48 protein-coding genes (1 of these 48 running past the window's edge) are annotated in these 57,671 nt (G+C 32.9%); 25 read left to right on the top strand and 23 right to left on the bottom strand.

Features of this window, described 5'->3' with window-relative positions; all coding sequences use genetic code 11:
- Positions 1 to 154: part of a SprB repeat-containing protein coding region (locus AC23MC_RS11420; protein WP_487568420.1), annotated on the bottom strand (this coding region is incomplete at its 3' end). The annotated region extends 3,976 nt beyond the left edge of the window; the window shows 154 of its 4,130 annotated nt.
- Positions 155 to 309: 155 nt separating this feature from the next.
- Here AC23MC_RS11420 and folE point away from each other — a divergent pair.
- From folE to lgt, 4 genes are all read left to right on the top strand, one after another.
- Entirely contained in the window at positions 310 to 981 is a 672-nt protein-coding gene (folE, locus tag AC23MC_RS11415) for a GTP cyclohydrolase I FolE (RefSeq protein ID WP_487568421.1), read from the top strand.
- Between the two features lie 309 nt (positions 982 to 1,290).
- On the top strand, positions 1,291 to 2,772 hold the full coding sequence (gene cysS / locus AC23MC_RS11410) for a cysteine--tRNA ligase (RefSeq protein WP_487568422.1): 1,482 nt from the start codon (positions 1,291 to 1,293) through the stop codon (positions 2,770 to 2,772).
- A gap of 232 nt (positions 2,773 to 3,004) precedes the next feature.
- A complete protein-coding gene (yidD, locus tag AC23MC_RS11405) occupies positions 3,005 to 3,229 on the top strand; it encodes a membrane protein insertion efficiency factor YidD (RefSeq protein ID WP_291092234.1) in 225 nt (74 codons plus the stop codon).
- 82 nt (positions 3,230 to 3,311) lie between these two features.
- The gene (gene lgt / locus AC23MC_RS11400; protein WP_487568423.1) at positions 3,312 to 4,238 is read left to right on the top strand and encodes a prolipoprotein diacylglyceryl transferase; all 927 of its coding nucleotides are present in this window, start codon (positions 3,312 to 3,314) and stop codon (positions 4,236 to 4,238) included.
- A gap of 463 nt (positions 4,239 to 4,701) precedes the next feature.
- Here lgt and secDF read toward each other — a convergent pair whose 3' ends face one another.
- From secDF to AC23MC_RS11365, 7 genes are all read right to left on the bottom strand, one after another.
- Positions 4,702 to 7,668: a protein translocase subunit SecDF gene (gene secDF / locus AC23MC_RS11395; RefSeq protein WP_487568424.1), complete on the bottom strand. Its 2,967-nt coding sequence runs from the start codon at positions 7,666 to 7,668 to the stop codon at positions 4,702 to 4,704.
- A 191-nt stretch (positions 7,669 to 7,859) separates the two neighbouring features.
- The gene (gene mdh, locus AC23MC_RS11390) at positions 7,860 to 8,795 is read right to left on the bottom strand and encodes a malate dehydrogenase (protein ID WP_487568425.1); all 936 of its coding nucleotides are present in this window, start codon (positions 8,793 to 8,795) and stop codon (positions 7,860 to 7,862) included.
- A 30-nt stretch (positions 8,796 to 8,825) separates the two neighbouring features.
- Positions 8,826 to 10,766: a DNA topoisomerase (ATP-hydrolyzing) subunit B gene (gyrB, locus tag AC23MC_RS11385; RefSeq protein WP_487568426.1), complete on the bottom strand. Its 1,941-nt coding sequence runs from the start codon at positions 10,764 to 10,766 to the stop codon at positions 8,826 to 8,828.
- Positions 10,767 to 11,636: 870 nt separating this feature from the next.
- On the bottom strand, positions 11,637 to 13,253 hold the full coding sequence (gene asnB, locus AC23MC_RS11380; protein ID WP_487568427.1) for an asparagine synthase B: 1,617 nt from the start codon (positions 13,251 to 13,253) through the stop codon (positions 11,637 to 11,639).
- A 175-nt stretch (positions 13,254 to 13,428) separates the two neighbouring features.
- Complete coding sequence (locus AC23MC_RS11375; protein WP_487568428.1) at positions 13,429 to 13,872, bottom strand: hypothetical protein; 444 nt, start codon at positions 13,870 to 13,872, stop codon at positions 13,429 to 13,431.
- A 106-nt stretch (positions 13,873 to 13,978) separates the two neighbouring features.
- Entirely contained in the window at positions 13,979 to 15,745 is a 1,767-nt protein-coding gene (locus AC23MC_RS11370) for a TonB-dependent receptor (RefSeq protein ID WP_487568429.1), read from the bottom strand.
- A gap of 21 nt (positions 15,746 to 15,766) precedes the next feature.
- Positions 15,767 to 18,781, bottom strand: a complete 3,015-nt coding sequence (locus AC23MC_RS11365; protein WP_487568430.1) for a tetratricopeptide repeat protein — start codon at positions 18,779 to 18,781, stop codon at positions 15,767 to 15,769.
- Positions 18,782 to 18,991: 210 nt separating this feature from the next.
- Here AC23MC_RS11365 and AC23MC_RS11360 point away from each other — a divergent pair, with 210 nt between their 5' ends.
- The 3 genes from AC23MC_RS11360 to AC23MC_RS11350 are packed head-to-tail and all read left to right on the top strand — an operon-like array spanning position 18,992 to position 21,552.
- A complete protein-coding gene (locus tag AC23MC_RS11360) occupies positions 18,992 to 19,675 on the top strand; it encodes a cell division ATP-binding protein FtsE (protein WP_487568431.1) in 684 nt (227 codons plus the stop codon).
- Entirely contained in the window at positions 19,676 to 20,572 is an 897-nt protein-coding gene (locus AC23MC_RS11355) for a glycosyltransferase family 2 protein (protein ID WP_487568432.1), read from the top strand.
- Positions 20,569 to 21,552 (top strand): class I SAM-dependent methyltransferase, encoded by a 984-nt coding sequence (locus tag AC23MC_RS11350; protein ID WP_487568433.1) that lies wholly within the window; start codon positions 20,569 to 20,571, stop codon positions 21,550 to 21,552. The genes AC23MC_RS11355 and AC23MC_RS11350 overlap by 4 nt, the downstream gene beginning before the upstream one ends.
- Here the strand turns inward: AC23MC_RS11350 and AC23MC_RS11345 are convergent.
- Genes AC23MC_RS11345 through AC23MC_RS11335 form a run of 3 tightly spaced genes read right to left on the bottom strand, consistent with a single transcriptional unit; the run spans position 21,545 to position 23,876 of the window.
- Complete coding sequence (locus tag AC23MC_RS11345) at positions 21,545 to 22,618, bottom strand: glycosyltransferase family 4 protein (RefSeq protein ID WP_487568434.1); 1,074 nt, start codon at positions 22,616 to 22,618, stop codon at positions 21,545 to 21,547. The genes AC23MC_RS11350 and AC23MC_RS11345 overlap by 8 nt on opposite strands.
- 45 nt (positions 22,619 to 22,663) lie before the next feature.
- Positions 22,664 to 23,077 carry a sugar 3,4-ketoisomerase gene (locus tag AC23MC_RS11340; protein ID WP_487568435.1) on the bottom strand — a complete coding sequence of 138 codons (414 nt, stop codon included), beginning with the start codon at positions 23,075 to 23,077 and terminating at the stop codon, positions 22,664 to 22,666.
- Positions 23,052 to 23,876, bottom strand: a complete 825-nt coding sequence (locus AC23MC_RS11335) for a glycosyltransferase family 2 protein (RefSeq protein ID WP_487568436.1) — start codon at positions 23,874 to 23,876, stop codon at positions 23,052 to 23,054. The genes AC23MC_RS11340 and AC23MC_RS11335 overlap by 26 nt, the downstream gene beginning before the upstream one ends.
- Positions 23,877 to 23,919: 43 nt before the next feature.
- Here AC23MC_RS11335 and AC23MC_RS11330 point away from each other — a divergent pair, with 43 nt between their 5' ends.
- Positions 23,920 to 25,059, top strand: coding sequence for a glycosyltransferase family protein (locus tag AC23MC_RS11330; RefSeq protein ID WP_487568437.1), 1,140 nt, complete (start codon positions 23,920 to 23,922; stop codon positions 25,057 to 25,059).
- On the opposite strand, the gene AC23MC_RS11325 is transcribed toward AC23MC_RS11330, so the two are convergent.
- From AC23MC_RS11325 to AC23MC_RS11305, 5 genes are read right to left on the bottom strand one after another with little or no spacing between them, the layout of a single operon-like run.
- Positions 25,054 to 25,971, bottom strand: a complete 918-nt coding sequence (locus AC23MC_RS11325; RefSeq protein ID WP_487568438.1) for a hypothetical protein — start codon at positions 25,969 to 25,971, stop codon at positions 25,054 to 25,056. The two genes, AC23MC_RS11330 and AC23MC_RS11325, sit on opposite strands and share 6 nt — an antisense overlap.
- A 1-nt stretch (position 25,972) precedes the next feature.
- Entirely contained in the window at positions 25,973 to 27,379 is a 1,407-nt protein-coding gene (locus AC23MC_RS11320) for an MBOAT family O-acyltransferase (RefSeq protein WP_487568439.1), read from the bottom strand.
- A gap of 24 nt (positions 27,380 to 27,403) precedes the next feature.
- Entirely contained in the window at positions 27,404 to 28,675 is a 1,272-nt protein-coding gene (locus AC23MC_RS11315) for an O-antigen translocase (protein ID WP_487568440.1), read from the bottom strand.
- Positions 28,676 to 29,764, bottom strand: coding sequence for a DegT/DnrJ/EryC1/StrS family aminotransferase (locus tag AC23MC_RS11310; RefSeq protein WP_487568441.1), 1,089 nt, complete (start codon positions 29,762 to 29,764; stop codon positions 28,676 to 28,678). It abuts the gene before it with no gap.
- Complete coding sequence (locus AC23MC_RS11305) at positions 29,761 to 30,738, bottom strand: GNAT family N-acetyltransferase (RefSeq protein ID WP_487568442.1); 978 nt, start codon at positions 30,736 to 30,738, stop codon at positions 29,761 to 29,763. Before AC23MC_RS11305 ends, AC23MC_RS11310 begins: the two co-directional genes overlap by 4 nt.
- Positions 30,739 to 30,812: 74 nt before the next feature.
- Between AC23MC_RS11305 and AC23MC_RS11300 the strand changes: the two genes are divergently transcribed.
- Positions 30,813 to 32,612, top strand: coding sequence for a T9SS type B sorting domain-containing protein (locus AC23MC_RS11300; protein WP_487568443.1), 1,800 nt, complete (start codon positions 30,813 to 30,815; stop codon positions 32,610 to 32,612).
- Here AC23MC_RS11300 and AC23MC_RS11295 read toward each other — a convergent pair.
- Positions 32,609 to 33,211: a trimeric intracellular cation channel family protein gene (locus AC23MC_RS11295; protein WP_487568444.1), complete on the bottom strand. Its 603-nt coding sequence runs from the start codon at positions 33,209 to 33,211 to the stop codon at positions 32,609 to 32,611. The genes AC23MC_RS11300 and AC23MC_RS11295 overlap by 4 nt on opposite strands.
- 672 nt (positions 33,212 to 33,883) lie before the next feature.
- Entirely contained in the window at positions 33,884 to 34,627 is a 744-nt protein-coding gene (locus AC23MC_RS11290) for an RDD family protein (RefSeq protein WP_487568445.1), read from the bottom strand.
- Between the two features lie 20 nt (positions 34,628 to 34,647).
- Here AC23MC_RS11290 and AC23MC_RS11285 point away from each other — a divergent pair, with 20 nt between their 5' ends.
- The 11 genes from AC23MC_RS11285 (at position 34,648) to AC23MC_RS11235 (ending at position 46,974) form a co-directional block, all read left to right on the top strand.
- The gene (locus AC23MC_RS11285; protein ID WP_487568446.1) at positions 34,648 to 35,625 is read left to right on the top strand and encodes a stage II sporulation protein M; all 978 of its coding nucleotides are present in this window, start codon (positions 34,648 to 34,650) and stop codon (positions 35,623 to 35,625) included.
- Between the two features lie 4 nt (positions 35,626 to 35,629).
- The gene (locus AC23MC_RS11280) at positions 35,630 to 36,571 is read left to right on the top strand and encodes a hypothetical protein (protein WP_487568447.1); all 942 of its coding nucleotides are present in this window, start codon (positions 35,630 to 35,632) and stop codon (positions 36,569 to 36,571) included.
- Complete coding sequence (locus AC23MC_RS11275; RefSeq protein ID WP_487568448.1) at positions 36,564 to 37,322, top strand: DUF4129 domain-containing protein; 759 nt, start codon at positions 36,564 to 36,566, stop codon at positions 37,320 to 37,322. The genes AC23MC_RS11280 and AC23MC_RS11275 overlap by 8 nt, the downstream gene beginning before the upstream one ends.
- Entirely contained in the window at positions 37,322 to 38,524 is a 1,203-nt protein-coding gene (locus AC23MC_RS11270; RefSeq protein ID WP_487568449.1) for a DUF4350 domain-containing protein, read from the top strand. Before AC23MC_RS11275 ends, AC23MC_RS11270 begins: the two co-directional genes overlap by 1 nt.
- 132 nt (positions 38,525 to 38,656) lie before the next feature.
- On the top strand, positions 38,657 to 39,049 hold the full coding sequence (locus tag AC23MC_RS11265) for a GxxExxY protein (RefSeq protein ID WP_487568450.1): 393 nt from the start codon (positions 38,657 to 38,659) through the stop codon (positions 39,047 to 39,049).
- A 232-nt stretch (positions 39,050 to 39,281) separates the two neighbouring features.
- The gene (locus tag AC23MC_RS11260) at positions 39,282 to 40,289 is read left to right on the top strand and encodes an AAA family ATPase (protein WP_487568451.1); all 1,008 of its coding nucleotides are present in this window, start codon (positions 39,282 to 39,284) and stop codon (positions 40,287 to 40,289) included.
- 11 nt (positions 40,290 to 40,300) lie between these two features.
- Positions 40,301 to 41,635 carry a DUF58 domain-containing protein gene (locus tag AC23MC_RS11255; RefSeq protein WP_487568452.1) on the top strand — a complete coding sequence of 445 codons (1,335 nt, stop codon included), beginning with the start codon at positions 40,301 to 40,303 and terminating at the stop codon, positions 41,633 to 41,635.
- 333 nt (positions 41,636 to 41,968) lie between these two features.
- Positions 41,969 to 42,751 (top strand): TrmH family RNA methyltransferase, encoded by a 783-nt coding sequence (locus AC23MC_RS11250; RefSeq protein ID WP_487568453.1) that lies wholly within the window; start codon positions 41,969 to 41,971, stop codon positions 42,749 to 42,751.
- Positions 42,752 to 42,854: 103 nt separating this feature from the next.
- Positions 42,855 to 45,080 carry a RelA/SpoT family protein gene (locus tag AC23MC_RS11245; protein WP_487568454.1) on the top strand — a complete coding sequence of 742 codons (2,226 nt, stop codon included), beginning with the start codon at positions 42,855 to 42,857 and terminating at the stop codon, positions 45,078 to 45,080.
- Positions 45,081 to 45,175: 95 nt separating this feature from the next.
- Positions 45,176 to 45,646 (top strand): Fur family transcriptional regulator, encoded by a 471-nt coding sequence (locus AC23MC_RS11240; protein ID WP_487568455.1) that lies wholly within the window; start codon positions 45,176 to 45,178, stop codon positions 45,644 to 45,646.
- A 56-nt stretch (positions 45,647 to 45,702) separates the two neighbouring features.
- On the top strand, positions 45,703 to 46,974 hold the full coding sequence (locus AC23MC_RS11235; protein WP_487568456.1) for an adenylosuccinate synthase: 1,272 nt from the start codon (positions 45,703 to 45,705) through the stop codon (positions 46,972 to 46,974).
- A gap of 60 nt (positions 46,975 to 47,034) precedes the next feature.
- Here the strand turns inward: AC23MC_RS11235 and AC23MC_RS11230 are convergent, their stop codons facing one another.
- From AC23MC_RS11230 to AC23MC_RS11215, 4 genes are all read right to left on the bottom strand, one after another.
- Entirely contained in the window at positions 47,035 to 47,430 is a 396-nt protein-coding gene (locus tag AC23MC_RS11230; protein WP_487568457.1) for an ankyrin repeat domain-containing protein, read from the bottom strand.
- Positions 47,431 to 47,606: 176 nt separating this feature from the next.
- Positions 47,607 to 48,551 carry a phosphoribosylaminoimidazolesuccinocarboxamide synthase gene (locus AC23MC_RS11225; RefSeq protein ID WP_487568458.1) on the bottom strand — a complete coding sequence of 315 codons (945 nt, stop codon included), beginning with the start codon at positions 48,549 to 48,551 and terminating at the stop codon, positions 47,607 to 47,609.
- A gap of 127 nt (positions 48,552 to 48,678) precedes the next feature.
- Positions 48,679 to 49,188 carry a hypothetical protein gene (locus AC23MC_RS11220; RefSeq protein WP_487568459.1) on the bottom strand — a complete coding sequence of 170 codons (510 nt, stop codon included), beginning with the start codon at positions 49,186 to 49,188 and terminating at the stop codon, positions 48,679 to 48,681.
- 256 nt (positions 49,189 to 49,444) lie between these two features.
- Entirely contained in the window at positions 49,445 to 50,395 is a 951-nt protein-coding gene (locus tag AC23MC_RS11215; RefSeq protein WP_291093914.1) for a PhoH family protein, read from the bottom strand.
- A 106-nt stretch (positions 50,396 to 50,501) separates the two neighbouring features.
- Here AC23MC_RS11215 and AC23MC_RS11210 point away from each other — a divergent pair, with 106 nt between their 5' ends.
- The 5 genes from AC23MC_RS11210 (at position 50,502) to dnaN (ending at position 55,349) form a co-directional block, all read left to right on the top strand.
- Positions 50,502 to 51,329 (top strand): SAM hydrolase/SAM-dependent halogenase family protein, encoded by an 828-nt coding sequence (locus tag AC23MC_RS11210; RefSeq protein WP_487568460.1) that lies wholly within the window; start codon positions 50,502 to 50,504, stop codon positions 51,327 to 51,329.
- Between the two features lie 6 nt (positions 51,330 to 51,335).
- The gene (locus AC23MC_RS11205; protein WP_487568461.1) at positions 51,336 to 51,632 is read left to right on the top strand and encodes a putative quinol monooxygenase; all 297 of its coding nucleotides are present in this window, start codon (positions 51,336 to 51,338) and stop codon (positions 51,630 to 51,632) included.
- A 136-nt stretch (positions 51,633 to 51,768) separates the two neighbouring features.
- Positions 51,769 to 52,494, top strand: a complete 726-nt coding sequence (gldF, locus tag AC23MC_RS11200) for a gliding motility-associated ABC transporter permease subunit GldF (protein ID WP_487568462.1) — start codon at positions 51,769 to 51,771, stop codon at positions 52,492 to 52,494.
- The gene (gene gldG, locus AC23MC_RS11195) at positions 52,494 to 54,158 is read left to right on the top strand and encodes a gliding motility-associated ABC transporter substrate-binding protein GldG (protein ID WP_487568463.1); all 1,665 of its coding nucleotides are present in this window, start codon (positions 52,494 to 52,496) and stop codon (positions 54,156 to 54,158) included. Before gldF ends, gldG begins: the two co-directional genes overlap by 1 nt.
- A gap of 72 nt (positions 54,159 to 54,230) precedes the next feature.
- Positions 54,231 to 55,349, top strand: a complete 1,119-nt coding sequence (gene dnaN / locus AC23MC_RS11190; RefSeq protein WP_248433436.1) for a DNA polymerase III subunit beta — start codon at positions 54,231 to 54,233, stop codon at positions 55,347 to 55,349.
- 310 nt (positions 55,350 to 55,659) lie between these two features.
- Here the strand turns inward: dnaN and AC23MC_RS11185 are convergent, their stop codons facing one another.
- Positions 55,660 to 57,207 carry an AbgT family transporter gene (locus AC23MC_RS11185; protein WP_487568464.1) on the bottom strand — a complete coding sequence of 516 codons (1,548 nt, stop codon included), beginning with the start codon at positions 57,205 to 57,207 and terminating at the stop codon, positions 55,660 to 55,662.
- Positions 57,208 to 57,671: the final 464 nt, after the last annotated feature.

Raw genomic sequence — 57,671 nt, 5'->3', positions numbered from 1 at the left:
TTGCCTGACCAGCTCCCGGATTTATAAAATTATAATCGGATTGGAAACCAATTCCGTTTCCTTGCTCAAAATCTCCGTTCGGAATTAAATTCTGAGCTTCTAAAAAGCTGATTACAAAACAACTAAACAAACAAAATAGTATTCTTATATTCATGATTTGGAATTTTTAAAGCCGGAAATTTACATATTTTTAACTTATAATTATCTTAAAATTTCTAATTTTTACAATTCCTTTTTTTATGTCAAAAAATTTCTATGTTTTGTTTATCTTTGCAGACTTTATAAGTCTACTTATTTATATTATATTTAATGAATAACAACGATACTTTTTCCGATGAATTAGGCGAAAACCACATTGGTACATCTGTGGATAATCCTGTAAGAAAAGATGCTTTTGATTTAACGGATGATCAAAAAATTGAACTAATCAAAAAAGATGTAACCAATATCTTGACCACACTTGGAATGGATTTGAATGACGACAGCATGAAAGGCACACCAAATCGCGTGGCAAAAATGTTTGTGAAGGAAATTTTTGGAGGGTTAAATCCTGCAAAAAAACCAAGCTCTTCAACTTTTGAAAACGGTTATAAATACGGTGAAATGTTGGTTGAAAAAAACATCACACTTTATTCTACTTGCGAACATCATTTGTTACCTATAGTAGGAAGAGCTCATGTGGCCTATATTTCTAGCGGAAAAGTAATTGGTTTGTCTAAAATGAACAGAATTGTTGATTATTTTGCAAAACGCCCACAAGTGCAGGAAAGACTTACGATGCAAATTGTGAAAGAATTACAGAAAGCATTGAATACAGAGGATGTTGCTTGTGTGATTGATGCCAAGCATTTGTGTGTAAATTCAAGAGGCATCAGAGATATTGAAAGCAGCACAGTAACTTCTGAATTTGGTGGAAAATTTAAAGAAGATAAAGTTAGACGAGAGTTTTTGGATTATATTAAATTGGATACGAAGTTTTAGGGAGAAGTAGGTTTCAAGTTTCAGGTTTCAAGTTTCGGGTTGAAAGATTGACTAGAAATTGAAAGTTAGCACTGAGCCCTAGCCCCGATAGCAATGGAAATCCTTGCGGAAAAAAAAGTATATTTTTGTTAGTGTTTTTTTGCGACCAACGGAAGCACAAAAAACACTTAGAAAAATAACTTTTTTGACGAAAGATTGAAATGGATAGCGGGAATAGCTTCTTATGCAGTCGCTCCCGATAGTTATCGGGATTAGTCGTAGTTTTCAGTTGGGAGTAAATAGTTTGGAGTTAAAATTATATAAATAATAATGAAATTATACGAAAATCAAACCTTAAAAATATACAATTCGCTTTCGGGTGAAAAAGAAGTTTTTAAACCAATTCACGAAGGAAATGTGGGAATGTATGTGTGTGGACCAACGGTTTACAGCAATGTTCACCTTGGAAACGTGCGGACTTTTATGAGTTTTGATGTGATTTTTCGTTATTTTCTTCATTTGGGTTATAAAGTTCGCTATGTGCGAAATATTACCGACGCCGGGCATTTGGAAAATGATGCTGAAGAAGGTGAAGACCGAATTGCCAAAAAAGCCCGCATAGAGCAATTGGAACCAATGGAAATTGTGCAACGTTATACAGTTGATTTTCATACGATTTTGCACAAATTGAATTTTCTTCCGCCAAGTATTGAGCCTACAGCAACCGGTCACATCATTGAACAACAGGAGATTATACAAAAAATTATTGATAATGGGTTTGCGTATGAATCGAATGGTTCTGTTTATTTTGATGTAAAAAAGTTTAATGAAACGCATCATTACGGAAAATTGAGCGGCAGAAATATTGAAGACATGATTGCGAATACGCGTGATTTGGACGGTGTTTCGGATAAAAAGAGTCCGCAGGATTTTGCTTTATGGAAAAAAGCCGAGCCACAACACATTATGCGTTGGCCTTCGCCTTGGGGAATTGGTTTTCCGGGTTGGCATTTGGAATGTACAGCAATGAGTACCAAATATTTGGGTGAAACTTTTGACATTCACGGTGGTGGAATGGATTTAAAATTTCCGCACCACGAATGTGAAATTGCTCAAAACGAAGCGTGTACAGGTCATAGTCCGGTAAATTTTTGGATGCACGCCAATATGTTGATTTTGAATGGTAAGAAAATGGCAAAATCTACCGGAAATTTCATTTTGCCGAATGAAATTTTTAGTGGTGAAAATGAAATTTTAAGTAAATCGTTTTCGCCAAATGTCACGCGTTTTTTTATGCTTCAAGCACATTATAGAAGTGTTTTAGATTTTTCTAACGATGCGATTGTTGGTTCCGAAAAAGGATTTAACCGATTGATGGAAGGAATGGATTTATTGAATAAATTAAAAACCGGCTCCTCCTCTACTTTAGACATTTCAGCTTGGAAAAAAAGTTGTTATGAAGCGATGAATGACGATTTTAATACACCTATTTTAATTGCTCAGTTATTTGAAGGTATTCGTTTCGTGAATTTGATAAACGACGGAAAAGAAACGATTACGGAAAATGATTTGAATGAACTGAAAGCAACTTTGAACGGATTTATTTTTGATGTTTTGGGAATTACAGACGAACAAACTACCAACGATAATTCTGAAAAATTAGAAGGTGTAGTTAATTTGATGATTCAAATGCGAAACGAAGCTCGTGCTAACAAAGATTTTGCTCTTTCGGATCAAATTCGTGATCAACTTTTGTCTGTTGGAATACAGTTGAAAGATGGGAAGGATGGGACGAGTTTTAGTGTGAATTAGAAGGTTACGGGTTGCGGGTTGCGGGTTTTTGCAAAGTTGTGATTCCGTAAGACACCTCCCCCCGACCCCCTCCAAAGGAGGGGGAGACGTGATGTTAAAAGTTTATGCTAAATTGGTAAGTTTGAATCTGTGCTAATCTATTTTTACGTAGCTATCAAAATCTACGGAAATCTATTAAATCTAAAAAATCCGTGTGCCATTGAGTTAGTTTTATTCAAAAACACCAAAATCAATGCTAAAAAAAATAATTCAGTTTCCTTTTATTTTTCTGATTCGATTTTATCAAACGGTTATTTCGCCGCTCACTCCGGCGACTTGTCGATTTGAGCCTACTTGTTCACATTATTCGGCAGAGGCAATTCAGAAACACGGCGTTTTAAAAGGGATTTGGCTTTCTGTAAAACGAATTTCCAAATGCCATCCGTGGGGAAAAAGCGGTTATGACCCTGTTCCCTAATTTCATTTTTTAAGAATTAATTAAATGTTCGAAATTGCAAGTTCTGCGAAATTCGTTTACATTTACGTCAAATAACATATTTATGGTTACATCGTTTTTGGCTTTTGTCTGGAATCCGTCTGAAGGAATTGAAATTGGTTCTTTTGTAATTCGCTATTATAGTTTGATGTTTGTGGTTGCTTTTGCGTTAGGCTGGTATATCATGAAACATATTTTTGTGAGAGAAAATGAACCTTTGGAAAAATTGGACAGTTTATTTATTTATACTGTAATTGCCACTTTAATTGGTGCTCGATTGGGACATGTTATTTTCTATCAATCTGAGTTATTTAGAGAAGATCCATTGAGTATTCTCTTGCCTATTCGAACAAAACCAGAATTTGAGTTTACCGGTTTTTCAGGATTAGCAAGTCACGGAGCAGCAATTGCCATTATTTTGTTTATGATTTATTTTAGTAAAAAAATCATGAAACAATCGTTGTTATGGGTTTTAGATCGTGTTGTAATTCCTGTGGCGAGTGGAGCTATATTTGTTAGATTGGGAAATTTTTTCAACTCGGAAATTGTTGGACATGAAACTAATTCTGCATTTGGAATTAAGTTTGTGCAAGATTTTTATAGTAAAAATGATGCGGTTTTAAATACTAAAATTGCTAATCCGAAAGAAGCGTATAAAGCTATTTCTGAAAATCCGGATTATGCTTTTTTATTAGATAAAGTTCCGGCTTTGCATCCATCGCAATTGTATGAAGCATTTGGTTATGTTTTTGTTTTTCTGATTTTGTTTTTTATGTATTGGAAAACAGAAGCCAGAAAAAAAGAAGGTTTACTTTTTGGAATGTTCATGGTTTTACTTTGGTCGGTTCGATTTGTAGTTGAATTTGTAAAAGCTAGCCAAGGTGGTTTTGAAAAATATCCTGTCTTTAATGCTTTAACAACGGGACAATGGTTAAGTATTCCGTTTGTTTTGATTGGATTGTATTATATTTTTAGACCGAAGAAAGTTTAATTTTTTTTATATTTCTCATTATATAAACCGGCTTGATGTCGGTTTTTTTTGTTTTAAAAATAAATTGAATACATTTTGTTTCTCTTTCTTTTACGTAAAATATAAGTGATTCGAGATAAAACTGACCATTGTTCAAACTTATATGGTATCCTTTTTAGCCCCGATTGTAGTGGAAATCTTTTTGTTGAGAGCTTTGCTCGAGAACAAAAAATTGGAACGGAAAGCGGGAATATGGTTTACTGAAAAAGCCCGAACCATTCGCTTCTAATTGTTATCGGTTGTCGGTTGTCTGTTTTCTGTTGACGGATAACAGACAACGGACAACAGTTAGTAAACTCCAAATATTTATTTATTGTGTCTAACGTGAGGTTTTTTGAAAAGGTAAACGTTTAACTTTTTGGTTGGAATGAAAAAAACAAAACCCGACACAAGGCCGGGTTTATATTAAAAAAGTAAATAATTACTATTCTTCTTTCTTTAAAGCTTTTCTTCTTTCTTCTTGTTTGTTTACTGTATCAGCCATGATTGGCGTTGCAATAAATAAGGAAGAATATGTACCAACCAAGATACCAACTAAAATAGCGAATACAAATCCACGGATAGTTTCACCACCTAAAATAAAAATAGCAAATAAAACAATTAATGTGGTTAATGAGGTATTGATTGTTCTACTCAATGTAGTGTTCAATGCTTTATTAACTAATTGGTTAAAATCACCATTTTGAGTTGATCCTAAAAATTCACGTACACGGTCAAAGATAATTACAGTATCATTTAATGAATAACCGATTACTGTTAGAATAGCTGCAATAAAAGCTTGGTCTATTTCCATGTTAAATGGTAAATATTTCCAAAATAGTGAATAAACTCCTAAAACGATAATAACATCATGTGTAACAGCTGCAACAGCTCCAAGAGAAAACTGCCATTTTCTAAAACTGATCAACAAATAAATAAATACGACAAATAATGAGCCGATGACAGCCCAATATGAATCTGTTTTAATGTCTTCTGCAACCGTTGGACCAACTTTTGATGCTTGCAAAATTCCATATTCTTTTCCGTCTTTATTAACTACAAACTCTTCGTAACTCATATTAGAAAAGTAAGATTTTAATCCTTCAAAAAGTTTTTCATTAACTTCTTTATCAACACCTTCACTTTCTTCGGCAACTTTATATTTTGTTGTTATTTTTAACTGATTTCCGGTTCCAAACGTTTTAGCTTCCACGTTAGTTCCAAACGTTTTGGTCAAAGCTGAACTCACTTCACTCGCAACAATTTCTTTATCAAATCTGATTTGGAAAGTTCTTCCTCCAACAAAATCAACACCTTGATTTAATCCGTTTACAAAGAATATAGAAACTAATGAAACCACCACTAATACGCCTGAAATAGCATAAGCAATTTTCTTTTTTCCTAAGAAATCAATATTCATGTTTTTGAACCAATTATTAGACATCGGTGTAGAAAAAGTCAACGTTTGATTTTTTCTCAAACTCCAATCCAACATAAGTCTTGTAATAAAAATAGCAGTAAACAATGATGTTCCAATACCAATTAACAATGTTGTAGCAAATCCTTTAATTGGACCTGTTCCGAATACTAATAAAATTAAAGCTGTTAATGCAGTTGTAATATTAGCATCAAAAATAGAAGACATTGCTCCTTTCCATGTAAAAGCATAGGATACAGATTCGTCTAATGTTTTTCCTTGATCAAGTTCTTCTTTAATTCTTTCATACAAAATTACGTTTGCATCTACCGCCATACCAATGGTTAAAACAATACCCGCAATACCAGGCAGAGTCAATACAGCACCTAAACTTGCTAAGATTCCGAAGATAAACAAGATGTTAACTAATAATGAAATGTTAGCATAAATACCAGCTTTTCCGTAGTACATAATCATCCACAAAACAACAAGTAACATTCCGATTAAGAAAGACAACATACCATTATCGATTGCTTCTTGACCCAAAGATGGACCAACTACATCCGATTGAACAATATCTGCTTTAGCTGGTAATTTACCTGCTCTTAACACGTTAGCTAAATCTTTTGTTTCTTCAATTGTAAAGTCTCCAGAAATTTCTGAACGTCCTCCTGCAATTGGTCCGGAAGAAACTCCTGGAGCAGAATAAACCACATTATCTAAAACAATGGCAATACTACTTTTTTGAGTAAAAGCTCTACCTGTTAATTCTTCCCATTCTTTAGCACCTTTTCCATTCATTTGCATAGAAACGGCTGGTTTTCCAAATTGGTCAAAAGTATCTCTGGCATCTACTACTACTCCACCGCTAATTGCTGGTTTTGAAGAACGTCCGTCAGATTTTAAAGCATATAATTCAACTGCTTCAACTTTTTCTTTTTTATCATTATCTATAGTTGTTGGTTTTCCCCAAACAAAACGAGCAAAACGCATTTCCGGAGTCATCAACGATTTGCTGCTGTCTCTGTTTAAATAACCGTTAACGGCTGCTGTGTCTTTTGGTGCAAAATAGCCTAAAACCGGTCCTCCACCATACGAAATCATTTTATCAAATAAAGGATTGTTACCTTTTGCACTTGCTAAAGAATCTTTAGATGCATCTGTTAACAAAGAATCAATTCCTGTTTTAGTGGTTTCTTTTGTATCAACTTTTACTTCAGTTGCTTTTAAAGCTTCATTTAATTGTCCTAAATAAGGAGCAACTTCTTCAAATTTATACGTTTCCCAAAACTCTAATTGAGCTGTACTTTGCAATAATTTTTTAATACGGTCAACGTCTTTTGCACCAGGTAATTCTACTAAAATTCTTCCTGTTTCACCTAATTGTTGAATATTAGGTTGCGTTACACCAAATTTATCGATACGTTTTCTAAGTACTTCAAAAGCACTTAAAACAGATTCGTTAACCTTTCTTTTGATGACTGCTTTAACCTGAGCATCAGACATTTTTAAATCTATTTCACCATCTAAGTTTTTGTTGAAGAAAACATCCGGAGAAGCTAATTTTACTTTCCCTTTTGATTCTGCATCAAACGCTTCAAAAAAGGCATCCAAATAGGTTTGGTTTCCTTTGATATTTTTGGTTGCATCGGCTAAAGCTTTATTAAAAACCGGATCTTGAGAATCATTTGACAATCCTACCAAAATATCTTTTACAGATATTTGAAGAATTACGTTAATACCTCCTTCAAGGTCAAGTCCTTTGTTGATTTGTTTTTCTTTAACTTCGTCAAAAGTATAATCTGTAAACCCTAAGCTAAATACTTTTTCTTTACCGATAGAGTCTAAATATTTTACTTCTTTCGTTACATCGTCTCCGGCAAATGCTTTAGCATCGTCTTTTACTTTATTAGCGACAAAGGTGAATGAAAGTTGGTAAATACATACCAATGCAAATAAAATTGCGAAAAATTTAATAAGTCCTTTACTCTGCATTATTACTCGTATTAATTAATTTTTGTTGGTTAAAGTTTTGATTTATAAGCAAAAAGAAAATAAGCAACTCTTTTCGATTTTATAAAACGTGCAAATATATAATTATGAATAGGATTAACCAATTTATTTATCGATTAATCTCAAAAAAAAGACTGCAAAAATGCAGTCTCTTCTATATTATGTGAAAAATATTATGCTAAAACTGATTTTAAATCAGCATTCATTGCTCTAACTGCATCGGCACTTTTGGCAAATTTTGCTTTTTCTTCTTCGTTCAAGTCAATATCAACTATTTTCTCAATTCCGTTTTTACCGATGATACATGGCACACCGATACAAATATCGCTTTGACCATATTCACCTTCTAAAAATACAGAACAAGGAATCATTTTCTTTTGATCGTTCAAAATGCTATCCACTAAATAAGCTACAGATGCTCCCGGAGCATACCAAGCTGAAGTACCTAACAATGCTGTTAAAGTTGCACCTCCAACCATTGTATCAGCCGCTACTTTATCTAATTTTTCAGTTGATAAAAATTCCGAAACCGGAACACCATTGTAAGCTGCTAAACGAGTCAATGGAATCATTGTTGTATCACCGTGACCACCAATTACCATTCCGTGAATGTCATTAGCAGGTTTATCTAATGCTTGTGACAAATATGTTTTGAAACGTGAACTATCTAAAGCTCCACCCATACCGATGATTCTGTTTTTTGGCAAACCTGTTGCTTTCAACGTTAAATAAGTCATCGTATCCATTGGGTTTGAAACCACAACTACAATTGCATTTGGCGAATGTTGTAACAAACTTTCTGCTACTGATTTTACAATTCCGGCATTAATTCCGATTAACTCTTCACGAGTCATTCCCGGTTTTCTTGGAATTCCTGATGTAATTACAACCACATCACTACCGGCAGTTTTTGAATAATCATTTGTGCTTCCTGATACTTTTGTATTAAAACCTAACGTAGTTTGTGTTTGCATGATATCTAAGGCTTTTCCTTCGGCAAAACCTTCACGGATATCTAACAATACAATTTCGCTGGCAATTCTTCTGTAAGCAATTGCATCGGCACATGTTGCACCCACGTTTCCTGCTCCTACAATGGTAACTTTCATTTTATTAATTTTTTATATTTATACAATAGTTTATGCATCAATTTTAGCATAAACCGCATTTTTCTCGATAAACTCTCTTCTTGGCGGAACCTCATCTCCCATCAACATAGAGAAAACTCGATCTGCTTCGGCCAAACTATCAATAGTAACTTGACGTAGCGTTCTGAAATCCGGATTCAATGTGGTTTCCCAAAGTTGCTCCGCATTCATCTCACCCAAACCTTTATAACGTTGAATCGCAGCAGAACCTCCCATACGTTGATTAATCATATCACGTTGATCATCATTCCAAGCATATTCTTTTTTGTTTCCTTTTTTCACTAAATATAAAGGTGGTGTTGCAATATAAACGTGACCTCCTTCAATCAATTCTTTCATAAAACGGAAGAAGAATGTTAGAATCAACGTAGAAATGTGACTACCATCCACGTCGGCATCACACATAATAACTACTTTGTGGTATCTTAATTTTTCCAAGTTTAAAGCTTTTGAATCTTCAGCTGTTCCGATGGTTACACCCAATGCAGTGAAAATATTTCTAATCTCTTCGTTCTCAAAGACTTTGTGATGCATCGCTTTCTCCACATTCAAAATCTTACCACGAAGCGGTAAAATTGCTTGAAATGCTCTGTCACGACCTTGTTTTGCCGTTCCACCTGCCGAATCTCCCTCGACTAAGAAAATCTCACATTTTTCAGGATCTTGTTCAGAACAATCCGAAAGTTTACCCGGTAATCCACCACCGCCTAAAACGGTTTTACGTTGCACCATCTCACGAGCTTTTTTCGCTGCGTGACGAGCTTGTGCTGCCAAAATTACTTTTTGAACAATGATTTTTGCATCATTTGGATTCTCTTCCAAATAATTCTCCAACATTTCCGCAACCGACTGACTCACCGGAGAAACTACCTCACGGTTTCCAAGTTTGGTTTTTGTTTGTCCTTCAAATTGAGGCTCTTGCACTTTTACCGAAATAATCGCAGTTAATCCCTCACGGAAATCATCTCCTGAAATTTCAAATTTTAATTTATCTAATAAACCTGAACTATCGGCATATTTCTTCAACGTACGCGTTAATCCCATACGGAAACCTTGCAAGTGCGTTCCTCCTTCGTGTGTGTTGATGTTATTTACATACGAAAAAATATTCTCCGAATAACTCGTATTATAAACCAACGCCACTTCCACCGGAATTTCGCCTTTTTCATTATCCATGCTAATCACATGCGAAATGATTGGCTCACGGTTTCCATCTAAAAACTTAACGAATTCTTTCAATCCTTCTTTCGAATGGAACGTTTCAGTAACTAATTCGCCTTTGTCATCCAAATGTCTTTTATCACACATCGTAATCGTGATTCCTTTATTCAAAAAGGATAACTCACGCATACGAGCGGCCAACGTATCATACGAAAACTCGATCGTTTGTGTAAAAATAGTCGTGTCTGGCTTAAACGTAACCATTGTTCCGCGTTTGGTAGTTTCACCAATCTGCTTCACAGGATACAACGCTTTTCCACGTTCGTATTCTTGTTCGTATATTTTACCGTCTCTAAAAACGGTCGCTCTCAAATGGTCAGAAAGTGCGTTCACACACGAAACCCCAACCCCGTGAAGACCTCCGGAAACTTTATACGAATCTTTATCAAACTTACCTCCTGCTCCAATTTTGGTCATAACAACCTCAAGAGCCGAGACACCTTCTTTTTTATGAATATCTACCGGAATTCCACGTCCGTTATCTTCAACCGAAATAGAATTATCTTCGTTTATAAAAACCGTAATGGTATCACAATGTCCGGCCAACGCCTCATCAATCGAGTTATCCACAACCTCATAAACCAAGTGGTGCAAACCTCTCACACCTGTATCGCCAATGTACATGGAAGGACGCATTCTCACGTGCTCCATTCCCTCTAATGCCTGAATACTATCTGCTGAATAACTATTCTTTTTGATTTCTTCGCTCATATAAATTTAATGCTAAAATGTATTTTTTGTCAAACACGCAAATATACGGAATTGTGAGGGATTTTCTATGTTAACTCCATCACAAAGAAGATAAGTTATTAACAAATTGTTGATTTATTTTTACTGTTTTGTGAAGATTTTTTCTCTTAAATTTCTAAAAAAATATTGATTTGGGCGTGCCCCTCCGACAAGCTACGGGTCAGGCTTTCCGTTGCAAGTCCTCGTCCAAAGGTTGGTTTTTGTCGGATTGTGCTCGGCTTCTTTGGTCGCCGGCACAAACCGCAAAAACTCAACCTTTGTCCTGCGGGCTTTTCACTTCAATCCTTCACGCGGTTTTGTGCATCAAGGTGCTATTAATCAAATTTGCTCCTACACCAAAAAAAAAAGCGTTCCAGCTAAACGAAGTATCAAAAATTCGAAGCTTATAAATTTAAAACTTCATCACAAACACCCAGCCGTGTCATTTCGACGAAAGGAGAAATCACATTAAATAGATAACCCAATATTGGCCTAGCGTAACTTGCTAAACGATATGTGATTTCTCCTTTCGTCGAAATGACACAGTAAACCGCATAATCATTAAATAGGAGAAAAAACAACAGCTCACGAAGTCTCACGACTTCGCAGCTTTTAAATAAAACCTCATCACAAAACCCAAGCCGTGTCATTTCGACGCTAGGAGAAATCACATAAAGTAGATAACCCAATATTGGCCTAGCGAAGCTTACTTAACGTTATGTGATTTCTCCTCCGTCGAAATGACACAGTAAACCGCATAATCATTAAATAGCAGAAAAAACAAAATAAAAAAAAGCGTTCCCCACAACGAGAACGCCTTTAACAAACAAACTAAACTTCCATCATAAAATTTTATACCGGTAAATCCATTTTTGCAATTGAGGTATCTGCTTTCACGTGAGCCGCATTTGCTCTTCCGCTTGGATCTTGGTTTTCTTGCCATTTCGGAATCCATTTTCGCACTGTTTGGGCTGCCGCCACTTGTGGAAAATGTTTATGAAAAATTCTTCTGTAAAAGAACGCTTCTTTCGTAACTGGTGTGTTGTACGGATATAATTCTGCCGCTCTTTCAAATTCTTCCTCTGTAACTTGACTGGAACAATAATCAATTAATGTGTCAATCCAGTTATACCCTACTCCATCTGAAAATTGCTCTTTTTGACGCCACAATACTTCTTCAGGCAAATACGGTTGTTCCGGTGTGTCAAATGCTTTACGAAGAATATATTTTTCAATTCCGTCATAAGTAGACGGCATTTTTTCTTCCGGTTTCACTTTAATCGCTAATTCCAAAAAGGCTTTGTCTAAAAACGGAACTCTCGCTTCCAAACCGTGAGCCATTGTCGATTTGTCTGCACGCAGTAAATCAGCTGTAAATAGCTTTTGCACACGCTCAATCGTTTCTTTCTGGAAATCTTCTACGCTTGGAGCATTTCTAAAATATAAATAACCTCCGAAAATCTCATCAGCTCCTTCTCCTGAAAGCACTACTTTGATTCCCATATCGGTAATTGCTTTCGATAAAAAGTACATTGGCGTACTGGCTCGAACCGAGGTTACATCATAGGTTTCCAAATGCCAAATCAATTTATCTAAAATTTCGATTCCTTGTTCAATTGTAAAATGAATTTCGTGGTGTTGCGTTCCTAAAAACTCGGCTACTTTTCTGGCTGCTTTGGCATCAGGAGCTTCCGCATCTAAACCAATAGAAAAGGAATGCAGAGTTTTGCCCATTTCTTTCATATAACGTGAAGCAATGGAAGACGTTAACGACGAATCTAATCCGCCGGAAAGTAAGACTCCAATTGGCACATCGCTCATCAAACGCTTGCGAACACCTTCTGACAATGTTTCACGAATGGCTTTTAAATCCAATTCTTCCACAGCTAAGGTTTCATCTTCCCATTTCGGTTGATAGTATTTTACAAAACCTGTTTCTTGCGTGTAATAATGTCCAGGAGGAAAAGTGGAAAACGTTTTACATTGGTCGGCAATCGCTTTCATTTCGGAAGCAAAATACATTCTTCCTCTTTCATCCAAACCATAATAAAGTGGTTTTATTCCGAGTGGATCACGACCCGCAATGTAATCGTCACCATCAATTACTACGAAAGCAAACATTCCGTCCAACATATCACAAAAATCGTAACCGAATTTTTCATACAAATGCACAATCACTTCCGAATCAGATGTAGTTCTGAATTTGTGGTCTTTTAAAATTCCGTCTCTTAATTTTTGGTGATTGTAAATTTCGCCATTGTGAATCATCCAAGCAGATGATGTTCCTTGAATAGGTTGTTTTCCGGTATGTAAATCTACGATGGACAAACGTTCGTGAGCTAAAAAATGACCGTTTTCGGTGATGTGTATATCACTTTCATCCGGACCACGGTGCGACATTCTTTTAGATAATTCCTGAACTAATGATTCGTCTTTTCCTTTTCCTATAATGGCTAAAATTCCACACATATTATTTTGCTTTTCTAATTATACTTTAATTATGAAGCAAAAATCAATAATATGTTTATTTATTTAAACACAAAGAACTATTTTGGTTATGATTTTAAACTAAAAATATTATTTTACAATAAAAATGAAACTTAAAAAATCAGATTTTGATGTTTTCAATTACAATCTTTAAATTTTATAAGATAGATTGGATTTTGTATGATACATTGTTGACCGAAATTTCATCTCCTGAAACACTCCCCATCAACATTTGAGCTAACAGAGCTTGAGGAGAAACAGCAAAAATGGTATTCCCTTCTATTTCGACTTTTGGCAAACTAACCGAAATTAGAAAATAAATATCGTTGGCTAAAACTAAACTTCCTGCCATCACTTTTGTATGACTTTTTTCAAAATCAATGGAATCAAAAATGGCTTTCGTTTCTAAAAATTCTTTCAATTTCTGATTTAGTTTTTCCTGTTCCAAATGCATCATTGACAGAGCCGTTTCGTGCTTATCTCCGGCTGAACCTTTGGCATCGTTTTTTGCATCTTCGGTTAAATCAGCAATCATTTGCCGAAGTGAATCGATTTTGGTTTGGATAAAGTTGGAATAGTGTTGAATTATTTTTTGTTTCATTTAGAGTTTCTGAGTTGCTGAGCGGCTGAGTCTAAAAAAGTCCGCAAGGTTCGATAAAACTTTGCGGACTTTGTGAAATCTTTGCGAACTTTGCGGTTAAATAAACTTAAAAATCAAATTTATAATTCGCTCCTAAAACCACTTGGATTTGTTGTGCCGTGAAATTCATCCACTTTTCATACGATTGATTGAACAAGTTGTTTCCTCTTAAAAACAAGGTCAAACGTTCGTTGTATTTATATCCCACGTTAGCATTCACATCAAAATAACTGTCTAAGGTTTTGGTTGTGAAAGCATAAAAAGCAGGATCATTAAAAATATCCGGTGCAATAACTTGGTCTTTTCTCTCGCCAACAAAAAACAAATTCAATCCCGCATACCATTTTTCGGTAATGTTGGCATCTACATTGGCACCAAAAGTGATGGACGGTAAATTCCAAACTTCAGCTTCATCTTTTGCAGAAAGACTTCTGAAAGTTCCATTGATTCCGGCTGAAATATTTTTAGACAAATCAGCTTTTAATTCTCCGAAAAAGCTGAATGTTTTTACGTCATCATACACTACATCAAATGAATTTCCAAAAGCATAAGACTCAACATTATTTGGTAAAGCAGGATCTACAGCCAACGGAAACACATTGTTTCTAAACAAAGCTTTATCGTTTTCTTGCATGTAGGAACCACGCACATTATAACTCACATTTCCGGCTAATTTGCCTTTTAAACCTGCAAAAACATCATACGGTTTGCTAGTTGGAGCTACATATAACGTTGGTGATAAAAACGGATTTTCGTTGGTGAACTCACGATACGAATTTTGCTGTAAATTTCCATCGGCTCCGGCATAAAAAATCATCAAATCGCCTACTAATTTATAGGAAGCCGTGATGTTTGGGTAGATAAAAAACTTGCTTTCGCTATGTTCTAAATCGGCACTATAAAAAAGTGAAACTCCTACATCAAAAGCCCAATCATCTTGCGTTAGCGAAATGGAAGGATTTAATCCGAAATTAGTGAAGCCGTATTTAATTTCATTCAAATCAAAATAATTGCGTTCAAAACTTCCTGAAACATAATCTACGATTACATTGGTTTTCACGGCAGCATCCATGATATCAAATTCAAACGAAGGTTTTACTAAAAAACGATTTTCGGCAGAACCGTAATTATCCCAAAAACGATTATATTTCAAACTCGCTCCGTTGAAAAAACTATCTTCAAAACCAATTTTTCCACCTAAATAAAAGTTATGATACGTGTGCGATGGATCGATTGCTACATAAAAAGCTTCGTCTCTGTTGTAATACGTTTGGTCAATTCCATACCAATTATAAACTTGGTGTTGGTAACCTAAATCAGCATTCCAGTTGAAATTGCGTTGCTGACTTCCATACGTTAAATCCAATGACGTGTTGTAGAATTTATCATCTAAAATCGCCTCTTCAATTCCTCCTTGCGAAGAGTGATGACGTAACATTCCACCCACATAATCACTTCTACTCAATTGTTCTGTAATGAATAATTCGCCAATAATTCTGCCATAATTTCCAAAACCTAACGTGGCATAATTACTAAATAATTTCTCCTTTTTAGGTTTATCTACGCCTGCCGCTTTTCCTTTGGCAGGTGTGAATGTAGAAGCTACCGGAAAAGAAAAAATGTTGTATTGAATTGTTTCTTTTTTGGAATTATCATCATCGTCTAAGGATGGTGTTTCTTTTACTTTAAAAGCATCCGAAATGGTTGCCGAATAAGGCTTAACGACGTTTACAACTTCGGTTCCGATGTTTTCATCTTTCTTTTGCGAAAAACCAATTTGGCTTATCAAAAAAAGAACTACTACGATTGATTTATTTAGATTTGAAATCTTCATGTCTTTAATTTTTGTAATAAATTAGTTTTGGATGGATGAATTGCGTTTTGATTCTTCGGCTTTAATGATATCTAATTCTTTTTGTGCTTCTTCCACTACATCTGTATAATCAGTGAAATTTTTGATAACACTTTCTAAAATATAAGTTGCTTGGAAACTATCATTCAAAGAATAGAAATTCTTCGCCATCAATACCAATCCTTTTGCACTAAAATATTTGTAACCCGAATAGTCTTTTGTTAATTTTTGGATTACATCATTAGACGGTTCATATTTTCCTTCTTTGTTTTTAAAATAAGCATCATAATATAGTGCTTCAGAAGCCAATTCACCTTTTGCAATGGTTTGTAATTTTGCATAAGCTGCTTTTGCTTTCACTTCATCATTGGTTTTGATGGCAGAACGAGCAACAATCATTTGAGCATCACTTTTTATTCTGTCATCTACTTTTGGATTGGCTAAAACTTTATCGGCATACAAAACCGCATTAGTATAGTCTTTTTGTTCGTAATACGATTTCATCAAATTAGATTGTGCAAACGTGATATTTTGAGGGAAATCGGCTTCGGCTTCTAAACGTTTTAAGGCTGGAATAGCTTTTACATAATCTTTTTTCTTGAGATGAATTTCGGTTAAACGAGCCAAACTTTGCTCTGTAAATTCACTTCTTGGTTTGGAAGCTACAAATTCATAGTGCGGAATGGCGTTGTTTTCTAACCCATCAGCAAAATACAATTGTGCCAAATAGAAGTTAGCTTTTAGCGAATGAATTCCGTTGGGAAAACGAGTAACATAATTACTAAATCCGGTAATAGCTCCTTTTGGGTTGTTTTGCAAATATTGTTTTTCTGCAGATTCATACGAAGTATTGTCCAAATCGGCATCGGAAACTTCTACATAATCCAATGTTTTTACCCAATCGGCATATTCATTTACATTTCCGGTATCCACATAAATTTGACGAGCTGTGTTCACTGCTTCTAACGATTCCGGAGTTCGAGGATATTCTGCAGCTACTTTTTTCAGTTTTGTAATGGCCAATTGCGGTTTATTGTCATTGTAATAAATCAAACCTTGACGCAAAATAGCTTTCGCAGCAAACGAACCGTTTTTATATTCATTAACCAACTGATCATATGTTTTTAAAGCCAAATCAGACTTGTTGTTATTGGTATAGGTGTTTCCTAATTCAAACAAAACATCGTCACGGTATTGCGATTTTGGATAACTTTTTAGGAATAAATTCAAATCTTCAATTTTCTTGTCATTTCTGTTTACAAAACCGTAACTCAATGCTTTTTGATAGGCAGCATAATCGGCATCAACACCTTTTAACTCGATTGCTTTGTTGTAGGCTTCCATTGCCGGCCAGTATTTAGCAGATACGAAATGACTATCACCCATTCGCAAATAACTGTCGTTCAAACGAACTTTATCGTCTTTTACGGCATCAATATGATTTTGAAAATAGGTTGCAGCTTGTTCATATTCTTTCAACTTGAAATGTGTATAACCAATGTTGTAATTGATGTTTTTGTATTCCGGAGTTGATTTAGCTTCTGCAAAACCAGTAAATTGTTTGAAAGTCAACATCGCATCGGCAAAATTATCCAAAACATATTCGGTCTCCCCTTTCCAGAAAGTGGCACGAGCGGTGAATTTTGGATCTCTTGGTTCGGCAATGGATTTTTTAAACATTTTCATGGCTTCCGTAAAATCGCCATCCGTGTACAATTCTAAACCTCTATAAAAAGTAACTTTTTGATATGCCGCTTTGTTCGAGAAGTTTTTATTTTTTTCAATTAATTCTAACGCACCTTTGTAGTTTTTTGAAGTGATGAATGAATTAATCAACAAATTTTCTATTTCTAATTTGTTTGGATTGTTTGGATATTTTTCTAAAAAAGCAGACAAAACACCCGGAATGGTTTGGTATGAATTTCCGATTTCGTAACTCAATTTTGCATAATTTAAAAAAGCATCTTCTTGAATTTTTAAATCAAACTCCATTTCCGAAGCATTTTTAAACGCATTCAACGCTTGTTGTTTTTTGTCTGTTTTTAAATAACTTTCCCCTAAATGATAGTACGCATTTTGAGCAACACCATCATTTCCATTGATAATTTTATTGAATTGATTAATCGCATTTTCATAATCACCTTGTTTGTAATAGGAATATCCGAAAAGATAATAATCAGTATTGCTCCATTTTCCTTTTTTTCCTTTATAATCTTTCAAATAAGGAATGGCTTTGTCATATTGTTTTAAGTTAAAATAACTCTCGCCAATAATTTTGTTTAACTCTGATTTTTCCATAGCATCACTTTTTGCCATCGCAGCAAGTCCTAAATCGATTGCCTTTTGAAAATTTCCGAGTTTAAAGTTCATGTCTGCTTGGTAGTACGACATTTTTTCTTTGTACTTCTGCTCGCCTTCTACTTGTTCAAAATATTCGTTGGCTACTTTGTAATCGTCTTTTTCATACGACATATACCCTAAATAATATTTTGCTTGCGAACCATACTCTTTAGAATTTACAACTTTATTGAAATAACTAGTCGCTTCTTTTTTCTTTCCTCCGGTAAAATTGGCATATCCTTTTTGGAAATTAAATCGTTCACGTTCACCGGCTGTTAAATTGCTTTCATCAACTTTTTCAAACCATTGCAACGCTTGCGGAAATTTTCCTTCATCAAAATAATAATGAGCAACTTCGATGTATGCTTGATTGTGTTTGGAACTGGTTGGATAATCCGCTACGAATTTCTCCATCAACAAATCGGCATTCGGTTGATTAAGGCGAATGGCACAATTGGCGATGTAGTAGGCACAATCTGATTGCACTTCGTCATCAGCCTTTTCTTCACTTACTTTCTTGAAAATAATTTGAGCCGATTGATATTGTTTTTCTTTGTATAATTCAATGGCACGATTATACTCTTTTAAGTCATGAGTATAAATTTCTGTTTTTTGGGCTAAAGCGGTGAAATTTACCGTTATCCAAAATAGGAAAATAAACCAATTTTTCTTTTGCATGGGATTCAGTTTTGTTTAATTTACAAATTTAGGGTTTGCTTTGTGTAGTAACGAGGTAATGGTTGTGTTTATTATGAACAAGGTTTTAAACAATTCTTAAAGTTTCGGGTTACGAGTTACTGGTTTGAAAGTTGAGTTTTATGAATGAAATAAAATAAAATTTTGAAAACCATCGTTAACTTAGTACTTTTACCACTTAAATTATAATTTATGTCGAATACGATCGCTTCTTTAAAAAACGTCAATATTTTTCAGGAACAAAACATGATTTTAAAAAATGTCTCTTTGGAAGTAAACCGTGGAGATTTTATTTATGTGATTGGAAAAACCGGATCCGGAAAAAGTAGTTTTATGAAAACGCTTTACGCCGATTTGCCGTTGATCGAAGGCGAAGGTTCGATTGTAGATTTTGATTTAGCTAAATTGAAAGAAAAAGATATTCCGTATTTGAGAAGAAAAATCGGGATTGTTTTTCAGGATTTTAAATTGTTACCAGACAGAAGTATTTTTGAGAATTTAGAATTTGTTCTAAAAGCAACCGGTTGGATTGAAAAAGCCGAAATGAAACAAAAGATTGATGAAGTAATGGAAAAAGTGGGTATGAAATCAATGCTTCACAAAATGCCACATCAACTTTCGGGTGGGGAACAACAACGCGTTGCCATTGCCAGAGCTTTGTTAAACGATCCGGAATTAATCTTAGCCGATGAACCAACAGGAAATCTTGATCCGCAAACCAGTGTGGAAGTGATGGAAGTATTGCGAAAAATCAACCAAAACGGTAAAACGATTATTATGTGTACGCATGATTATGCCTTGATTATGAAATTCCCATCGAAAACATTGAAATGTGAAGATAGTACTATTTTTGAGGTGGTACAAAGAACGGTTTAGATGATTTCTATCCTGATTCCGACATATAACTATTTTATTGAAAATCTTGTAAATACTTTACACCAACAATGCATTTCGGAAAAAATTGATTTTGAAATTATTGTTTTAGAAGATTGTTCCTCTGAAAATTATATTGTTCAAAATAAAACAATTTCTTCATTTACAAATTGTTATTACGAAGTAAACCAAAAAAATTTGGGTCGCACTAAAACCAGACAAATCTTAGCCCAAAAAGCAAAATTTGATTGGATTTTGTTTTTAGATGCTGATGTTATTCCGGAAAATGAAACCTTCATAAAAAAATACATTTACTATCTAAACGATTCAAATTTTGTAGTATTTGGCGGTTATAAATACCAAAATAATCTTTCGGAAGCTTCAAAAATATTACGATATAAATACGGAAAACAAAGAGAAGAAAAACCTGTTTCTGTTAGAACTGAAAAACCTTTTCTATTTGTTTTTTCAGGTAATATGCTAATTCAAAAGGAATTATTTTTAGAATTAAATTACACTGAAAATGAAAAATTGTATGGTATGGATATTTACTTTGCCTATCAACTTTTTTCAAAGAAAATTACTCCTCTTCACATTGATAATTCAATTTATCATCTTGGTTTAGAAAGCAATGAAGTTTTTTTTGAAAAGTCGTTACAAAGTGTGATCTCTAGAAAGCAATTTTTAGCTGACAAACAAGGAATTGACTCGTTGAATCCTCTTTTAAAAGCATATAAAAAATTAAAGAAATATTATCTTGATAAACCGGTTGCTATAGCATTTTATTTGTCAAAAGCTTTTTTAAAATCGAATATACTCAGCAAGAATCCTAACCTACATTATTTTGATTTATATCGTTTAGGTTATATTTGTTCTTTAAATTCAAAACAAAAAACATGAAATTAGCTCGTATTATTACAATTGATGATTTTGTGGAAACATATTGTAAATTAAAACAAAGAGGTTTTGCATTTATTTTGTCGAAGTTTACATTTAACGATCGCTTGAGAACTTTAAGTGCTTTTGATACTCCAAGAGATAAAACTTCAAATTGGTGGACTATTCCTTACATTTATAAAAGATGGTGTTTTTTGGTTAGTGGAAATACAGAAATAAATTTTCAAGATTATTTTTTTCAAAAATATTTTAAGGATAAAAAAGGATTAACAATTTTATCTTTAGGAACAGGTTCGTGTAAGTTGGAATTAGATTTAGCCAAACATTCTGAATTTGAGAAAATAGTATGCGTTGATATTGCAAAAAGTCTATTGAATAAAGCAGAAGAAATTGCAAATTCAAAAAACTTAACAAATATTGAGTTTTTATGCACAGATTTGTACAAGTATGATTTTCAAAAAGAATCTTTCGATTTAGTAATCTTCAATTCTTCCCTTCATCATTTTAAAGACATTGACAAACTTTTGTCTGAAAAAGTTAAATATTGCCTGAAAAAAGAAGGTAAATTAATGATAAATGAATATGTTGGTCCTGATAAACTTCAATTTACTGCAGATCAGATTAAGGTGATTAACCAAGGGATTCAGCTTATTGATAAAAAATACAGAAAACGAAGCGGAACAACTATTTATAAAAACAAATTTTATGGAAGTGGACTGCTGCGAATGTATGTTGCAGATCCTTCAGAATGTGTAGAGTCAAGTCAAATTTTACCTTCCATCAGAAAACATTTTACAATTCTTGAAGAAAAACCAATTGGAGGAAATATTTTAATGGGCGTTTTTAAAGATATTGCTTATAATTTTATTGAAATTGATTCTGAAAAAGAGAAAATAATGCAAAAGTTATTCGATTTAGAAGATGAATTTATAAGAGGCAATCCTTCAGATTACTTGGTTGGAATTTATCAAAAACCTAATTAATGATTTTATTGTAAAGCATGATCCATTGCTGCATAATTTTTTCTCGATTGTATTTCTCGCTACTTTGTTTTGCGTTTTTTCCCATTTGAATGCGTAAATTTTCATTTTCAATGAGTTCTATCACTTTGGTGGAAAATAATTCAATATCAAAACAAGAAATCAAAAATCCATTATGATCATTTTCTATAATTGATGAAGGTCCTGTTGGAGCATCAAATGAAACACAAGGAAGTCCGCAACTCATCGCCTCTGTTAAAACCAGTCCGAAAGGTTCAATTCGAGAAGTCATCAAAAAAATTGAAGCCTCGGAATATTTTTCTTCGATTTCAGAAACAGGCTCATGCACAAAAATAGAATTACCTAACCCTTTTTCATTTATTGTTTTCTGAATATCAAATTCAGGAAATTTTTCTCCATAAACTTCCAAAGTCCAATCAGGATGTTTTTGATTTACTTTATCCCATATTTGAATAAGAAAATCAACTCCTTTCACTAGTTTTAGCCTTCCAACAAAAATAACTTTTTTATTTTGCAGAGAGCTTTGTTTTGAATTTGGAATTGTAATCGGATTCGGAATCACATACAAATTTTTTAAATTCCATTTTCGAGCTTCATTTTTGGAAAGCACTATAAAAGCACTAAACTTTTTTGAAGAAATACTTATTAAAATTTTAGAAATCCCGAGAATTCCTAAAAGTTTGTTATTATCAGTAATAAGTTGGTCTTTGGTTGAATGAAGTTCATAAACTGTTTTAGCATTTTCGGGAATTAAAAAAGGAATTAAAAAGCCTTTGAGTCCGTTATCAGTGACAATAACCAGATCAGGATTTATTTCATTATAAGAAGATTGAATTAGTTTCTTATAAATAAATAAATCAGAAACATTTTGTCTTTCAATATGAATAATTCTATTATCCAAAGGAAAATAGATAGGTCGATTTTCAGAATTTGTGGTAAGTAGATAAATTTCATAATTCATTTCAGCAAGATAATTCAACCGAACAGAAAGACTTCGCTGTAATCCTCCTGAACCATCGATTCTTGTAGAAATATATAAAATTTTCATATGTACTAATTAAAACAATTTCCAATTCCTTTTAAAGCCAAAACATTATACTTTTGACTCTAAAAAATCTTCAAAAACTCGAATATAATCTTCTTCTTCAAAAACCGCTGAAGCCAAAACCAAACAAACAGAACCGGAAGAAAAGTTTTTGAGTTCACGCCAAATTCCTTCACTAATTAATAATCCTTCATACGGCTTGTTTAAAGTTATCGTTTTTTCTGTTTGTCCATCATTTAAAATCACATCAAAACTACCGCTAAGAGCGATTAAAAATTCTTTTTGCTCAATGTGTGCGTGTCCGCCACGCTCTGCTCCTGCAGGTACGTCATATAAATAATAAACTCGTTTGATTTCAAACGGAATTAAATCATTTTCTATTACCGATAGATTTCCACGTGTATCAGGAATTTTTGGAATTGAAATTAGTTCACAATTAGTTACTGATTTTTTTATATTCATTTTTTCCTAAAATTGCTTGTTTGTATAATTTTGATAAAACAGAAAATGAAATTTTTCTTTGTTTCAATTCAAAAAATAATTTTAAAAGTATCCAAAATTTATAAGTTGAGCCAAAATTACGATAAAAAAAAGCTCCAGAATAATAATAAATTTCATGTTTGCTCAAAATAATCGACGAATGTTTTTCATCATGATAGCATAAAACTTCTGGAACATAACCAATTGTTACACTTTCTTTTTTAAAATCTAACAAAAGTGAATTTTCTTCTCCAATCGCAAATTTTGCTCCTAATCCGAAGTTTTCATCATACAAAATAGTTGTCTTATCAAAAACACTTTTTCTGAAAACAAGTTCTACCGACATCGTGTTTAACACCTCAAATTTATTCAAACTTTTAATGAAATTTGTTGGATAGTTTCTTAAAAACTTCTTTTCAAGTGATTGAACCTGAAACCGAAGTATGTTTTGATTGGGATAATTAGTAAACGAATTGATGATTTTTTTGACGAAATCATCTGCAAAAACCACATCATCATCGGTTAAAATAATAATTGATTTTGAGGCATTTTTTATACCTAGATTACGACTTTTAGATAATCCTATTTCAAATGAATTAACCACCTTAACCGATTCAAATTGAGATGATAATAATTTATTTTCCGTTGTTTGATTGATGATTAAAATAGAAAACTCAGAGAAATGATTCATCGGAAACATCGGAATCAAAAAATCCAACGACGTTTGGTTCATCGTTGAAATAATTATTTCCAAATCGTCCTGCGTAAATTGGTTTGTCAATTTGTTTTATATTTACACAAATATAAAAATTTCATCTTCATTAATGCGAATACTTTTAGTTGGAGAATACAGCCGTTTGCATAATTCCCTAAAAGAAGGGTTACAAAAATTAGGTCACAAAGTAATTATTGTGAGCAGTGGCGATGATTTTAAAAATTTTGAAAGTGATCTTTCAGTTAAAGCAACTTTTTTTTCAAGTTTTTGGTTCACTAGAAAATTGAGAAATGGCCTGAGACGATTTTTTAAATTTGATTTTGAAAAAATTGAAAGAGCCATTCGATTTTATTTAATTTTACCAAAATTAAAAGGATTTGATCATATTCAATTGATAAATTCTGATGCTTTAGAACTCAATCCTACCATTTCTTTATTCTTTTATAAAAAATTATTTTCACAAAACAAGAAATTTTCTCTTTTGGTTTGTGGCGATGAAACTCCGGTAATTGAATATCTGTTAAAAAACGAAATGAAACATTCCATTTTGAGTCCGTATTTGAATGATTCATCTTTAAAAAATCAGTACAATTTTTCATTAAAATATGTCCAACCCAATTATGAAAAAGTTTTTAATTGGTTGAAAGAGAATGTAAATTCAATTATAGTTTCTGATTTGGATTATAAAATTCCGATGGAAAAGATGAATTACAAAGTAAATTTTATTCCAAACCCAATCAATACAGACAAAATAAATTTTTCTGAATTAAAAATTAATGAGAAAGTGATTATTTTTCTGGGAATTAATCGGTTGAGTTTTATCAAAAAAGGCATTCATTTTTTTGAAGAAACGTTAAAAATAATTGAAGAAAAATATGATGATAAAGTAGAAATTATCATCACTGAAAATATTCCTTATCAACAATACATTTCATTGTATAACAAAGCTCACATTATTTTAGACCAAGTTTATGCCTACGATCAAGGTTATAATGCTTTGGAAGCCATGGCGAAAGGAAAAGTTGTTTTCACGGGTGCTGAACAAGAATTTGTTGATTATTATAAATTAACGGAACGAGTTGCTATCAATGCTTTGCCGGATGTGAATGAATTGGTAAAAGAGTTATCATTTTTAATTGAAAACCCTCAAGAAATTATCCGAATTGGAAAAAATGCGAGGGATTTTATTGAAAAGGAGCATAATTATGTAAAGATTGCTAAAAAATATTTGAACGTTTGGCAATCATAAATTGGAAACAAATTCACTTACAATTTTTGAACATTTTACTGCTCCATCCGAATGCAAATGATCTGCATCATAAAAATCATTATTTGAAAATCGATTATCTTCAAACAAATTTAGATAAAAAACGTGGTCATTTTTATTTGCTAAAGACTTAAGCGTTTTAAAAACTAGTTGTTTTTTGGTTTGATTAATTCCACTGGAATAATCTTTAGAAACAGGCATTGATAAAAGAACTACATTATATTTTTTTTGTTTACAAATCTGAATTATATCTTCAATTTTTTTGACATTCTCAGAAATATCATCAACTTGATTTTCATGTTTATTGATGATTGAATTTGCAACTGATGAAATTAAAATTCGATCTTTTTTATTATAATTATATCCAAAACCGGTTGAATCTACATCTAAAATAGTTCCTTTTGTAAAATAGGTGTTGATGTGTCGAACAGATGTTTGAAAGCTATTAATCAACGAAGCACTATATGTTTTTGAACTTAAATTAGAAACAGTTGGAACATCCAAATCCATAAAATGATGGTAATAATATTTTCTCCAAATGTCTTCACCGGAATCATCAACTTGAAATAAACTGGTGTATTCTACAGAAATTACAACAGTTTTTAAATTAGTGAATTGAGAATGATAGGAATCAAAAAGTAATTTATCGAAATATAAAGTTTGACTAATATTAGATAAATTAAATGTTTTTTTCTCAAAATAATTAGGATTTAATCCATACAAAACATGCGAATTACCCAAAAGTAAAAGCTCAATATTGTCTTTGCTTTTTACTACATTTTTATATTTATACGAATAATTATTTGGGACATTTCTGTAAAATAATTCCAGCAATAACCAAACTAGTAAAAGCAAAACAAAAAACGGACTATATTTTTTTAGAAATTGAATCATGTTAAAATTGAAAATAAATAAATTTTTGCGATTCTCCTTTAAAGTAAAAAACAACAAAAATGAGTACTAGATAAATAGCATATCTTACGTTGACAGATTTTATAAATGATAAATCAAATAAATGGCTCCGGTTTCGTTGAAAATATTCTGCCAACATCATCAAAACTAATAACAAAAATAAACCTTTTGAAATGGTTGGAATTGTAAATAAGCTTTCTGAAAATAATATGCTCAAATAACTTTTTGCTTGATCAAAACTTTCTGCTCTAAAAAATACTCGTGCAAGGGTTAAAGCAGTAAAAGTTCCTAAAATTGAAAGCAGTAAAAAATCTGATTTTAAAAATTGAAGCTTATCTTTTACATATTTTCTATAATAAATCAATGTAATGTAAAGAATCGCTTGAATAAAGCCATAAATAATAAAATTCACACTTGCACCGTGCCATAATCCGCTTAAAAGAAAAACGATTACAAGATTTCGAATCATCATAAATTCGCCAAACTTACTTCCGCCAAGCGGATAATAAATGTATTCTTTGAGCCAATTTGAGAACGAAATATGCCATCTTCGCCAAAAGTCGGCCATGTTTTTTGCTAAGTAAGGATAATTAAAATTACTGACCAGATTGATTCCTAAAAGTTTAGCACTGCCAATTGCTATATGAGAATAACCTGAAAAATCTCCATAAATTTGGAAGCTAAAATAAACTGCAGCCAACATCAAATTACTACCCGATTGATTTTCGTAATCTTGGTAAATAGTATTCACAATTGCAGCACAATTATCCGCTATGACGACCTTTTCAAACAAACCCAATAGAATTAGTTTCATTCCGTCTGAAGCCATTTTATACTCAAATATTTTCTTTTGCTTGAGTTGTGCCAATAGATTTTGAGCCCTTTCAATCGGACCGGCAACTAATTGTGGAAAAAAAGCAATGAAAACGGAAAAGGTAATTAAGTTAGTTTCTGAATTTACTTTCTTTTTGTACACATCAACTAAATAGGCAATCGATTGAAAAGTGTAAAAACTTATACCAATTGGCAAAATAATTTCTAGCGTATTAAATTGATTTGTAGAACCAAAAAAACTGAAAAGAGTGAGAAAACTTTCAATGAAAAAATTGAAATATTTATAATAGAAAAGAATTCCCAAATTGAAAATTAATCCGAAAATTAAAAGCGATTTTGAGTGTTTTTCTAACTTTTCAATTAAAATCGCAACACTATAATTAAGTAACGTAGAAAAAATTATCAATCCTAAGAATCGCCAATCCCAGCACGCATAAAAAAAATAGCTCACTATGAGAAGAAAAATATTTTGCCCGCTCACTTTCTTGGAAATCGACCAATAAATGGCAAAAACCAATGAAAAAAAGACAAAATATTCAACTGAATTAAAGAGCATATTTCCTTATGATTTTATAAAAAACTAAACAATTGATTTCCTAAAATAGATAACTAATAAGATAAAATATAAAAAATAAGTTATTGAATATGCAATTACAGCTCCTTCCGCTTTATACAAGTTTATCGCAAAATATCCTGTTATAATTAACAATGAATACGAAAAAATTTCGGTAACAAAATAAGCAAATGTTTGTCTTTTTGCCAGAAAATGTAAGGCTAAAATCCAGGAGCAAACCTTGAAAAAATCGCCTAGTAATTGCCATAAAAACAACTCCGAAACCGGTTGAAATTCTTTTGTAAATAAAATTGAAATAATTAAATTTCTACTGAAATAAATTAGCACAATTCCAACAAAAAAAACGGGAACAATTGTTTTAAAATAATTTCGAAAAATTAATTTGGTTTCTTCTTTATTTGAAACGGCGAGTTGTGGCAGAAAATACATGCTCATCAAAGAGGAAACAAAAAGCATGTAATAACTTGAAATTCTGCTCATTGACTCCCAATAACCTGCATTATCAATTCCAGAAGTATCAATTAAATGATTTCGTAAAAAAATATAAATCATTGGTCCGGTAATCGCTGAAAAAAGTGCCATTGCCGAATAAGAACTTAAGTTTTTAAGAATCTTTTTATCAAAAAATTTTAATCGAATAAATTGGAATAACTTAATTTCTTTAAAAACAAAAAATGAAGCTATAAAAAAATTAGTTGTTGGAGCTAAAACCATCGCTAACAAAGCTCCTAATACATTATAATTAAAAACTAAAAACAAAGAAAAAACGAATCCAATTATGTTTCCAATGATTGAGATGTAAACTACTTTTTTGTATTTTTCTAAACCATTGATTAAAGAACTGAAAAAAAGAGAAAAACCGTAGAATGGTAAACTAAAAATAATGGCTTTAATTATTATCTCATATTCATTTTCTGAACTAAATAAATAGGATGCAATTGCTTCTCGAAAAATAAACAATCCAACTCCTAAAAGTAATATAAACAATGAAATTGTAATAGCTACTGTTGAAATTAACTTCTTAAATTGCTCGTTATCTTCTTTAAATTGTGCCGTATATTTTATAATTCCGTTCTGAAAACCCAGCGTTGCAAAACTTTCCAAAGAGGTTTGAAAATTGCGTAAATTTCCAACCAAAGCCATTCCGGCAGGACCAACATAAATAGCCAACACTTTTGAAATTACTAGTCCCAATCCGATTCTTAAAAGTATAGCAAAACTGTTCAACGAAGATATTTTGAACCAAGCAGCACCGACTATATCTTTTAAAAATTTCAATTAATAGTGGTTTAGTAAATGAACTATTCTACTCACTTCCTCTTCCGTCAACACCGGACTCATCGGCAAACTCAACACCTCACGATGAACTTTTTCTGTAATTGGGAAAGATAACGTATTAAATTCTTTCAATGCTTTTTGTTGATGTGGCGGAATTGGATAATGAATCATCGTTTCGATTCCGTTTTCTTTTAAATATTCCTGTAATTCATTTCTGTTTTCTGTACGAATAACAAACAAATGAAATACATGATTGGCTGAACCATCATAAAAAGGTAAAGTAATTTTATCGCTTTTTATTTCAGTTAAATAACGATTGGCAATTTCTCTTCGCTTTTGATTATCATCATCTAAATAGGCTAATTTCACATTCAAAAAAGCAGCTTGAATTTCATCTAATCGGGAATTTATCCCGATAAAATCATTCACATATTTTTTTTCGGAACCATAATTTCGCATGGCTCTGATTACTCTATTCAATTCATCATTATTTGTAACCACAGCTCCTCCGTCGCCTAGACAACCAAGATTTTTGGAAGGATAAAAACTGTAAGCTGTTGGATATTGGCTGATGGGTAATGGGTAATGGGCTCCGTGCGACTGAGCTGCATCTTCAATAACCAACAAATTATATTGCTTTGCAATCGCTTCAATTTTATCCATTTCGGCCAATTGTCCGTATAAATGAACGACTAGAATGGCTTTGGTTTTTGAAGTGATTTTTTCAGCTATTAAATCCGGATTTAAATTGTAAGTTTCTAATTTTGGTTCAACTAAAACAGGAACTAAATCGGCTTGCAAAATTGATAAAATACTTGCAATATAAGTATTGGCTGGAACAATAACTTCGTCTCCTTTTTTCAGTTTTCCTAATTCGATGTAGGCTTTAAAAATCAAAACTAACGCATCTAAACCATTACCAACTCCAATACAATATTTAGAATGACAATAGTTTGCGAAATTTTCTTCAAATAATTTGACTTCATCACCTAAAATATACCAACCTCGTTGCATGAACTCTTCTAACTTTTCATGGAAAGCAGTTTCATAGCGTTGGTTGACTTTTTTTAAATCGAAAAATTTTATCATAGAATTACTTCCGTTAATTTGGAATAATTTTTAGTTTGAACTTCATAAAAATCTTGCGTTAAAATTTTAGAACCAAAACTTTCTTTCCAATACGATAGTCCGCCATTTAACTTTTTCCCTTGTTCTTCATTCGAAATACCAAAATCAAAATACTTCTTATCTATGAATACTTCTGTAAGTAAATAATGATGTAAAAAATCTAATGTTCCATAATCATTTTTAAACAAATTTGCCGAAATATATTGCGAATGAGCTACATTTTTACTTTCAAAAATTGTTGTTCCTCCAACTAATTCATTTTCTTTATAAACATTAAATTGTCTAATCCTGTTAGGAAATTTACTTTTTAAAATCGTAATTTCCTCTAATGAATGAACGGGTTTAGCATTATGTTTATTCAATAAATTAGGAATTAAAATAGTATTCCAAAAAGCTGAAAAATCATTTTCTTCTTTAATTTCCAATTTATTTTTAAAACCTCTTTTTACACCTTCTTTTCTGTCTTTAGATAAATGCATTTTTTTTGATAAATCAATTACAGCAAGTGTGTCTCTACGAATCAATTTTGCTTCTGCTAAAAATAAAGCGTACTTTATTTCATCTGAAAAAAAATCACAATAAATTGATGGTATCTCTTTTAAAACCAATTTACTGATTTCACTTTTATAAAGTTGTTCTAAAAGTGATTTAAAAATTAAAATTACTTTTTCTAATTTCAAATCATCCTTAAAAATCAAACCACCATAGGTTAAACCTTGGTGCGAAAAAACTTCTTGATTTACTCTATTTGCTGGAAAAACGGCAATCCAATTTTTATCGTCTTCAATGATTAATGAATAATCTTCAAATCGATCTTGATGGTATTCCATAAAATTACGATGAAACAAAAAAGTTGCATTTTTGGCTTGATTTATAAAATCATTCCAAGGTAAAAAATCAGTTGAACTATATTTTCTTACTGTATAATTTTGCACGAACTTTTGTTAATTTTTAATCTTAATCAATAAAAATAGTATCTTTAAAACCCAATTCAAGACCAAGATTCAATATGAAACGAAAATACAATTATTTTCTGTTATTATGGTTACAATTTTTTGTATTCTCTGCAATGGCTCAAGATGTAACTTTCTATCAGCAGTTTAGCGGACGATATGATTTTACTTTGATTGGTAATACGTTGAACACAGAAGAAAATAATCCGACGTCTAATTTTACCTTTTTTACCCAGTCTAGTGCCGAGCTAAATTTAAGTCCACAACAAACCGTTCTAAAAGCTTATCTATATTGGGCTGGATCAGGTACTGGAGATTTTGATATAACGTTAAATGGCACAGAAATTTCGGCAGAAAGAACCTTTAGCCACTCTCGATTAATTTTTGGGTCAACATTTGACTTTTTTGCTGCATCTACAGATATTACTGAGCTTATTCAAGAAAATGGGAACGGAACTTACACTTTTGCAGATATTGAAATTTCGGCTGCTTTGCTACAACATTTTCCGTTCCGAACAAATTTTAGCGGTTGGTCCATCGTAATTATTTATGAAGAAGACAGTCTTCCCATCAATCAAATTAATCTTTATGATGGTTTAGAAGGTTTGCCTACTGAAATCGATTTTGTGTTAGATAATTTACTAATAACCAACAACTTAAATTCTAAAATTGGTTTTTTAGCTTGGGAAGGTGATACCGCTCATCAAATCAATGAAAACATCCGAATTAATGGCAATATTGTGCAAGAGTTACCGCTGAATCCGATTAACAGAATTTTTAATAGTACAAATACAATTACAGGTAGTTCTGATTTGTATAATATGGATATAGATATATTTACTTTAGATGATTTTGTTAACATTGGCGATACTATGGCAGATATTAGAATAACGTCTGGTGGTGATTTTGTTTTAATTAATACCGTTTTAACGAAATTTACAACAGAATCAATTGATGCCAGCATTGAAATTGATTGGGTTCAAACAGAATGTAGTAGTCGTGAAATTGAAGTTGATTATACAGTTTATAATACAATTTCTAACAATTCGTTGCCAATTAATACACCCATTGCCATTTATGCAAATGATATTTTGGTCGGCACAACCTTTACAACAATTGAAATTACTCAAAATCAAAGTGAATCTAATTCTATTGTTATTCAAATTCCAACCACCATTTCTTCTCCATTTCAACTAACTTTCTCGGTTGATGATAGTGGCGACGGAACAGGAATTATTCTTGAAACTAACGAAGAAAACAATGATTTTAGTACTGAAGTGAATTTGTCTGTCTCTATTCAATTGCCACCAATTGAGCCTTTTATTTCTTGTAATGAAGGCTTTGGAAGCGGTTCATTTGATTTAGAAACATTGGCAAATGAACTAGCTCAAACCTATGAAGGTGAAATTAGCTTTCACGAAAATCTTACTGATGCAGAATTAGATAACAATGCAATTTCTACACTTTCAAATTATCAAACCGAAACACCTAAAAAATTGTATATCAGATTAGAAACCGATCCATGTTCATCAATAACTTCGGTTGATTTAGAAGTAAAAAATTGTCTGCCAACTGTTTACAATTTTATTTCAGCTAACGAAGACGGTTTTAACGATTACTTTTTTATTGATGGATTACGAAATGTTTTTTTGAATTTTCAAATAGAAATCTATAATCGTTGGGGACAATTACTTTGGAAAGGAAATCAAAACACCGAAGATTGGCGTGGCGAAGTTACCGAAGATGTGAAATGGAGTAATGATATTTCATCTGACGGAACTTACTTTTATCTTCTGTTTCTAAATGATCCGGATTATCCAAAACCAATGCAAGGCTTTTTATATATTACCCGTTAAACCTTTCCAACGGTTGGCAAATACCATTTGAATTTTACAGCCATTAAACGAATGGTGATGATTACTAGCGAAGTTGCTAAATACAAAACATCATTATTCAAATTAAAATATTTTAAAGAAAAGAATACCATTCCACCAATAATACAAATGGTGGCATAAATTTCTCTTCTAAAAATAATTGGAATTTCGTTGCATAAAATATCTCGAATTACTCCGCCAAAACATGCAGTCATTGTTCCCAATGCAATACAAATAATAGGGTGTAAACCAATTTCAATTCCTTTTTCTAACCCGATTAGCGTAAAAACTCCCAAACCAATCGTATCAAACAGAAAAAGTGATTTTCGTAATCGGTCTAATTTTTTTCTGAAAATAAGTGCTAAAAAAAATCCTAGCGAAATCATATACACATACGTCAAATCTTGCATCCAACCCACGGGTGTTCTTCCAATGAGTACGTCACGCAATGTTCCACCACCAACGGCTGTTACAAAAGCAATGATAAATACCCCAAAAGGATCGAGTTTTTTATTCAAAGCAGTTAAAACACCGGAAATTGCAAAAGCCATAGTTCCGATAACGTCGAGGAGATGAAACATTTTAATAATTCATTAGATTGGCTGCAAAGGTAGAAGTTCTTTTTATTTTTATATGTTTGTTCAAGCTTATTAAATAATTTCAGCAATCTAAAGGATGATTCAAAATTTAAATTATTTACTTTTTATCATTTCAAATGATTTTTTTATTTCGTTTGGAATTTATTCAATTTTATACTTAATACTATCAATTTTTACAAAAAAGGAAATTCTGTACAAAACTGACAATGAAGTTTGTAAACTGATTATCTGTTTAGGAATTATCTATTTTGTAGTTTGGACAATAGCTATTTTTATTTCATTTACAGATGTAGAAAGTAGAACTTATTTACTAAACAGAATGTTCGGAAAATATTGGATTGGATTTTGGTTACAACCTCTATTTTGGATTGGAATGACCCAGTTACTGAGAATAAAAAAGATTCAAAAGAATTGGCTTTTCCGAATTCTTTTCAGCTTCTTTTTTATATTTTCATTTGAAAAAATAGTTATCATTATAACCTCATTTCACAGGGATTATTTGCCCAGTACTTGGACAATGTATTCGGATTTAGATTTTTTACCTGATTATTTTTGGATAAATCTAATCTTAAAAATAATTCTTTTTTTATTGTTTGCAGGAATATTTTATTTCATCCGAAATATGATTTTGAACTTTCGGACAAAGAAATAAAACTACATGTTCTGCGTATAAAAACTATAATCCTTTAAAACAGTTCTAATAAACTCAGTATCGCTTCCGGAAATATTTTTAACTCCGGTTACTTCTTCAATTTTATTGCGAAGTTTAATTAACGTGGAAAAATCTCTTTTCATTACAGCCACATTAAATGTTTCTTTGATAATGCGTGCATCGTTATCACTTAACTTAATTACCAAAGGATAAGTTGGTACATAAGCAGTATCAATCTCTTCTAAAATAGTGTGATTAATATTGATATCGTTTTTCAAACTAATCACAGCAGTTCCGGCAGTCATATCGCCCAATCGTTGCGTTTTTGTACTGGTAATCATGGCAATTAAACCTACAACTCCCCAACTGATATTCACATCAATTATTCTAAATAACCATCGCATTAAATAATCGCCAAATGAAGCTTGATAACCATCAATTTTAACAACTTTCATTTGCAACAATCTTTTTCCAATTGTTTGTCCTTCCAAAATACTTTCAAAAATGAGCGAATAAAATATAACCGGAGAATATACCACAATAATAATGGCATAATAAGACCAATTGTCTAGGCCAAGCATTCGTTGGTTTATTCCGAGGTAATAAAAAAAGATACTCCAAATCACCACAGCATAAGCCGCTTTCACCAGTAAATCAAGCAAATAGCCTAACATTCTGTGTCCAACAGAAGCCGCTGAAAAATTTATAGTAACATTTTGTGTTGTTGTTATGGATAATTCTGACATATTTTATATTTTAGCAAACCATGAGAGAAGTTGCATTCATAAAGCAAAATAAAGCAAAATGGCTCGAATTTGAACAAGCTATTTTTGGTAAAGCTAAGAAAAATCCCGATGAAATGGCTAGTTTATATATCCATTTAGTCAATGATTTATCGTATGCCCAAACCTATTACCCTAAAAGTAAGACGGTTATCTACCTCAATCACCTTGCTTCGCAAATTTATCAAAAGATTTATAAAACCAAGCGAACAGAGCAAAATAGAATTGTTTATTTTTTCTCTACCGAAGTACCATTGGTTGTTTATGAATACAGAAGATATTTAGTTTATGCCTTTGTTTTATTCTTTTTATGTACTGGAATTGGTGTGATTTCCGCCAAATATGATGTTGATTTTGTTCGACTCATTCTTGGTGATAATTATGTTAATATGACCTTAGAAAATATAAAAGATGGAAATCCGGTCGCCGTTTACAAAAGCGGAAGCAATTGGGGCGGTTTTATAGCCATCACGATGAACAATCTTTATGTGGGAGCTCAATGTTTCATTTGGGGAATATTTTGCGGTGTTGGCACTTTTTTTATTATGCTTCAAAACTGTATCATGCTTGGTTCATTTCAATACTTTTTTTATCAAGAAGGCGTTTTTTGGGAAAGTGTCCGAGGCATATGGATTCATGGTTCCATGGAAATTTTTGCCATTGTAATTGAAACTGCAGCAGGATTTATTTTAGGAGCTTCTATCCTATTTCCAAAAACATATTCACGAATAAATTCTTTCAAGATTGGTTTCAAAAACGGATTAAAAATATTTTTAAGCACTATACCGTTTACTATTGCCGCTGGGTTTTTAGAAGGTTTCGTTACTCGATATTCACTAGAAATGCCCAACTGGCTCAATGTGGTAATCATTTTAGGAACGTTAAGTATCATTTCCTTTTATTTTTTAATTTTCCCGTTTATCGTTCACCAAAAAATGAAAACTTTTCAATTAAAACCATAAAACTATGTTTCAACTTTTCAAAAAAAGAAATTTTAGCGATTACATCAGCGACACGTTTACATTTTTTAAAGTAACCGGAAAACATTTTTTTAAAAATTATTTTATCATTAACGGAACACTTTTGATATTGCTAATGGTACTCACCTACTTTGTGTTTAAAGTATATTTTGAAATGATGTTTGCAAACATTGGTGTAGCTGCACCTAATTTTTTAGAAGATTATTTCAATAACAACATCGGTTTGATAATAGGTGTTTTTTTGCTATTCTTTCTTCTGATTATGTTTATTTCATTAATCAATTATGCTTTTCCGGTAATTTATATGAATTTATACGAAAAGAAAAAAGGAAACAATTTTGAAACCAAAGAAATTGTAGCCGATTTAAAATCAAAATTTGGTAAAATTGTTATTTTCTTTTTGGTGATTTTTCTATTAAGTATTACCGCCGGATTGATTATTATGGGATTGGTTTTTGCCTTAATGTTCATTTTAATCGGATTTGTTTTAGCTCTTATATTGGTTCCTGCTCTTTTAGCTTTTGTCCAATTGAGTTTCTATGAATATATGAACTCAGAAATTGGTGTTTTTGATGCTCTTGGAAAAGGTTTTGAAAAACTGAAACAAAATTTTTGGCCTATTGTTGGTTCTACTGTAGTGATGTATTTTATAATTCAAATTGTCATCACTATTTTTTCGATGGTTCCTTATATAATTGGAATTGCAAGTATGTTTACATCTCTTGAAAACGGAAATTCACAAGAAGAATCATTATCTTTTTTATCAATCATGATGGTTCTTTTTATGTTTTTAGCGATGTTGTTTAGTTATATTTTAAACAACTTATTAGTCGTTAACAACGGAATTATTTATTACAGTTTGAGAGAACAAAACGAAAACAAAAACACATTGAGCGATATTGATTTGATTGGAACTGATAGTGAATAAATTCCTCTACATATTCTTTCTACTCACTTGCCTAAATTCATTTTCGCAAGATACATTGACCTATGAAGAAGTTGCTGAAGAAAAGATAATTTTCACAGAAAAAGATATCAAAATAGATTCTTCAAATCTTGAAACCAGAACGTTTGAAGAAAATTTTAAAGACAACTATCAAGACAACGAATACATTTATGAACAAGCTGTAAAAGAATCTAATTGGTGGGATCGATTTAAACAATGGTTAGCTGATTTTTTCAAAAATCTTTTTAATTTGAGTAGCGATACTGTTTCTGGGAAAGTTGTCGACATTCTTATAAAATCGCTGGCGGTTTTACTTATCATTTTTGTAATTTATTTAATTGTAAAATCAATTATGAATGGCGAAGGACAATGGATTTTTGGAAAATCATCCGACAAAAAAGTGATTCATTATGAAGATATTGAGAAAAATATTCACTTAGTTGATTTTGAAAAACTTATCAAAGAGACTCTGAAATCAGGAGAACAACGGTTAAGCATTCGCTATTATTACTTATGGCTTTTGAAAAAAATGAGCGATAAAAATTTGATTGAATGGGATATTGAAAAAACAAATTCAGACTATTTGTATGAAATAAAAGAGCAAACATTAAAAGCTGATTTTGAATATGTTTCCTATCTCTACAATTACATTTGGTATGGCGAATTTGAATTAGACGAACAAACCTTTGAAAAAGCAAAAACCGCTTTTGAAAAAATCATCAAATCCATCTAATGAGCAGAACGATAAAAATATATATTGTTTTTTTAGTTGCTGTAATGGCATTGATAATTTTTGTTGATGCTAATCGTCCGCGACCCATCAATTGGATGCCAAGTTTTGATATCAAATCGAAAATCCCGTTTGGATTGAAGATTTTTCAAGAGGAAAAAGACAACTATTTCAAAGGTGATTCGGTTAACGAAATTCGTGTAACTCCGTATGAATTTTTTGATGCAAATTATGATTATGATACATTAGTAGATACCTATACCATCAAAGGTGCATTTTTGACGATTGATAATTATTATGACATAGACGAATCATCAACCGATGAAATTCTATACTTTGTATCGCACGGAAATGATGCTTTTTTGAGCATGAGTTCTTTTTCTCAAAAACTACTGGATTCATTAAAATTTGACACTCAAAACCATTATTTCGAAGATCGTATTGAAGTAACCTTAGCCAATAAAAAGCTGGACGATAAAGAATATCAAATGAAAATGGGTGTTTCCGGTTATCATTTCTCTTCTTTTGATACGTTAAAAACTACTGTTTTGGGCTATCAAAAAACCAACGATTCAACCTATGTGAATTTCATCAAAGTTCCGCACGGAAATGGTAATTTTTATCTCCATACGCAACCTTTCGCCTTCACAAACTACTATTTGTTGAAAGACCGAAATTATCAATATGCAGAAAAAGTGTTGTCATACATTCCAAAAGGAAATGTTTTTTGGTATCCAAACAAAACCTATAATAGTTCTGTTTCCGATTCGCCAATGCGATTTATTTTGAGTAATGAAGGACTAAAATGGGCGTGGTATTTATTTTTAATCGGAATGATTATCTTTATGATTTTCAATGCCAAACGAAAACAACGGATTATTCCAATCATAAAACCATTAGAAAACACGACCGTAGATTTTACCAAAACAATCGGCAATTTATACTTTCAGGAAGGAAATCACGACACCATCATGGAAAAGAAAATCATCTATTTCCTTGAAAAAATTAGACAAGATTATTTAATTGATACACAAAATTTAGATGATGATTTCATCAAAAAAGTACATCAAAAAACCGGAAAAGATATCACTATTATTGAAAAAGCAGTTTTACTCATCAAACGACAACGAAAAACATTTAAAAGTACAGAAGCCGATTTGATTGAGTTGAATGGTGTTTTGGAGAAGATTTTGGATGTGAAATAATTCATATTTTAATAGCACACGGATTTTAGTGGATTAAGTGGATTTTCACTGATAAATAAGTCGACTAAGTCGAAATGGATTCGAACAGATTAAGATAATAATAAATAAGTTTTTCATTAAAAAATAAACGCCATGCAACACAAAGAAATGACAGCAGAAATTATCAATTCATTTTATAAAGTTTACAATACTTTGGGATATGGATTTTTAGAAAAAGTTTATGAAAATGCACTGTCAATTGAACTAAAGAAAAAAGGATTAAATTGTAAAAGACAAAAACCGATTACAGTTTTTTATGAAAATGAAATTGTTGGAGAATATTTTGCTGATTTAATTGTAAACGATGAAATAATTATCGAATTAAAAGCATATGAAACCTTAATAGAAGAACATGAAATTCAAGTCGTAAACTATTTAAAAGCAACTAAAATTGAAGTAGCTTTGTTACTTAATTTTGGAAAAACACCCGAAATAAAAAGAAAAATATATTCAAACGAATTTAAAAAAATAAATAATAACCACTAATTTTAAACCAAATTAAATCCGCTAAAATCCATTTTTGCTTAGTAAACAAAAGAAATCAGCGTAAATCTATTTAATCCTTTAAAATCCGTGTGCCATTAAAAAAAGTAAAAACAAAACACAATTTTAAACCAAATGAAATCCGCTAAAATCCATTTTTGCTTCAGCAAACAAAAAAGAAATCAGCGTAAATCCATTTAATCCTTTAAAATCCGTGTGCCATTAAAAAAACAATATGGAAGAAAACCTAATCCCATCCCAACCAGACTACACCGTCAACTTTGAATCCCGCATCGACCTCAAACCCTTGCAAGAAAGCATTCAAGCCATCAAACAAGAACTAAACACAGTGATTGTTGGCCAACACAAAATGATTGATCAATTATTGGTTGCAATACTTTCAAACGGACATGTATTGTTAGAAGGTGTTCCCGGTGTAGCAAAAACCATTACAGCAAAATTGTTAGCCAAAACGTTGAGCATTGGCTTTAGCCGAATTCAATTTACACCCGATTTGATGCCATCAGATATTTTAGGAACTTCTGTTTTCGATTTAAAAAAATCTGAATTTGAATTTAAAAAAGGCCCAATTTTTTCCAATCTAATTTTGATAGACGAAATCAATCGTGCTCCTGCCAAAACACAAGCCGCATTGTTTGAAGTAATGGAAGAACGTCAAATCACGATGGACGGAACGACTTATGCAATGACCGCTCCTTTCTTAGTAATTGCAACTCAAAACCCAATTGAACAAGAAGGAACGTATCGCTTACCGGAAGCTCAATTGGACCGATTTTTATTTAAAATCAACATCGATTATCCAAAATTGGAAGAAGAAATCAACATTCTTCAAAAAGAACATGCGTTGTTGAGCGAAAATAAATTAGGAAACATCAAAACCTTACTAACAGCAGAAGATATTCAACAATTTCAAGTTTTAGTGAAACAAGTTATTGTAGAACCAAACTTGTTGGAATACATTGCAAAACTAGTTGTAAACACCAGAGAAAATGGCTTTTTATATTTAGGTGCTTCACCTCGTGCATCAATTGCAATTTTAAATGCTTCCAAGGGATTTGCAGCTCTTCGCGGTCGTGATTTTGTAACTCCCGAAGACATAAAAGAAGCAGCCATTCCGGTTTTACAACATCGAGTAATTGTGACTCCCGAACGCGAAATGGAAGGCATAAGCAGCAAAGAAATCATTCAACAAATCATTGAATCCATCGAGATTCCGAGATAAATTTATAAGTTTTGAAAAAAGGTTTTAAACAACTTTACATAAACAATTTCTTTTTCTACTTGCTCGGTGGCATCGTGGCGGTATTTATTGTGAGTTTCTTTTTTCCGGTTTTTTATAACGTGGCTTGGTATTTTCTGATTATAACATTGTCTTTTTTTGTATTGGATATCATCATCCTTTTTGCTGCAAAAACAGGAATTGAAGCCACCCGAATTGCTCCGGAAAAATTGTCAAACGGCGATGAAAATCCCATTAGTATTTCCATTCGAAATTATTACACATTTGCAGTTTTTTCTAAGGTAATAGACGAAATTCCGTTTCAGTTTCAAGTCCGTAATTTTGATATTAAACGAAAAATAAAAGCTTCTTCGCAAGATGACATTCAGTATTTCCTTCGTCCGGTTGAGCGTGGCGAATATGTTTTTGGAAATCTAAATGTTTACATTTCTTCGCCTTTGCGGATAATTTCCAGACGATTTACGTTCAACAAAGACCAAATGGTGCCCACTTATCCATCCTACATTCAGTTACGGAAATATGATTTGATGGCTTTTTCTAACAATTTGTTTCAATATGGTGTGAAGAAAATCCGCCGAATTGGTCATACCATGGAATTTGAACAAATTAAAGAATACATTCAAGGTGATGACATCCGAACCTTAAACTGGAAAGCCACAGCCAAGAAAAACAGTTTGATGGTCAACCAATTCCAAGACGAAAAATCGCAATCGGTTTATATGATTATTGATAAAGGTCGTGTAATGAAAATGCCTTTCAATGGATTGAGTTTACTGGATTATGCAATCAACGCTACTTTGGTTTTGTCAAACGTAATACTTAAAAAACACGACAAAGCAGGTATGTTTACCTTCTCCAAAAAAGTGGAGAACAGAGTCGTAGCCGAAAAACGTTCCTCTCAAATGCAATTGATTATGGAATGTTTATACAACATTAAAACCGACTTTTTCGAGAGCGATTTCAGCCGATTATACACCGATGTGAAGAAAAACATCAATCAACGTAGCTTACTTTTGCTTTACACCAATTTTGAAACACTCGATGGTTTGCATCGCCAACTTCCCTATTTAAAAGGAATTGCTAAAAATCACTTGCTCGTAGTTGTCTTTTTTCAAAATACCGAACTCAACGACCTCATCCACAAAAAAGCAGAAACGGTTCAAGAAGTATATGACAAAGTCATCGCCGAAAAATTCATGTTCGAAAAACGTCTAATAGTAAACGAACTCAAGAAATACGGCATATATTCCGTCCTCACCCAACCGGAAAACTTGACTTTAGATACAATTAATAAATATTTGGAGATCAAAGCAAGAGGGATTTTGTAACTGTTGTCGGTTGTCGGTTATCCGTCAACTGTAAACCGATGACAGAAAACCGATGACAGTCAGAAGCGAATGGCTCGGGCATTTCCAGCCATCCATTTTCCCGCTTTCCGTTGCAATCTTGCCAAAAAAGGCAAGGATTTCCACTGCAATCGGGGCTAAAAAGGAAACAAATCGCCTACTTTGAAACAAAAACCGTAGAAAAATATTTCTCACAGAAAGCACAAAATTCACAGAACAACCCAAAACCCGAAACCCGAAACTCGCAACCCGAAACCCGAAACCCGCAACTTGAAACATAAAAATCCCTATCTTAGCCAACCAAAATATATCACCTTGAAAACAATCACTTCCGCACAAAATCCTTTCATCAAATCACTAGTTCAATTGCAGGAAAAAGCAAAAACCCGCAAGCAAACCGGCACGTTTTTAATGGAAGGCAAACGCGAAATTGAATTAGCCGTAAAAGGTGGTTATCAATTAGAAACCATTTTATTTTTACCCGAATTAATTTCAGAAAAAGACTTAAAAAAATTCTCAGTTTCAGATTGCATTGAAATTTCAAAAGAAGTCTATCAAAAATTAGCCTATCGCGACACGACGGAAGGAATTCTAGCCATCGCAAAATCAAAATCGCATCTATTATCCGACTTAATACTATCTGAAAATCCACTCATTTTAGTTGCGGAAGGAATCGAAAAACCAGGAAATATTGGAGCTTTATTACGAACCGCTGATGCCGCAAACATTGATGCGGTGATTATTGCCAACCCAAAAAGTGATTTATACAACCCAAATGTGGTTCGTTCCAGTGTGGGATGTTTGTTTACCAATCAAATTGCAATTGGAACGACCGAAGAAGTTATTGCTTACTTAAAAAAGAATAACATTGCTATTTATTCGGCAACATTGCAAAACTCGAATTCCTATCACATAGAAAATTACACTACTCCAACTGCATTGGTGGTGGGTACAGAAGCTACCGGCTTAACAGAACCTTGGCGAAAAGAAAGCAAGCAAAACATCATCATCCCAATGCAAGGTGAAATTGATTCGATGAATGTTTCGGTGGCGGCTGCAATTTTGTTGTTTGAAGCGAAAAGGCAAAGAGGTTTTTAGATTTACACACTTTCCTTTTGATTTTTTTTACTTAATATTTATCAATTTTTCTACTTGCACAATTCAAATCAATTTTCTACTTTTAGTAGATTAAGAACATGCCATGACAGAAATAGATATTGAACAAGAAAACAAAGCCATTGCTAAGGAATATAAAGAATTGCTCCGCATTAGTTATCAAACACTTACACCGGAAGACAAAAAAATAATCCGCAAAGCATTTGACGTGGCTGTAGAAGCCCACAAAGACCAACGACGTAAATCGGGAGAAGCCTACATCTTCCACCCTATTGCTGTGGCAAAAATTGTAGCTTCCGAAATTGGTTTGGGAGCCACCGCGATTGCCGCTGCCTTGATGCACGATGTCGTGGAGGATTCGCCAATTACCGTTGCCGAAATTGAAAAAATGTTTAATCCAAAAATTGCTCAATTAGTTGACGGATTAACCAAAATAGCCAAAGTGAAAACCGATCAGGAAATTTCGATGCAAGCCGAAAATTTCCGTAAAATGCTATTGACGTTAAACGATGATGTTCGGGTAATACTCATCAAACTGGCCGACCGTTTGCACAACATGCAGACCATGGAGTCAATGGTGGATTATAAGCAGGCAAAAATTGCTTCGGAAACACTGTATATCTATGCTCCGTTGGCTCACCGTTTGGGATTGTATAATATCAAATCTAAGTTAGAAGATTTGGGTTTAAAATATACCGAACCCGATGTATATGCTGACATTGTTGGCAAAATGAAAGAAAGTAAGGAAGAACAAGAAGACTATATCACTTCGATTTCTGATATTTTAAAGAAATCATTAGACGAAGAAGGCATCGAATATACAATCAAAGGTCGACCGAAATCCATTTATTCCATCCGCCGAAAAATGTTGGCTCAAGGAGTTTCATTTGATGAAGTATATGACAAATTTGCATTGCGAATTGTCTATAAATCCAATCAACATGATGAAAAATTCGTGGCTTGGAAAATTTATTCCATAGTAACCGATCATTACCGTCCGAGTCCGAGCCGACTTCGTGATTGGATTTCTTCTCCAAAATCTACAGGTTACGAAGCTCTTCACATTACCGTCATGGGACCAAAAGGTCGTTGGGTAGAAATACAAGTTCGTAGCGAACGGATGGATGAAATTGCAGAAAAAGGGTATGCCGCACATTATAAATACAAACAAGGAATTTCGGAAGAAAACACGTTGGACACTTGGCTTAATTTATTAAAAGAAGCTCTTGAAAATTCAACTTCCAATGCGGTTGATTTTGTGGAAGATTTCAAACTAAATCTCTATTCTAAAGAAATTTATGTTTTTACACCAAAAGGAGAAATAAAATCGCTTCCAAAAGGAGCTACTTCGTTGGATTTTGCATTTAGCATTCACTCTGAAATTGGCGTGAGAACCCGCGGAACGAGAGTAAACGGCAAATTAGTTCCCCTAAATCATGTTTTAAATAGTGGCGATCAAGTAGAAGTAATTACCTCTGCAAATCAAAAACCGAATTCCCATTGGTTGGATTATGTGACTACTTCCAGAGCAAAAAATAAAATCAAAAATGTTCTCAACGAAGACACCAAAAAAATAGCAGAGGACGGTAAAGAACTGTTAACCAGAAAATTGCGTCATCTAAAAGTTACATTAAATGAAGCCACTGTTAATGAGCTTGTTGTTTATTTTAAACTTAAAACAAGTTTAGATTTATTTTATCGTGTGGGAATTGGAACAATCGACAACCAGCAGTTAAAAGATTTTGCAGCTCAAAAAAGTAGCACATTGATGAATTTCTTCAAGAAAATGAAGCGTTCACCAAGTGTTGCTCCGGAACAGATTCAAAAATATGAGCTGAGCAAAAATTTTGATATGCTCGTTTTTGGAGCAGAACAAGACAAATTAGATTATAAATTATCGAGTTGCTGTAACCCAATTCCTGGAGATGATGTGTTTGGATTTTTAACCATAAATGATGGTATCAAAGTGCATAAAAAAGATTGTCCGAATGCCATAAGTTTACAATCAAACTACGCTTATCGGATTATTCAAGCCAAATGGATTGATTCGTCTCAAGAAGATTTTAAAGCTGTCTTAAAAATTACAGGAATGGATACGTTAGGATTAACCAACGAGCTTACTAAAGTGATTTCCAATCAAATGCATGTAAACATACAAAGTATTTCCTTAAGTGGTGAAGCTGGAATTTTTAACGGACAAGTAACGGTTGTTGTTCAAAACAATACCATTTTAAAACGCTTAATTGAGAACATCAAAAAAATTGATGGAATTGATAAAGTAACACGTGTTACGAACGCTAAAATGAATTAATTATTGACATTTTTTTTGATAATCTCAGTTGAAATATACATCGTTTAATGGTCAAAATATAAAAATAGTGTATCTTTGCAGATATGGAAAATCCAATGGAAAATAACAAAAATCAGGATATCGTAAAAAACGTTTTTACCAAGTTTCTGGAAGAAAAAGGACATCGGAAAACCCCCGAACGCTACGCAATTCTTCAAGAAATATACAATAATTTGGAGCATTTTGACATCGAATCATTGTATATCAAAATGAAAAATAAAAACTATCGCGTAAGTCGTGCCACGTTATACAACACTATTGAATTACTTTTAGATTGTGGTTTGGTTAGAAGACATCAATTTGGACAAAACCAAGCTCATTACGAAAAATCATACTTTGACAAACAGCATGATCATATTATTATGACCGATACTGGCGAAGTAATTGAATTTTGCGATCCGAGAATTCAACAAATTAAAAAAACAATTGAAGAGATTTTTGGTATAGAAATACACAATCATTCTCTTTATTTATACGGAAATAAAAAAGTGGTGCCTGCTGAAAATACGGTAGTACCATCAGAATAAACTAAAACACAACTAAATCTGGGAAATTTTCCCTTAAAAAAACAACCAACTAAAAAATGACTGTAGATTTATTGCTCGGCCTGCAATGGGGTGACGAAGGAAAAGGGAAAATTGTAGATGTTTTAACTTCAAAATATGATATAATTGCCCGTTTTCAAGGCGGCCCAAATGCCGGACATACGTTAGAATTTGATGGTATTAAGCACGTTTTACGAACCATTCCGTCTGGAATTTTTCATAAAAATGCCATCAACATTATTGGAAATGGAGTTGTAATGGATCCAGTAGTTTTTCAAAAAGAATTAGAAGGCTTGGAAAAATTCAATATGGATGTTAAATCTAAATTACTGATTTCCAGAAAAGCACATTTAATTTTACCAACTCATCGCTTATTGGATGCAGCTTCAGAAGCTTCTAAAGGAAAAGCAAAAATTGGTTCTACTTTAAAAGGTATTGGTCCAACGTACATGGACAAAACCGGAAGAAACGGAATTCGTATTGGCGATATTGAACTAGCCGATTTTAAAGAACGCTACCGTTCATTGGCAGATAAGCATGAAGCGATGATTTCGTTTTATGATGTGGATTTAGAATACGATTTAAAAGAAATGGAAGATGAATTTTTTGCTTCCATCGAAGTATTAAAATCATTGACCTTTATTGATAGTGAAGAATATTTGAACCAAGCCATTAAAGCCGGAAAATCAATTCTTTGTGAAGGTGCTCAAGGTTCTTTATTGGATATTGATTTTGGAACGTATCCATTTGTAACCTCTTCAAATACAACAGCTGCCGGAGCTTGCACCGGATTAGGAATTGCTCCAAATAAAGTAAAAGATGTTTTTGGAATCTTCAAAGCTTACACTACCAGAGTTGGTAGCGGACCTTTCCCTACCGAATTATTTGACGAAGACGGTCAAACTATGGCTAAAGTTGGTAACGAATTTGGTTCAGTAACAGGAAGAGCCAGACGTTGTGGTTGGTTAGATTTAGTTGCTTTGAAATATGCCGTTCAAGTAAATGGCGTAACTGCTTTATATATGATGAAAGGCGATGTGCTTTCAGGTTTTAAAAAACTTAATGTATGTACTGCTTACAAATACAAAGGAAAAGAAATTAGCCATTTTCCATACAATATTGAACCGGAAAATGTGGAACCAATTTATACAGAAATGAAAGGTTGGGAAGATGATTTAACAGGAATGACTTCGTATGAAGAACTTCCTCAAGAGTTAAAAACATATATCGAATTTATTGAAAATGAAGTAGAAGTGCCTATCAAAGTGGTTTCGGTTGGACCGGATAGAAAGCAAACTATTTTAAAATAAAAAAAATCCCATCTGCTCAGTAGATGGGATTTTTAATTTACAACTAACCTAAACCAATTTTTATTTTTTTGAATGATTTTTTAAAAGTTCAACTGCTTCATTTGCATTTGAATTTTCAGCGTGATTAAGAGCAGTATTTCCTCTTTCATCTTTTGCTTTTACGTTTGCTCCTTTTTCTAAAAGCAATTTGATAATTTCAACTTGATTATAACGGGCAGCATACATTAACGGAGTTAATCCGTTTGTAGTTTCGTTAATATCTGCACCGTATTCGATGAATTTTTTTACCACATCAACTTCCCCTTTGCTGATTGCAACACACAGTGGTGTTGAATAAAATTTTGCATAAACATTTACTTCTGCTTTTGAAGTAGTTAAGTTTCCATTGTTAGCTGCAGTAGCTAATGTGCCAAAGCCCAAAAGGGCAATTCCTAAGTAAACAATTGATTTTTTCATGATGTTCGTTTTTTGATTAATGATTGATTAATTTTTTGATGATTGATTATAGTAATAGACGATAGGTTATTCTAATTGTTACATTATTAAGTTTTTATAACAAATTTTTAACATTTACACATAAAAAAAGCCAGACAATTGCCCAGCTAAATTTTTATAAACTATAGTTATTATTGCTATTTGAGGTAATTCAACACATTTGCTTCAATTCTCTCATGAATATTAGAAATATCAGCTTTAATGAATTTTTCTCCTATAATATTTTCATATAATTCGATGTATCGTTCTGAAACAGTTTCAATATAAGCCTCTGTCATATCCGGAATTTGTTGACCTTCTTTCCCTTGAAATCCATTTTCTATCAACCAACGACGAACAAATTCTTTAGAAAGTTGTTTTTGCTCTTCATTATTATCTTGTCTTTCTTGATAACCATCAGCATAAAAATAGCGAGAAGAATCCGGTGTGTGAATTTCGTCAATCAAAACAATTTTTCCGTCTTTTGTTTTTCCGAATTCATATTTGGTATCTACCAGAATTAATCCTCGTGAAGCTGCTATTTCAGTTCCGCGTTGGTATAATGCTCTTGTGTATTTTTCTAAAATTAGATAATCTTCTTCAGAAACAATTCCTTTTTCTAAAATGGCTTCTCTAGAAATATCTTCATCATGCGAACCATTATCTGCTTTGGTAGTAGGTGTAATGATTGGTGTGGGGAATTTATCATTTTCTTTTAATCCTTCACGCATTTCTACTCCACAAAGTAATCGTCTTCCGGCAGCATATTCTCTGGCAGCATGACCAGAAAGATAACCTCTTATTACCATTTCCACTTTAAAAGGATCACATAAATGTCCGATAGCAACATTTGGATCGGGAGTTGCAATAAGCCAATTCGGAACAATATCTTGGGTTAATTGCATAAACTTTGTGGCAATTTGGTTCAGAATTTGTCCTTTATACGGAATCCCTTTTGGCATGACAACGTCAAAGGCAGAAAGTCTGTCAGTAGCAATCATTACAAGAATTTCATCATTAATGTTATAAACTTCTCTAACCTTGCCTCGGTAAACAGATTTTTGGTTGGGAAAATTAAAATTCGTAGTAGTTATTGTGTTCATCGTATGTGTTGTTGTGAATTGCAAAAGTAAAAATTATAACCCACTTTTTATTCATTAAAACCTTTAAAAAATTTCAAAAAAAAGGATAACAAGTGAATGTTATCCTTTTAATAATTCAATTTATGAATTAGAACATAATATTATAAGTAACTCCTAGACCTACAACTTGAATGTCGATATCATTTTCGGCAAACGTGTGTTGATAGTAACCATAGAAATTCCATTTTTCATTGTGGTAACCAATTTGTGGGCTTAAATATAAACCACCACTGTTGTCATTGGCATTGGTTAAAAATCCGTAACCGAAATCTGCTCCTACAAACAACCCTGCAGGTTGAGCGTAATATCTTGCGAAACCGGCTAATGGAATTAAACCGAAATCTTCTGCTTGATCTTTACCAAAAAAATGATTGTAACCAGAAGCTATACCGATCCCAAAGCTAGGATTTACCAAATATTGCCCTCTAACGTCTGCTCCTACAGTAAAAGAGGCTACGTCTGCTGTGTCACCAATTGGTAGACCAACATTTAATCCTGCTTTGAACCATGAATTGTCAGGCGTAATTTTCACTTCTTGTGATTGTGAAAAAGCAAAACTTGCTGTAAACAAACTGAATACTAAAACGATTTTTTTCATTTTTAATTTATTAATTAATGTTAATTACTATTAGCTAGTCAAATACTGTGCCGAAAAAGTAATTAAATTCTTATTATTTGGCTGTCAACAAGTTACACTTTGGCAGTCTATTTTCTTTTTAAAATTATATTCATTCCTTTAATTAGCAAGAATAAAATTGTAGTGAGTACTTTTAAAAAAACAAACCTTCCCAAAAAATGAATTCGGAAAGGTTTGTGCTTTACTATTAGTATAAATCTGTAGTTAAATTAGGCAGTTAGTCCAAATTCTCAATACTCTTATAAGCATCAATCACTTTTTTAACTAATCGGTGACGAACAATATCTTTATCATCTAAATAAATTATACCAATTCCTTCCACATCTTTCAAAATCAGAATTGCTTCTTTTAATCCGGAAATCGTTCTGCGAGGTAAATCAACTTGTCCCGGATCTCCGGTAATGATAAACTTGGCATTTTTTCCCATCCGTGTCAAAAACATTTTCATTTGAGAATGAGTTGTATTCTGAGCTTCATCCAAAATTACAAAAGCATTGTCTAATGTTCTTCCACGCATGAAAGCTAAAGGTGCAATTTGTATAATTCCTTTTAAAATATAATCTTCCAACGTTTGTGGGGGCAACATATCACGCAAAGCATCATATAAGGGTTGCATATACGGATCGAGTTTTTCCTTCATATCACCTGGAAGGAATCCTAAATTCTCACCAGCTTCAACAGCCGGACGAGTTAAAATAATTCGTTTTACTTGTTTTTCTTTTAAAGCTTTTACAGCCAAAGCAACGCCTGTGTATGTTTTTCCTGTTCCGGCCGGACCTACTGCAAAAACCATATCATTTTTTTGAACCAATTCAACTAATTTTTGTTGATTCGGGGTCATTGCTTTGATGAGTTTTCCGCCAATACCGTGAACCAAAATTTTGTCATGATCAGGCATTCGTTGTTCTTCCTGCGAATTACTTTGAATTACTCGATCAATAACGTTAGCATCAATATTATTGTAACGGGTAAAATGAAGCATCAATCGGTTAAAACGATTTTCAAATTCATCTAACACTTCCTTCTCGCCGTAAGCCTTCAAGGTGGTTCCTCGGGCTACAATTTTTAGCTTTGGATAGTATTTTTTGATGGTTTCAAGATGGGTATCTTGAGCTCCCCAAAACTCTTTTGGGGCGATGTCGTGTAGTTCAATAATTCTTTCGTTCAAAAGCAACAGTTTTAAAATTAAAAAATAGTTTTTAATTAGTAGATTTGCATCACTCAAATTTAAACAAAAAACTTCGTAGGTTCTACGAATAGTTATAAACAAAAAAATGTCAATAATTACGCTTACGACGGACTACGGACTCAAAGACCATTTTGTGGGTGCTTTGAAGGGTAAAATTATATCTGAATTTCCGGATGCCAAGATTATAGATATTTCGCATAATATAGATCCGTTTAATGCTTCCGAAGCAAGTTATATTATACAAGCTGCATACAATAGTTTTCCTAAAGGAACTGTCCATTTAATTGGTGTTGACGCCGAACGCAATGCCGAAAATGAACACATTGCCATGGAGTGGAACGACCATTTTTTTGTATGTGCCGATAACGGAATTTTGAGCATGCTCACGCAACACATTGTTCCGCAAAAAATTGTAGCTATTAACATTCATGACCGTTTATCACAGGATGCAACTGACATGGATATTTTTAAAACCGTAGCTTGCCATTTGGCAAAAGGTGGAACATTAACGGTGATTGGAAAAGAAATTTCTGCCTTAAAACAAATTACTGATTTGCAACCTATTGTTTCGAAAGATGGAAATTCTATTAGAGGAAACGTTATTTACATTGATCATTTTGGAAATATTGTCATTAATATATCTAAAAAACAATTTATTGAATTAGGAAAAGGAAGACCATATGAAATTGATATTAAGCCAAGACCATTAAAAACAATTTTACCTAATTATTCGTCTATTGCTGTTTCCGATAAGTTTCCGATTAAATATTATGAAGGAGAAAAATTGGCTATTTTCAACGAAGCCGGTTATTTGGAAATTGCCATATTTAGAAGCAATGCTGCAACCGTTGGCACAGCGACAAGTTTATTAGGAATTGGTTATCGAGACACCATTACCATTAATTTTAAATAAATAACTATGTTTGTTCGAATCGTAAAAATGAGTTTTCACGAAGAAAATATTCCGAAGTTTTTGGAAAATTTTGAATTAATGAAAGAAAAAATACGAAATGCTCCGGGAAACCGTTTGTTAGAATTGTATCAGGATAAAAACAATCCCGAAATATTTTTCACCTATAGTTATTGGGAAACCGAAAACGATTTGGAAAACTACCGCAATTCTGAACTATTTTATGATGTTTGGCAGTTTACCAAAAAATTATTTAATGATAAACCGGAAGCTTGGAGTGTGGATAAGTTAGTTTCTTTAGTTTAAGCTAGTTTAAATTGGTTTAATATTGTTCTTTTAAACTCTTAAACCTTTAAACTTTTAAACCTTTAAACTTTTAAACCTTTAAACTTTTAAACCTTTAAACTTTTAAACCTTTAAACTTTTAAACCTATAAAAATAAATGAAAGCAATTCTTCTTCGAGAAATAAAATCATTCTTTGGTTCACCCATTGGTTACATGGTGGTGGCGATTTTTTTAATCCTTAACGGACTTTTCCTTTGGGTTTTTGAAGGTGATTTCAATATTTTAAATAGTGGTTTCGCCGATTTGAATCCGTTTTTCACCTTAGCTCCTTGGATTTTAATTTTCCTAATTCCTGCTGTAACCATGCGAAGTTTTTCGGATGAAAAGAAACAAGGAACAATTGAATTATTACTTACAAAACCATTAACAAGTTGGCAAATTGTAAACGGTAAATTTATTGGAGCATTTGTTTTGATAATCATTGCGTTAATTCCCACATTGGTTTATGTTTTTGTCATTTCAAATTATGGTTCTCCGTCCGGAAGTTTCGATTTGGGAAGCACAATTGGTTCCTATTTTGGTTTACTTTTCTTGGTTGCATCTTACACATCGATTGGATTGTTTACTTCTACTCTATCCGAAAATCAAATTGTTGCGTTTATCATCGCTGTATTTTTGTGTTTTCTGTTTTATTTTGGATTTGAAGGTATATCAACATTAACTGCTTCTTTTTCAGATTTTGTTGCTTCGTTGGGGATGGATTTTCATTACAAAAGCATTAGTCGTGGTGTAATCGATACTCGCGATGTTCTCTATTTTATTAGTGTGACGGTTTTATTTTTGGCTGCAACAGTTTATCAACTTAAATCCCTGAAAAACTAATGAACACGCAAACTAAAAAAAATATACTCCCATTTTTACTGCTTTTGGCAGTAATTATTGTCATTAATATAGTTGGAAATTTCTATTTCAAACGATTTGATTTAACCCAAGATAAACGTTATACTTTATCGGAAAGCACAATTAAACTAATCGAAAATATTGAAGAACCTGTTTTTATTGATGTGTTTTTGGAAGGTAATTTCCCTCCTGAATTCAAACGTCTTCAAAACGAAACCAGACAAATTTTAGAAGAATTTCGTAGTCATAATTCCAATCTAATTTTTCAATTCACCAATCCGTTGGAAGATGAAAGTCAAGCTCAACAATATGTAGAAGAATTGATTAAGTTGGGTTTTATGCCAACCAACATCAACAGCAACAAAAAAGGAAAAAAAGAAGTAATCCAAATTTTTCCTTGGGCAATTGCTAATCAGAATGAAAAATCGGTTCGCGTACCACTTTTGATTAATAATTTTGGTAATTCTCCTGAAGAAAACATCAACAGTTCTGTGCAATTATTAGAATTTGCTTTTGCTGATGCAATTACAAAAATCACCACCGAAAAAAAGAAACGCATAGCTGTTTTAAAAGGAAACGGACAATTGGCCGACAAATACCAAGCAGATTACTTATTGAATTTGAGAGAATATTATCAATTAGGGGAATTTAATCTGGATTCATTGCAAGATAATCCGCAAAAAATTCTTGAAAACCTAAACCGTTTTGATGCTGCTCTTATCGTTAAACCAACCGAAGCCTTTTCGGATAACGAAAAATACATCTTAGATCAATTTGTGATGAAAGGCGGAAAAAGTATGTGGTTGATTGATAAAGTTGTGGCCGATATTGATTCCCTTCAAAATGAAAATAATGCTACTTTGGCTTATCCAAGAGAATTGAATTTAGATGATTTATTTTTTAAATACGGAGTCCGAATCAATTATCAATTAGTGCAGGATTTGCTGTCGACACCTATTACTGCTCAATCTGCTCAAGGCGATGTTCCTATTGATTGGTTATATTCTGCCATCGTAAAATCAGAAAATAATCATACAATTAATAAAAACATCAACCTCATAAAATTAGAATTTTCCAATACGATTGATACGTTAAAAAATGGTGTCAAAAAGACAGTTCTACTTAAAAGTTCTCCTCAATCCAAAGCTGTTGGTGCTCCTCTAGAACTAAATTTATATGAATTCATGGATGAATTAGATGAGCAATCCTATAACAAAGGAAACCAAAATCTTGGAGTTCTTTTAGAGGGAAAATTTACATCGGGTTTTAAGAATAGAGTAAAACCTTTTCAAGTAAAAACCAATCTAGACGAAGGCCAGGAAAATAAAATGATTGTGATTGCCGATGGTGACATAGTAAACTACAATTACGTTAATAAAAAACCATTAAACGGCGGCATCGATCAATGGACACAACAAGTTTATGGCAATAAAGAATTTTTGCTGAATGCCATGAATTATCTGTTGGATGACAGCGGACTTATTAACATTAGAAATAAAGAAGTAAAATTAGCTTTTCTGGACAAAGAAAAAGTAGAGAAAGATTACACCTTTATTCAACTCTTAACTGTTGGATTGCCAATACTGTTGTTGTTTCTATTTGCTGTTTTATTCGCTTATTTGAGAAAAAGAAAATATGCCCGATAGATGTTAATAAAATACTTTTTTTCTTTCAATACTTACCTTTATATTTGTGGGATATAAAAAATAAAAACCGAAATGAAGTTTATAGTATCGAGTTCGTATTTATTAAAGCAACTACAAGTGTTAGGTAGTGTGATTAACAGCAGCAATACGCTACCAATTTTAGATAATTTCTTATTCGAATTAGACAATAATCAGTTGATTGTTTCTGCTTCAGATTTAGAAACAACCATGTCTGCCACTCTTGAAATAGACAGTAAAAGCGAAGGAAGTGTAGCAGTACCGGCCAAATTATTATTAGAAATTCTAAAAACATTCCCGGAACAACCTTTAACGTTTACTGTTGAAGAGAATAATACCATCGAAATCAGTTCAAATTCAGGAAAATATGCATTGGCTTATGCTTCGGGTGACGAATTTCCAAAAGCAGTTGTGTTAGACGATCCATCTTCTACGTTAGTTCCAGCGGAAGTTTTAGCAACAGCAATCAGCAAAACTATTTTTGCTGCCGGAAACGACGATTTACGTCCGGTAATGTCTGGTGTTTTCTTCCAATTTTCTCCGGAAGGATTAATTTTTGTAGCTACTGATGCTCACAAATTAGTAAAATATTCTCGCACAGACGTGAAAGCTTCTGAAGTAGCCGATTTTATTATGCCTAAGAAACCATTAAATATCTTAAAAGGTATTTTAGGAACTTCCGACAGCGAAGTAAAAATTGAATACAACGATAGTAATGCAGTGTTTTCATTTGATAATTACATGTTAGTTTGTCGTTTAATTGATGGAAAATATCCAAACTACGAAGCGGTAATTCCGAAGGAAAACCCAAATAAATTGCATATCGATAGAAGTCAGTTTTTGAGTTCTGTGCGACGTGTGGCTATTTTTTCAAATAAAACAACACATCAAATTCGTTTAAAAATTGCCGGAACCGAATTAAATATTTCTGCAGAAGATATAGACTACTCTAACAAAGCAGAAGAAAGATTAACGTGTGATTACCAAGGTGATGATTTACAAATTGGCTTTAACTCTCGTTTTCTAACAGAAATGTTAACTAACCTTCAATCGGATGAAATTCAATTGGAAATGTCGTTACCAAACCGTGCCGGAATTCTAACTCCTGTTGACGGTTTAGACGAAGGTGAAGTAATCACGATGTTGGTTATGCCGGTTATGTTGAATAACTAATCATAAAAAACAACAACTCAAACCGTAATTTTTTAATTGCGGTTTTTTTTGTGCCCTATCCCGCCATTCTCTCCAAGATTTTTTGTTGGCTTGGCATTTTCTAAGCAAAAAAATGAGCTTCTAAAGTCGCTATTTTTTGGCAAGAAAATGTCCAACCCAACTGCAAAATGCTTTCCGTTTCTGTCGGGGGCAAAATGAGTGCAAACATAGCATTACAATTCAAAATTTTATTGTCAATGTCACTACCAACTAAAATAAAAAAACCCGTATTTCAATAAAAATACGGGTTAAATTTATTTATAATCGCTCATTAAGGAGCAATATATTCATAAGAAGCTTGCAATCCTAACGGAATGCCTAAAGCCCAGTAAATTAAAAGAAATATCGTCCATAAAACCATAAAAGCGATTGAGTATGGAATCATCATCGAGACCAATGTTCCAATTCCGGTACTCTTTACATATTTCTGACAATACACAACCACCAACGGGAAATAAGGCATTAACGGCGTTACAATATTAGAAACTGAATCCCCTACTCTATACGAAGCTTGAGTTAAATCAGGAGAAATTCCTAATTGCATCAACATTGGCACCATAATAGGAGCCAAAAGAGCCCATTTTGCAGAGGCAGAGCCAATAAATAAGTTGACAAAAGCAGTTAACAAAATAATTCCAACGATTGTAATTTCGGGTGCAAGAGCCAATGCTTTTAAACCAGAAGCACCTTTAATTGCTAACAATGCCCCTAAATTTGATTTGGTAAAAGCATCGATAAAAAGAGCACAGAAAAAAGCCATCACGATGTAATAACTCATTCCGCTCATCGATTTGGTCATGCTATCGATAATGTCTTTTGACTTTTTGAAAGTACCTGACATTAACCCGTAAACCACTCCCGGAATTAGGAAAATAATAAAAATTAGCGGTACAATCGAACGCATCAATGGAGCGGAAAGTGCGGCTAAATCTCCAGATTCAGCACGCAAAGCAGAATCGGCAGGTGCTGCCCAAAAAAACAAAGCTAATAAACAGACTACCATGACTGAGCAAGCTGCCCAAAAAGCTTTTTTCTCTTTTGGTAAAAGTTTATCCATTGTGGGTTGTTCGTCGGGATTTACTTCAACGGAAACCGATTTTAAACGAGGTTCAACTATTTTGTCTGTGATATACCAACCAATTGCAACAATTAATAAGGTAGAAGCTGACGTAAAAAACCAGTTGTTCAATGGATTTAATTCTATGGCTGGATTAATAATTTGTGCGGCAGATTGAGTAAATCCTTGTAACAACGGATCTATTCCTGACGGAATAAAGTTGGCACTAAATCCACCGGAAACTCCGGCAAAAGCGGCTGCAATTCCTGATAGTGGATGTCGGCCGGCGGCATAGAAAATTACACCTCCAAGGGGAATAACTAACACATAACCCGCATCAGTAGCAGTATGAGACACGATAGCTACCAAAATAAGCATTGGCGTTAATAAAGCTTTTGGTGTAATACTCAACATTGATTTTAGTCCGGCATTGATGAAACCGGCATGTTCTGCCACTCCAACTCCAAGCATCGCAACTAATACTATTCCTAATGGTGCGAATCCTGTGAAGGTGGTAACCATGTTGGATAAAAAAGCTGCTAATGAAGTTCCGCTTAATAAATTAATTACTTCAATTGGTGCTTGCGAACGAGGATCGATTACATCAAAAGTGACATTGGATAATAAGGCTGAGATAATCCATATTCCAATCATAAGGCTGAAAAACAAAATAGCCGGATCGGGCAACTTGTTTCCTTTTTTTTCAATAAAGTCTAGAGCTTTGTTTACAAAACCCTTTTTTTTAGGTACGTTTTCTTCCATAAGGTTAGTTTGTTTATGGCACTAATGTAATAATTTTTTTGTTATGTGTTGTTGGTTGTTGGTTGAAAGTTGCGGGTTACAGGTTGAAAGTTGAGGGTTTGGAACCAAAAAGAGGTGAAGTAGAATTTAATGTACTTTCTATTATGAGATCCTTCCTTCGTCAGGATGACAAGATTGCGGGAAACTGCGAATGAAAACTAGGACTGAGACTTTATTTGCCACAAAGAAAGGAAGGCACGAGGTTTAGGGTTGAAAGTTGTGGATTACGGGTTTGGAACCAAAAAAAGGTGAAGTAGAATTTAATGTACTTTCTATTATGAGATCCTTCCTTCTTCAGGATGACAAGATTGCGGGAAACTGCGAATGAAAACTGGGACTGAGACTTTTTTTGCCACAAAGAAAGGAAGGCACGAGGTTTAGGGTTGAAAGTTGTGGATTACGGGTTTGGAACCAAAAAAAGGTGA

The organism is Flavobacterium sp. T50_26 (genome assembly GCF_057652995.1).
The sequence above is the reverse complement of the archived record's forward strand: the minus strand, read 5'-3'. Positions and strand labels throughout refer to the sequence as shown.

What these genes read in the sequence shown, in the direction of transcription:
- folE (WP_487568421.1), top strand. Translation starts at nt 310, where the DNA reads ATGAATAACAACGATACTTTTTCCGATGAATTAGGCGAAAACCACATT.
- cysS (WP_487568422.1), top strand. Translation starts at nt 1,291, where the DNA reads ATGAAATTATACGAAAATCAAACCTTAAAAATATACAATTCGCTTTCG.
- yidD (WP_291092234.1), top strand. Translation starts at nt 3,005, where the DNA reads ATGCTAAAAAAAATAATTCAGTTTCCTTTTATTTTTCTGATTCGATTT.
- lgt (WP_487568423.1), top strand. Translation starts at nt 3,312, where the DNA reads ATGGTTACATCGTTTTTGGCTTTTGTCTGGAATCCGTCTGAAGGAATT.
- secDF (WP_487568424.1), bottom strand. Translation starts at nt 7,668, where the DNA reads ATGCAGAGTAAAGGACTTATTAAATTTTTCGCAATTTTATTTGCATTG.
- mdh (WP_487568425.1), bottom strand. Translation starts at nt 8,795, where the DNA reads ATGAAAGTTACCATTGTAGGAGCAGGAAACGTGGGTGCAACATGTGCC.
- gyrB (WP_487568426.1), bottom strand. Translation starts at nt 10,766, where the DNA reads ATGAGCGAAGAAATCAAAAAGAATAGTTATTCAGCAGATAGTATTCAG.
- asnB (WP_487568427.1), bottom strand. Translation starts at nt 13,253, where the DNA reads ATGTGTGGAATTTTAGCCATTATAGGAAAAGGAAAAGACGAATCATTA.
- AC23MC_RS11375 (WP_487568428.1), bottom strand. Translation starts at nt 13,872, where the DNA reads ATGAAACAAAAAATAATTCAACACTATTCCAACTTTATCCAAACCAAA.
- AC23MC_RS11370 (WP_487568429.1), bottom strand. Translation starts at nt 15,745, where the DNA reads ATGAAGATTTCAAATCTAAATAAATCAATCGTAGTAGTTCTTTTTTTG.
- AC23MC_RS11365 (WP_487568430.1), bottom strand. Translation starts at nt 18,781, where the DNA reads ATGCAAAAGAAAAATTGGTTTATTTTCCTATTTTGGATAACGGTAAAT.
- AC23MC_RS11360 (WP_487568431.1), top strand. Translation starts at nt 18,992, where the DNA reads ATGTCGAATACGATCGCTTCTTTAAAAAACGTCAATATTTTTCAGGAA.
- AC23MC_RS11355 (WP_487568432.1), top strand. Translation starts at nt 19,676, where the DNA reads ATGATTTCTATCCTGATTCCGACATATAACTATTTTATTGAAAATCTT.
- AC23MC_RS11350 (WP_487568433.1), top strand. Translation starts at nt 20,569, where the DNA reads ATGAAATTAGCTCGTATTATTACAATTGATGATTTTGTGGAAACATAT.
- AC23MC_RS11345 (WP_487568434.1), bottom strand. Translation starts at nt 22,618, where the DNA reads ATGAAAATTTTATATATTTCTACAAGAATCGATGGTTCAGGAGGATTA.
- AC23MC_RS11340 (WP_487568435.1), bottom strand. Translation starts at nt 23,077, where the DNA reads ATGAATATAAAAAAATCAGTAACTAATTGTGAACTAATTTCAATTCCA.
- AC23MC_RS11330 (WP_487568437.1), top strand. Translation starts at nt 23,920, where the DNA reads ATGCGAATACTTTTAGTTGGAGAATACAGCCGTTTGCATAATTCCCTA.
- AC23MC_RS11325 (WP_487568438.1), bottom strand. Translation starts at nt 25,971, where the DNA reads ATGATTCAATTTCTAAAAAAATATAGTCCGTTTTTTGTTTTGCTTTTA.
- AC23MC_RS11320 (WP_487568439.1), bottom strand. Translation starts at nt 27,379, where the DNA reads ATGCTCTTTAATTCAGTTGAATATTTTGTCTTTTTTTCATTGGTTTTT.
- AC23MC_RS11310 (WP_487568441.1), bottom strand. Translation starts at nt 29,764, where the DNA reads ATGATAAAATTTTTCGATTTAAAAAAAGTCAACCAACGCTATGAAACT.
- AC23MC_RS11300 (WP_487568443.1), top strand. Translation starts at nt 30,813, where the DNA reads ATGAAACGAAAATACAATTATTTTCTGTTATTATGGTTACAATTTTTT.
- AC23MC_RS11295 (WP_487568444.1), bottom strand. Translation starts at nt 33,211, where the DNA reads ATGTTTCATCTCCTCGACGTTATCGGAACTATGGCTTTTGCAATTTCC.
- AC23MC_RS11290 (WP_487568445.1), bottom strand. Translation starts at nt 34,627, where the DNA reads ATGTCAGAATTATCCATAACAACAACACAAAATGTTACTATAAATTTT.
- AC23MC_RS11285 (WP_487568446.1), top strand. Translation starts at nt 34,648, where the DNA reads ATGAGAGAAGTTGCATTCATAAAGCAAAATAAAGCAAAATGGCTCGAA.
- AC23MC_RS11280 (WP_487568447.1), top strand. Translation starts at nt 35,630, where the DNA reads ATGTTTCAACTTTTCAAAAAAAGAAATTTTAGCGATTACATCAGCGAC.
- AC23MC_RS11270 (WP_487568449.1), top strand. Translation starts at nt 37,322, where the DNA reads ATGAGCAGAACGATAAAAATATATATTGTTTTTTTAGTTGCTGTAATG.
- AC23MC_RS11265 (WP_487568450.1), top strand. Translation starts at nt 38,657, where the DNA reads ATGCAACACAAAGAAATGACAGCAGAAATTATCAATTCATTTTATAAA.
- AC23MC_RS11260 (WP_487568451.1), top strand. Translation starts at nt 39,282, where the DNA reads ATGGAAGAAAACCTAATCCCATCCCAACCAGACTACACCGTCAACTTT.
- AC23MC_RS11245 (WP_487568454.1), top strand. Translation starts at nt 42,855, where the DNA reads ATGACAGAAATAGATATTGAACAAGAAAACAAAGCCATTGCTAAGGAA.
- AC23MC_RS11240 (WP_487568455.1), top strand. Translation starts at nt 45,176, where the DNA reads ATGGAAAATAACAAAAATCAGGATATCGTAAAAAACGTTTTTACCAAG.
- AC23MC_RS11235 (WP_487568456.1), top strand. Translation starts at nt 45,703, where the DNA reads ATGACTGTAGATTTATTGCTCGGCCTGCAATGGGGTGACGAAGGAAAA.
- AC23MC_RS11230 (WP_487568457.1), bottom strand. Translation starts at nt 47,430, where the DNA reads ATGAAAAAATCAATTGTTTACTTAGGAATTGCCCTTTTGGGCTTTGGC.
- AC23MC_RS11225 (WP_487568458.1), bottom strand. Translation starts at nt 48,551, where the DNA reads ATGAACACAATAACTACTACGAATTTTAATTTTCCCAACCAAAAATCT.
- AC23MC_RS11220 (WP_487568459.1), bottom strand. Translation starts at nt 49,188, where the DNA reads ATGAAAAAAATCGTTTTAGTATTCAGTTTGTTTACAGCAAGTTTTGCT.
- AC23MC_RS11210 (WP_487568460.1), top strand. Translation starts at nt 50,502, where the DNA reads ATGTCAATAATTACGCTTACGACGGACTACGGACTCAAAGACCATTTT.
- AC23MC_RS11205 (WP_487568461.1), top strand. Translation starts at nt 51,336, where the DNA reads ATGTTTGTTCGAATCGTAAAAATGAGTTTTCACGAAGAAAATATTCCG.
- gldF (WP_487568462.1), top strand. Translation starts at nt 51,769, where the DNA reads ATGAAAGCAATTCTTCTTCGAGAAATAAAATCATTCTTTGGTTCACCC.
- gldG (WP_487568463.1), top strand. Translation starts at nt 52,494, where the DNA reads ATGAACACGCAAACTAAAAAAAATATACTCCCATTTTTACTGCTTTTG.
- dnaN (WP_248433436.1), top strand. Translation starts at nt 54,231, where the DNA reads ATGAAGTTTATAGTATCGAGTTCGTATTTATTAAAGCAACTACAAGTG.
- AC23MC_RS11185 (WP_487568464.1), bottom strand. Translation starts at nt 57,207, where the DNA reads ATGGAAGAAAACGTACCTAAAAAAAAGGGTTTTGTAAACAAAGCTCTA.